The following is a 57,079-nucleotide window of genomic DNA, read 5'->3' on the forward strand; positions in this document are numbered from 1 at the left end:
GGGTCGCGGTGGGGGTGTTCCAGGCGCCACTGGGTCTCCAGGACCGTATGGCCGGGTTGATCGGCGTCGACGGGCAGCAGTTGCAGCGGGGGCAGTAGTTGCAGTGGCGGGAGTAGCTGTGGCGGAGGTAGCAGCTGTGGCGGTGGTAGTAGTTGCGGTGGCGGCAGCAGCAGCTAGGTCGAACGGCCACCTCGGCCGGCACGCGCGGGCGGCCCGGGGGATCGCCGCACCCGATCGGTTCGCGCCGGTCTGGGTCTGTGCGGTAGGAGCAATCCGTGGCGACCGGCGGCCATCGTCACCGCCGAGCGCGGCGCCCTGAACCTCCGCTGATCTCACCCAGGGCGGTTTCCACCTCGGCGATCCGCTCCGGCGAGACTCCCCACGGATTCTCCACTTCCACAACGACATCCAGATCCCACAGCACGCAGTCCTCGCCGGGGTCGGCGACGAGGGACCAGGCGACGACGGTGCGTCCGAGCTGAGTCGCCATCGGCACACCGCTGCCGCCGCCGTAGCCGTCTCCCTCGGGAAAATGGTGCAGGAACCGGCCGTACGCGGCCTCGCAGAAGTCCCGGTAACGCTTGGTGCACAGGATCAGACCGTGCCACGCCTCGTCCACGGCATGGGACGGCATGCCGATCACTTGGTCGTCGGCCAGCGCGGCTCCGCAGCATCGCAACCATTGCCGCAGACCGGTGTCCACCAATTCCCGCGGCTGCCAGGGACAGGTCTTGAAGACGGCCTCCGGCAATCGCAGCGCGTCGACGGCGCGCCGGGTGCGGACCGGATCGATACGCCGGAAGCGGGACAGCACCGGCCCACGGTACGGCCGAGATCGCGCGGCGGACAACTCCTGCGCCCGCGGGCCGCGATGCTCATCGAGCGGACGTGTCGACAGTGGCGGAGTCGCCGTCCTTCTCGCCCCGGGTGGCCAGCAGGCTGGTCACGGTCACTACGCCGAGCACCACCACGATCACCAGCAGCGAGGCGGCGGTGGGGATCTCCGGCAGCCAGTCCCAGTAGCCGTGGGCCCAGTGCAGCACCAGTTTGACGCCGATGAAGCCGAGGATCACGGCCAGGCCGTAGGCGAGGTGCACCAGGCGGGCCAGGACCGCCTGCAGGACGAAGTAGAGGGCGCGCAGGCCCAGCAGGGCGAAGGCGTTGGTGGCGAACACCAGATACGGGTCGCCGGTGACGCCGTAGACCGCGGGCACCGAGTCGATCGCGAACACCAGGTCGGTGGCCATGACGGCGGTGACCACCAGGGCGAGCGGGGTCAGGGCGCGGCGGCCGGCCTCCCGCACGGCCATCTTCGTGCCGCGGTAGTCGTCGGTGACGGGCATCAGCCTGCGCATCAGGCGCACCGAGCGCATCCGGGAGATGTCGACTTCCTGTTCGTGCCCGGTGACCGCGTCGCGGATCAGCTTGAGCGCGGTGAGCAGCAAAACCGCGCCGAACAGCAGGAACGCCCAGTCCAGCGAGGCGAGCGCCGCCGCACCGACGGCGATGAAGATGCCGCGCAGCACCAGTGCGCCCACGATGCCGAACAGCAGCACCCGTTGCGCCAGCACCGCCGGGACCGCGAAGGCCGCCAGCAGCAGCATGAAGACGAACAGGTTGTCCACCGAGAGCGACTTCTCCAGCAGATAACCGGTGATGAACTCGGTGGCGGGCTTCGATCCGAATCCGGCCCACAGAATGCCGAAGAACGCGACCGGCAACGCCAGGTAGAACACGGTCCAGCCGACCGCCTCCCGCATCGACACCTCGTGCGGTTTGCGAGTGACGACGAAGTCCAGCGCGAGCAGAACCAGCACACCGGCGATGGTGGCGGCCCACAGCCAGGGGGAGCCGATGGTGTGCAGCTGCTGGGCTGCGAGAACGGACGAGTTCACAGGTCTCCTCGGGTATGCGAAAGCACCCGAGGTCTCCTTCACCCGATATCCGGGCGGCCATCCGGGGATCCCGACGGCGGAATCCGTACTGACCGGTGTGGCGCTTGGGAAGTACTCCCCTCGGAGGCGAGGATAGCGAAACCTTTGCCCGAAAACCAAGCGATCCGGACGAATGTGACGAGTCCGACCGCCGCCCGCGTCACTTCCGCGGGCTGAGCACCACCACCGATATGGGCCGATCGGTCATCTTCTGGTACTGCGTGTACCGGCCTTTGTTGACCTTGTCGACCAGCGACCACCGCCGCGCGTACTCGGTGTCGTCCGGATACGTCGGCCGCGCGGTCACCGGAATCCGCCGATGCCCGACCTGGATCTCGCACTCCGGGGCCGCCTTCACATTCGCCAGCCACCCCGGCGGCCGCGGCGACCCGCCGTTGGACGCCGTCACCAGATAGTCGTCGCCGTCTCGCGCATAGGTCAGCGCACTGGTGCGCGGCTGCCCGGTCTTGCGCCCCACCGTTCGCAACAACAGGGTGGGGTTTCCGAACAGCAGCCGGTGCCCCACGTACCCGTCCGACTTCTCGTAGATCCACTGATGAGCCCGCAGCGCGGTGGAAAACAGATCAGCCATCGCACACCTCCGATCAGACGACTAGGCAACCCCTGCCCAACACTAACCGGCGCGGAGCGCGAAAGCCCGCAACAAGATTCAGCCGCACCCCGTGCATGCGCGATCCACGCGACGGGCCGGGATGCGGCTGCCGAGCGTTCAGATCCTGAAGCGTCCCGCGAAGGTGCGCAGCGGCAGGTCCGCGCTGGTGATGATGCCGGGGCGCGCGGCCACCACGGATCGAATGGCATTCAGGGCCGGCAGGCCGGTGACGGTCATGCCGATCGAGGCGAAGTTCTCCGGGTTCGACAGATCGAACCCCTTGCGCGGGAAGATCATGTGCTTGCTGTAGATGTTGGGGTCGCCGGTCACCTGAGTGATGTAGCAGCCCTTGATCTCCCACGACGGGTCGGTGTGCGGCGTCATCTGCCACTCGAGATGGGTCTCCACGCGCGGGACACCGTCGACCATGCCCTGATATTTGATGTAGCTCGCGCCGAGCGAGCCCTTCGGCATGAAGTACCAGCCGAGGTCGACGTCCTTGGTGCAGGCGCCGAGTTCGTAGCCGAACATCACCTCGTCGAGTTCGAGTCCGAAGGCGTCGGCCATGAGGTAGACCGAGTCGGCGAACACCGCGGTGTAGCGGTAGAGCGAATCCGGGATCGTGGGGTCGTCGACCGGGCGGCCGTAGCCCACGGCCTTCCAGGTGTCGACGGAGTGGTGACAGGAGACGTCGACCGATTCGGTGACGGTGATGTTCTCGATGTCGGCGACGTCCGCGGTGTGCACGATGCCGAGAATCTGGCACAGACCCGGGTTCATGCCGGTGCCGTAGAAGGTGGCATTTCCGCGCTCACAGGCGGCCTGGATCACCTCGCTGACCTTGCGGCCCGAGGGATGGGCGTGGTTGGTGTCGCGGTGGAAACCGGTGATCCAGTCCGCGGTGGTGACCACGTTGATACCCGCTTCGAGGACCTTCTCGTAGAGATCTTCGTCGGGGAAGACGCCGTGGAAGGTGAGGACGTCGGGCCGCGCGGCGATGATCTCCTCGACAGTCCCGGTCGCGGTGACCCCGATGGGGTCGAGGCCGACGATCTCACCGGCGTCGCGGCCGATCTTCTCGGGCGTGTAGCAGTGCAACCCGACGAGCTCGAGATCGGGATGGTTGCGGATGCGCCCGATCATCTCGGTGCCGAGATTGCCGGTGGCGACCTGGAATACCCGGATCGTGTCGGAGGTGCTCATCGCGTGCCTTTCGGTGTGGTGGCTGCGGGGGTGACGGTGCTCAGGCGGTCGCGTCGGCCGCGGGATGTACGGCGCCGCTGTGCGGGCGGTGCGGGTCGGTGCCCGCGGGGCCGCCGTCGGGATAGAACTGCAGCGCCCACCGGCGTAGCGCGGTGAATCCCTGAAATTCCTTGCGGCTCAAAGCGGGTGGATCGGAGTAGCGTTGGTGGGCCCAGATGTTGATGTCGGCCTCGAACTGTTCGATCACGAAATCGGCCATCGTCTTTCCGTATCGGCTGATCTCGGGGCTGTCGTCGCCCGTCTTGCGTCCGATCCACACGGTGAACCGGACGTCGGAGGTGTATTCGTCCACCGGCGTCACCGCGGGCATGGTGCGGTTGTCGACCATGCCCCAGCTCTTGGTGATCGAACAGCCCAGCCCGGCGTTGATCGATTCCACGCCGCTGTTGACGTCCGATTCGCTGATGCCCTCGTCGAAGGCGATGGTGAAGTCCACGTAGGACACCGGGCCGGAGAAGTCGTGGCGGGTGAACTCCGGTACGAACGGCGTCTTGTGCACGACCTTGAAATGCGCGAAGTCGACGCCGTTCTCCATGATGTACTGCGGATGCAGTTCCAGGCCCGGCCGGAACAGTGTGGCCGCGGGCACCGGCGGATAATAGTCGGCGGCGGTCTTGTCGTCACCGAATGCCTCGAAGATGTCCGGCACCTCGAAATACGGTGCGCGGCCGTCGATGTCGTACCAGATCCACACGGCCTCGTTGCGTTCGACGACCGGATAGCTGCGGATGCGGCGGCCCTTGTTGGGATGTGCCTCGTAGGGGATGCAGACGTTGCGCCCCTGCCGATTCCACTCCCATCCGTGGAACGGGCACACCAGGTTCTCGCCGTCGACGCGCCCGCCGTAGCCCAGATGCGCGCCGAGATGTTCGCAGTACGCGTCGAATACCGCGAGCTGCCCCGATGCCGAGCGCCACGCGACCATCTCGCGGCCGAAGTACTTCATCTTGTGGACGGCGCCGATGGGGATCTCGGTGCACCACGCGACCTGGAACCAGCCCGTCGGCTCCATCGACAGGGGTGGTTTTGCCATCTCGATCCTCCACATTCGGCGAGGGGCTGCACGTCGCGGCGCAGACCGCCGCGCCCGGCGACACAAGAGTAGAAGCCTCTATGAAAGAAAACAAGAGGGTTCGTTGAAACTGGATGCCGCAGTTCAGGGACGGTATTATCGACCGTCGTGACGGAGGTAGCGGTGCACGGGAGGCGTGCGAACAAGCGCGGTATCCAATCGCGGGAGGCCATGCTCGAGGCCGCGATCACCTCGCTGGCCACCGGCGACCCCGCGGCCGTATCCGGCAACCGGATCGCCCGCGACATCGGCGCGACCTGGGGAGTCGTGAAATATCAGTTCGGCGATATCGACGGACTCTGGGCGGCGGTGCTTCGCTACACCGCCGACAAACGCGGCGACCTGCCCGCCGGTATCGCGACCGAAGGAACCCTGTCCGAACGGGTCGCCGCCCTGATCAACACCATGGCGATCGGATTGCGCCGCCCCGAATCCCTCGCCATCGAGACCCTGCGCGCCGCCCTGCCTCGCGACCACGCCGAACTCGAACGCGACTATCCGCTGACCGCCGCCGAACTCGCCTCGTGGAAACCCAACTGGGACAAGGCATGTGCACGAGCCTTCGCCGACCTGGGCGTCGACCCGGTCAAAATCCGCCGCGTCGCCGCCCTCATCCCCGCCGCCATGCGCGGCATCACCTCCGAACGCACCCTCGGCACCTATGGCAACCTCGACGACGCCATCCAGGGACTCATCGACGGAATGGTCGCTTACCTGGAGAAGTAGGGCCGCGCGGCGTCGCTACCACCGGCTCAGCGCCCGGTACAGCCAGTCCTGCGCCGCGCCGGTGGTGGTCGTACCGGTGATTTCGGCGGTGAGCGTCCAGTACCGGCGGATGCGCGGATCGTTGTCGTCGGCGCCGTGGAGCAGCCGGCGCCGGAACTCGGCCGTGGGGCGGACGCGCCGGGCGGCGGCGTGGGCGGTGAGAAACCGGTCGAGTTCCGCGCCCGGCCGTGGTTCCACGCGCGTCGCGACCAGCGGGTCCACGATCTCGCAGGCTTCGGCGACACCGGACAGCAGTGCCCGTTTGTCGCGGATATTCGTGGGGTCGTGCCGCCAGAGCTGTTGTGTCATCGCGGCGGTCAGGCGCGGATCGGTCACCGCGGTGGCGAGCTCGGCGTAGGCGACGACTTGCCGGGGCGTCGGATCGGCGGGCGGGGCCGGAATGTTCATGGCGACGAAACCGTCGAATGTCTCCGGTGCGATCGGGGTGAGCACTCGGCGCCAGAACGCGACCAGATCGTCGCGGGTGCGCCGGCCGTCGCCGACGGCGGCCAGTAGTTCCAGCCGCGCGGCGCGCCGGCCGGGCGAGGCGTCCTCGACCGCCGCCAGCACGGCCCGGCGCCAGGTCAGTGCCTCCAATTCGGCGTCGAGCGTGGCTCTTTCGGCGGCGACGGCGTCGGCGATCGAGGTGGTGCCGGTGAGTACGGCCTTGATCGCCTGCAACCCGAGGCCGAGCGTGCGCAGCCGGCGCACGAGCTGCAGGTGATCCACCGCCGTCGCCGGATCGAACAGTCGATGCCCGACCGCGCTGCGGTGCGCGTCCAGTACCCCTTCGTCGCAATAGAAGCGGATGGTGCGGACCGGGACGCCGGTGCGTTCGGACAGCTCTCCGATGGTGATCAGACCATCGCGGCGTGTGTTGTGGGTCACAGTTGCTGGAACCTCCACCCGGCTGGAACTCCTACGGTACGGCAACACCGATCACCCTGAGGAGTTCCGACAATGGCTGGAAAGACATCGATCGATACCGAGCAGGTCTGGCAGGCCGTCGCCGCCGAGCGCGCGAGCCTGGTCGAACTGTTGCGGGCCCTGCCCGAGAGTGGTTGGGAGCAGCCTTCGTTGTGTGCGGGCTGGCGGGTTCGCGATGTGGTCGCACACCTGATCCTGTCGGCGGATTCCGGCCTCGGGACGATCCTGTTCCATCTGATCCGAGCCCGAGGCGACTTCGATCGAATGGTCCGCGACAGCGCCATCCGCCACGCCGACAGCCGGACCACGACCCGGTTGCTCGCCGACCTGCACGACAGTATCGGCGTTCGGCGCACACCCGTCGGCACGACGCCCGTCGACCGCCTGATGGATCTGCTCGTACACGGCCAGGACATCGCGATCCCGCTCGGCATCCCCCGCGAAATGCCGGTACCCGCAGCGCGATCGGCCCTCGATCGCGTATGGAACGGTGGCTTTCCGTTCCATGCCCGCTCGAAGTTCGGGAGTTACCGCCTCGTGGCCTCCGACTGCCGATGGACCGCCGGCGCCGGACCGGTCGTCGAGGGGGCCGCCGCCGACCTGCTGCTGCTCATCACCGGCCGCGCGCCGGCCCTCGACCGGCTCACCGGCGAGGGCGCGGCGCAGTTGACAGCGATGCGGGCGGGGCGGCGATAGTTCCCTGGGCTCGGACGGCGGCGGGTTTCCCTCCCGCCTCTTGCGAGAATGCTTGGCCCACCGAAGATTACGCACCGCAGTTGGTGGGCCACAGCTGAGGTATACGGAGGGAGAACCTCGCCAGTCCGACCGATCCGCTCATCGTCGCCCACCCCGCGACGTGGTCGGTGCATGGCCGGACGCTTTCCGGCCGCGTCGATGAATTTCGCGGGGATCCGCCGTCCATGTCTTCGAACGCGCCGACGCCTTCGAACGCACCGACCGACAGGAGTTCAGCCATGACGAGACCGTTTCGCTTCGGGGTCGTCGCCCCGCTCACAACCGATGTGCCGACGTGGCGAGATCGCGTGCGCCGCATCGCCGGCAGCGGATACTCGACGTTGCTGGTGCCCGACTTCCCGCTCACGCAACCGGCTCCCGGCCCCATGCTGGCCACCGCCGCGGCCCTGACCGACCTGCGCGTGGGCACCTGGGTGTACGCCTCTCCGCTGCGCCCGCCCTGGCAGACGGCGTGGGAAGCGCATTCGCTGTCGCTGCTGACCGAGGGCCGCTTCGAGATGGGCATCGGCACCGGCAGGCCGGGTATCGAGGACGAGCTGCGCGACAAAGGGCTGCCCGTCCTCCCGCCGAGCGAGCGGCTGGCCGAGGTACGTGAGACGGTGAAGGCGCTGCGCGATCTCGACGGCCCCGACCGCCACACCCCGGTGGCGATGGCCGTCCTCGGGCCCAAGGCCCGAGCGCTGGCGGCCGAGGTCGCCGACACGGTCACCTTCGCGCTGGGGGACCAGCCTCGAAGTGAGGTCGAACGCCTGGCCCGCGACTTCCGCACCACCGGCGATCTCGAGCTCGCACTCGCCGTGCCCGTGGTCGGCGATACCGTCGCGCCGTATATGGCATCCCCCGACACCGACCCGGCCGCCTTGCGCGCGGCGGACGCGCTGAACGTACTCCCGGATGATCCGGCCGCCGCCCTCGAGGAAATCCAACGACGCCGCGAAGAGATCGGCTTCTCCTATTTCGTCTTCGGCGCCGACATGGCCGACCGGTTCGCCCCGGTCGTCGCCGAACTCGCGGGGCGGTAGTCGGGTGGCGGCCCTCGAATCAGCACGATGAAGTACACGGCTCATCGAGCGCTGTGCTGTCTCGGGCCTACTCTACGGTTAGGCGATTCCGCTGGTGAGAGAGATTGTGGGGCGGGTGGGGCTCGAACCCACGACCAGCGGATTATGAGTCCGCGGCTCTAACCGACTGAGCTACCGCCCCTCGCCGCGCTGCACGCGCGTGGGGGATGCTACCGGGTCGGGGGTGCGACGGCCTAGTTGGGCTCGGGCGGGTGGCGTCTCGTGGTGAAAGGGGGTGGCGCGAGGGCGGTTTCGCCCTTTCATGTCAGTAGCCGGCGAGCAGCGCGTGCAGCCTGGTGAGTTGGGCGGGAGTGAGGGTGCTGCGGACGCGGGTGCGGGGCTCGGGGCGGCGTCCCCACAGGACGAGGAGGCGGGCCGCGACGTCCAGCTCGAGGCCGGGGGCGTCGGATGCGTCCGCGACCGAACTCATTGCAGCGCAACCGGATTCGACCGACAGCCGGATATCGGGCGCCCCCGGTGAGCGCAGCCGCACGTCGAAATTCTCATCCGGAGACGGATCGCGGCGCACGCCGGACGCCAGCAGCATCGGGCCGAGCGCGCGCACGGCGTGGGCGGTGAGTTCGGGCTGGGCGAGGAGTTCGTCGCCGATGCCGTCGTCCCCGGTGATGTCCCAGCGGTGGACGGCGAACTCGCTGCGCAGATGCGGCAGGAACATCGCCACGGGCATGGTCCGGCCGGTCCACGGGACGACCGCGTCGGGGTCGGCGGCCAGAACATCCCCGAGCAGCCCCCGCAACCGCTGCTCCTCGAGTTCCAGCCGTCGCATCAATTCCGGGTCGCTCATAGCCCGAAACGGCGCCTCCCGCTCCTCGAACCCGCGCGTGGCGGGCACCGGCTCACCGTTCAGATACGGCTCCAGATGCCGGCTGATCTCGACGGCCCCGGCCACGAGATGCGCGGTAACCTCATGCGCCGTCCACCCCGCACACGCGCTGACCACCTCCGGAGCGATGGCCCGGCGCGCCTCGAGGAATGCCTCGGCCTCACGACTCTGCTGCACAGCTGAACTCATGCCGGGAGAGTAGAAGCGAAACCCTTCGGCCCCCACCGAACTGTGCCGGACGGTCCCCGCTGTTCTGTAGCACGTCTGTCACTCCACCGCCACAGTCCGATAGCGAACGGGCTGGAGGATCGGCTGATGACAGCCATCTACGCGAGCGAGCAGGTAACCGAACAGACCACTCCGTGCATTGCGCCCGCGCAGTCGCGATATCGGGAGATATTCGGTGACACCTGGTACGAACAACGGATCGGGGCGCTGGTCATGCGGTCGGGGCGCCTCTGTGCGGTGATGACACCCGCCGAGCGGGGCGCTTCGGTGCTCGGCATACTCGGTGATCTGGCGGTGCCGGTGATGCGGGTCGGGGTGGGGGACCGGTGCGTGTGGTCGTTTCTGGCCGAGAATCCCCGTTGTGGTGAGGGCGCGGGATGGTGGTCGCTGGACCTGTTCCGCTGCTTCGTCACCCAGACCGGTCCCGGCGCGTTGATCGCGCTCCCCACCCCTGGCAACCCGCGCCGGACCTGGGTGCGTGAACCGCGGGGCGCGGTGCCGGATCTCCGCCTGGTCGCCGAGGCCATCGTCGCCGCCTAGCGCCGCAGATCCCCAGGGCGATCAGTTCACCGGAGGCCCCGCCGATTCCGGCAAGTGGCAGGCAGACGATTCCATCGGGAACTTTCGATGAACCTCTGCCCGACGTCGATGAAACGCCCAGCTAGGCGGCGTTGCCGAAAAGCGGCAGGGGATTGTGGGCGAGGCCTGCACACCGCACCATCACGAGAGTGAACAGCGAACTGATCATCCTGCTGCTGGTGATCGTCACGGCGCTTGCCTTCGACTTCACCAACGGTTTTCACGACACGGGGAATGCGATGGCGACGTCCATCGCGACGGGTGCCCTCAAACCCACGACCGCGGTGACCCTTTCGGCGCTGCTGAATCTGGTCGGTGCGTTCTTGTCGGTGGAGGTCGCGTTGACGGTCACCAACGCGGTGGTCAAGATCCAGAACAAGGACGGGACACCGAAAGCCGAGTTCACCGCGGATCACGGGCGGGCCCTGCTGATCATCGTGATGGCGGGACTGATCGGCGGCATCATCTGGAATCTGCTGACCTGGCTGCTGGGCCTGCCGAGCTCGAGTTCGCATGCGCTGTTCGGCGGATTGATCGGCGCCGCAATCGCTTCCGGTGCGGGCGTGGTGTGGATCGGGCACGGGAAGATCGACGGGGTGGTGGGCAAGGTGATCATGCCCGCGCTGTTCTCACCGGTGATCGCGGGCATCGTGGCCGCGGTCGGCACCTTCCTGATCTTCAAAATCGTGGTCGGTATCGGCGAACGGTTCACCGAGGCCGGGTTCCGGTGGGGGCAGATCGGCACCGCCTCCCTGGTCTCGCTCGCGCACGGGACCAACGACGCCCAGAAGACGATGGGCGTGATCACCCTGGCGCTGATCGGCTACAGCGCCTCGGATCCGCAGTCGACCGGCCCCCTCGCCTGGCACGAAACCGACAATGTGCCGCTGTGGGTGAAGTTCGCGTGCGCCGCCGCCATCGCCCTGGGTACCTATATCGGCGGCTGGCGCATCATTCGCACGCTCGGCAAGGGACTGGTCGAGATCAGTTCGCCGCAGGGGATGGCGGCCGAAGCCTCCTCGGCGACAATCATTCTCGCCTCCAGCCACCTAGGCTTCGCGCTCTCGACCACCCACGTCGCCACCGGCTCGATCCTGGGTTCCGGTGTCGGCAAGCCCGGTGCGCAGGTGCGCTGGAACATCGCGCTGCGCATGGTGGCGGCGTGGGTCATCACCCTGCCGGCCGCCGCCGTGGTGGGCGCGGTGATGTGGGTGATCGCGGCGAAGATCCCGACCCTGCTGGGCCCGCTGATCGCCTTCGCGATCCTGTGCGCGCTCTCGGTCTACATGTACCGGCGCGCCCAAGCGCAGAAGGTCGACCACACCAACGTCAACGCCGAATGGGACGAGCCGGTCGCTCCCGCGGACACGATCGCGAAGGTCTGAGAATCATGGAAACGATAAAGCTCGTTCTCGAATCGGTCTGGAAGATTCTGCTCGTCGGCATCGTGCTGGGCGCCGGTCTGCCCGCGCTGTTCGCCGTCGGCGTGCGCGGTCTCGCGGTCGCCAACGGACACGAGTCGGCCGCCGGAACCGTCCACCGGCCCAATCCGTTCGGCGCCGCGGTGGCCGTCGTGGTCTTCGCCGTCGTGGTCGCCGCGATCGCCGTCGGTATCACGATCATCGTCGCGTCCGGTTTCGGCAAGGCGGTCAGCTTCGAGCACATCTATCCGACCCTGGTCGAGAAGTAGGAGTACACAGGTGAATTCGAGGACCAACGACGAGGGCTTGCTCGCGCAGATCCTGGATTGGCTGCGCGCCGGCTACCCGGACGGCGTCCCACCGAAGGACTACTTCCCGCTGCTCGCGCTGCTGAAGAAGCAACTGAACAAGGACGAACTCGACCGGATTCTCGGCCTGCTGCTGGCGGGCCGGCCCGACGTCGTCGATCGCGAGCAGGTCGAGGCGGCGATCGTGGAAGTGACCCGCTGCGAACCGAGCGAGGACGATCTGCGCCAGGTCGCGGCGAAGCTCGCCGCCGGTGGCTGGCCGCTCACCGGATTCCACGACTGAAGGGCGGACATGCAGCGCAATCTCAGTGCCGTCGCCGACCTCGAGTCCGCCGTCGACCTGACCGACACCACCGGATTCATCGTCGACGACCTGGACGACGACGATCCCGTACTGCTCACCGCCGCAGACGGTTTGGTCGTCGACACCTGGCGTGAAGGCTATCCGTACGACGAACGCCTGAACCGCGAGGTCTACGAGGCCGACAAACGCCTGCTGCAGATCGAACTGCTCAAATTGCAGAACTGGGTCAAGGCCACGGGCCGGCGGCTGGTCATCGTGTTCGAAGGACGTGACGCCGCCGGAAAGGGCGGCACCATCAAGCGTTTCATGGAACACCTCAACCCGCGTGGCGCCCGCGTCGTCGCGCTGGAGAAGCCCACCGCCCGGGAATCGACTCAGTGGTACTTCCAGCGCTACGTCGAACACCTGCCGGCGGCCGGGGAGATCGTGCTGTTCGACCGATCCTGGTACAACCGCGCCGGCGTCGAGCGTGTGATGGGATTCTGCACGCCCGAACAACATCGGCGTTTTCTGAACCAGGTGCCGCTGTTCGAGCGGATGCTCGTCGACGACGGGATCGACCTGGTGAAGTTCTGGTTCTCGGTATCGCCGCTGGAGCAGCGGACTCGCTTCGCGATCCGGCAGGTCGACCCGGTCCGGCAGTGGAAACTCTCGCCGATGGATCTGGCCTCGCTGGACAAGTGGGACGACTACACCGCCGCCAAAGAGGAGAACTTCGAACACACCGATACCGACTACGCGCCGTGGATCGTGGTCAAGAGCAACGACAAGAAACGCGCCCGCCTCAACGCGATGCGCCACGTCCTGGGCCTGTTCGACTACGAGAACAAGGAACTCGACATCGTCGCTCCCGCCGATCCACTCCTCGTCGGCCGCGCCCGCGACGTGGTCGGCTCCTGACCCCGGGTCACGGCGTGCGGTCCAGGACGAGATCCGACAGCCGCACCGCGTACATCGAAACCAGCACGGCCTCTTCGTGACCCGGCACTCCGGGCCGCACATACGCGCGCACGGTTTCGGTTTCGCGCACCAGATCCAGCAGTGCGGCGCGCAGCAGCTCGGGGCGAGGAGAGGTGGTCAGCGTGTGAAAGCTGTAGCGCCAGCGGTAATCGTCGATCAAGCGGTGCAGTCGCTCGGCCTCGACCATATGGTGGTACCGCACCCCCTGCGAATGGGAATCCATGGCGATCAGCAGCTGCTCGACTTCGGCCAGCCGCTCCTCGGTGCCTACCGGTGGCGCGCTGTAGGCGATCTCGCCGGAATCGCGGACGGCGTGCGCGCAGGCCTGCGGCAGATTCCACGGCAGGGACAGCTGCGCCTGCGAGCCTTCCTCCGGTCCCGGCCAGTGCGGGCCCGGACCGGTGTCGACGGCGAACAGCACCGCGTAGGGATAGCCCGCGAGGTGCAGCGCCTCGTTGTCCTGCCACGCCGGTCGCTGTGCCGCGTAATCGAGCATGCGCCGGCGCAGCCGGACCATCGTGCGCAGCGCCCGGTATCGATCGGGTTTGGCCCAGCCGAAACCGTTGCCGATCAACTCGCGGCGCACCGTCGCGTTCAGCCGATCCCAGCCCGGCCCGTCGGTGCAGGCGGCGATGCGCACGGAGTAGCCGTTGCCGAACAGATGCCGCAACAACTGCCGCTCCTCGGCGGCCACCGGTTCGGGCGGGCCGGGCAGCAGGACCGCTCGCAGCGAATCCGCGCCCTCGAATCCGTCGTTACCGACATGCACATCGACATGTCCGCGGATCGTGAGTGCCGCCAGCTGCGCCGCGACAATGCGGCCGTAGCGGGCGGCACCCTGTTCGTGCATCGTCGGTGCCAGCAGCATTCCGGCCTGCAGCACCGTCATTCGGGCCGATAATCGTTCGAACGCCGCCGTCATCTGGTCGGGATCCGGAGGCATGCACACCACTCACTCTGTGACACAGGGCAATCAGGTCCGCACCAGTGTAGAGCCCGGCGTGGCGTACATTCGGCAATATCGGCACCGGATCGAGTCGCGGGCGCCGGACGACACCTCGAAACCCCTGTGTCAGACCGTGATCCCGGACCGGATCAGCTTGCCGGTGATGTTGCGCGGCAACGGATCCGAGGTGATCCGCCACCGTTCGGGCACCTTGAAATACGCCAGCCGTTCGCGGGCGAATTCGCGCAGATCCGCCTCCGACGCCGTGGACCCCTCGGTGAGAACGACGACGGCCGCCACCTGCTGCCCGAGATCGGGGTGCGGTTCACCGACGACGGCGCATTCCACGACATCGGGGTGTTCGTCGAGGCACTGCTCGATCTCGACCGGGTAGATGTTCTCGCCGCCGCGCAGAATCAGATCCGATCGGCGGCCGGTCAGGCGCAGGCGACCTTGTTCCATCACGCCGAAATCGCCCGTGCGCAACCAGCGCTCGGCATCGATCGCCGCCGCGGTGGCTTCGGGATTGCGCCAGTAACCCAGCATGACGAACGGGCTGCGGACGTAAACCTCACCTTCGACGCCCTCCGGAACGGGTGTCCCGTCGGCATCGCGGATCTCGAGTGCCACACTGATGATCGGCCGGCCCAGCGTCCCGGGGGATTCGGCGAGGTCGGCAGGGGTGGCGACGGCGACCGCGGTACTGCATTCGGTGAGGCCGTAGCTGTCCACCAAGGCGTCGGCGGCGAACGGAACCTCTTCGCGCAGACGTTGTTTGAACGCCGGTGACGACGGCGCCGACGCGAGGGCGAAGGCGGTGAGCGAGGAGGTGTCGTAGCGTCCGATATCGCCGTGTTCGAGCAGCCGGGAGGCCATGGTGGGCACCGCACCCCAGTTCGTCACCCGCTCCTTCTCGATCAGGCGCAGAATCCGGTCGGCGTCGAATCCGCCCTGCGGCATGATCACCGCGCTGCCGGTGGCCAGCCGCGGCACCACCAGATTGTGCAGGCTGGCGATGTGGAACAGGGGAGAGGTCAGCAGGCAGCGCAGATCCAGCGGCGCGCCGGGTTCCAGGGTCTTTCCGGTGAACGCGGCGGCCAGTGCGTCGGTGTACTCGAAATAGCCGGTGACGGCCAGCAGATTGCGCTGGGAATGCAAGGCCGCCTTGGGTTTCCCACTGGTGCCGCTGGTGAACAGGATGACGGCGGGATCGTCCTCCGCCACGTCGGGGACCGTCGGTTCGGCGCCGGCGTGGGCGGCGATCAGACGCGGCAGATCCTCGTCCATGGTCACCACTGCGGCGGCGGTGTCGATATCGGCGAGCAGCTTCGCCCGCTTCGCGTCCACGACCACCACGGCCGGTTCGGTCAACGCCAGTCCGTACTCGATCTCGCGCGGCACCCACCACCCGTTGAGCCCGACGGCGATCGCGCCGAGGCTCTGCGCCGCCCAGAAGGTGATCACCCATTCGACGGTGTTCGCGGCCAGGATCGCGACCCGATCACCGCGCCCCACGCCGTACTCCTCCCGCAGCGCGGCGGCCAGCGCGGCGGCCGCGGCGGCGTGTTCTCGATAGCTCAGCCGCCGATCCTCGGTGACGAGATAGTCCCGGTCACCGAAGCGCACCGAGTCGGCGAGCAGTTCGGCGACCGCGCGGCGACGGTGCCGCAGCACCGGCATGCGAGCGCCGAGAACCTCCTCCTCGACGAGCTCGAATCTGCCGCCCGGACCGGTCAGCTCGCGCATGACGGCGGCGATATCGGGCATGGACGTGGTGGTCATGGGCGGTCCTTCTGTGTGGAGCATCACAACCACCGCACTGTGTCACGCACGCCGCCGGCATATGCCGGCGTTTCCGCTCAGCGAGACTCGCGGCCGCCTAGGCGCGGCTCGGCGAGGCGGCGAGCGAGCGCCCGTTCGTCCGGACCGCCTGTGCGCGCCGGCCGGCCGGGACATGACGTCGCCCGCGGGACTCGGCGGCCAGCGCGCGCGAGGTGCGCGCGGCCGCCTCCGCGACCAGCGGGGCGAGACGCTCCATCGTCGCGAAGTTCGTTTCCCCGCACAGGCAGATCGCGGCCAGCGGACCCTGCGGACCCCGGATCGCGGCGGCCACGCTGGGAAGTACCCGGCCCACCATCGCATTGGTGTATTCGCCGCGGTCGAACGACAGCCCGCGATTGCGGCGGATCCGGTTCAATTCGCGATGCAGGCTCGGCACATCCCAGCCTCGGCCCTGGACCGGATTCGACAGCTGCTTGCCGAGCAGTGCCTCCACTTCCTCCGGCGGCAGCCAGGCCAGCATGGCGCGGCCGCCGGTGGTGAGGTGGGCGAAACTGCGGCGTCCCACATGCGATTCCAGCGTGCGCGCGAACGGGCCGCCGAGTTTGTCCAGGAACACCTCGTCGGCGCCTTCGAGAGCCGCCAGGTGCACCACGAGTCCGGTCCGTAGCTGCAGTTCGTGCAGGTGCTCGGCCGCCGCCTCGCGGATCTCGCCGTGCCGGCCGTCGTAGCCACCGAGCCCGAGTGAACGGCGGCCCAGGCAGTAGCCCGAGGGGGTGTGCTCGAGCCAGTGCAGTTTCACGAGCTGGTCGAGGATGCGATGCGCGGTCGAGCGCGGGAGCCCGCTGTGTGTGCAGATCTCCACGAGGCTCAGCCGCGTCGACCGGTGCTCGAACATGTCGAGAATGAGCGTCATCCGCTCCACCATCGACGGCGGCAGGGGGCGGGGTGCCGATGTGGCCAGTGGCATCGATGCCTCCGATCGTGAGTCACTTCCATCCTGCCCGTCGAATCTGGGCGAGAACCGGAATTGAAGCCCGAGTGTAGTGACGGCAGACACACTGCGCGATGGCGGTCCATCCCGTTCGTCCGGTATCCCGCTGACCGGAACGGCGCCCGACCCGAATCCGCGGACCTGACAGCGTGGAATTTTTCCGGAGCGAGAGGAGTGGGTGTGCGGCTCGAAGGAAAGGTTGCGATCGTCACCGGTGGTGCGGGCGGCATCGGCCGGGGAATCGTGCGCGCCTTCGCGAAGGAAGGCGCCGAGATCCTGTTCGTCGACATCAACGACGAGGCCGGACGTGAGCTGGAACGGGAGCTGGCCGGCGCAGCGGCGTATCTGCACGCCGACATCACCCGCGAGGAGAGCGCCGAGTTGATCGTCGCCGCGGCGGTCGAGCGGTTCGGCTCGGTGCACGTGCTGGTCGACAACGCCCACGTCTCCAAGCAGGCGCCGCTGCTCGAGACCACCCAGGAAATGTTCGACCTGTCCTTCGGCACCGGCTTCTATCCGACCTTCCGATTGATGCGCGCTTGCTATCCGTATCTGAAGCGCAACCGCGGCTCGGTGATCAACTTCGCCTCCGGCGCGGGGCTGGAGGGGCAGGTGCGGCAGGGTTCGTACGCGGCGGCGAAGGAGGCGATCCGGGCGATCAGCCGGGTCGCCGCCAACGAATGGGCCGCCGACGACATCAATGTCAACGTGATCTCGCCGCTGGCGCTGACCGAGGGGGTCGCCGCCTATATCGAGGCAAATCCCGGCGTCGAGGAGGCCTTGCTCGCGCGCACCCCGCTGCATCGCTTCGGCGACCCGGAAAGCGATATCGGCCGGGTCGCGGTATTCCTGGCCAGCGCGGATGCGAAATACATGACCGGCCAGACCCTGATGGTCGACGGCGGGTCGATCAAACTGCGCTGAGGCCGTTTCCGTCCCCGCCCGCGGCCGCGCAGGCGGCTATCGTGGGGTTATGGGCGTGTTCGGTGAGATGTTCCCCGGCAAGAAGCTGACCGACGAGAGCGGCGGTGACAGCGACGGGCAGCAGCATCGGCCGCGGCTGGATCTCGACCTGGAGGCGGGGGTGATCCGGCTGTCGGGGACGCCGCGATCGGACGAGGAGCCGTCCGAGTAGCCGGTTCGGAAGATCACTTCGTGACCTTCGCGGGCCGATAGATCTAGCAATCTAGATTACTAGCATGTTAGTGTTCTCTCGTGGGTGCCGAGGAAGTCAAGCAGTTCAACGTGTATCTCCCGGTGGAGCTGATCAAGCAGGTCAAATACCGGGCGGTCGAATCGGAGATGTCGCTGTCGGCGTTGGTGGCCGAGGCGCTGCGGGCGTATCTCGGCGCCGAACCGCCGACGCGTGAGAAGGAGAAGTGAGATGGCCGCCAGAGGTGTCGAGGCGATTTTTCTGGAGACCCACAACTGGGGGAAATCGGCGAAGTTCTTCCAGCAGCTGGGCTTCGAACTGGAATTCGCCACCGACCACAATTCCGGACAGCTCCGCAACGGGGACGGTCCGTATCTGTTCATCGCCGAGGTGCCGGCGGATCGCGAACCGGGAATGCAGGTCGTGCTGAAAGTGGAAGCGGAGCAGGACTTTCCGGCGCCGGTCGAGGTGGTCTCGCCGTTCGCCGACACCCATTACGGAACCCGCGAGATGACGGTGCGTGATCCCGACGGGCGAGTGTGGACGCTGCAGGCTCCCGGTGGTGACCGATGAGCGATACCCGGACCGGTGCGGTGCCCGAGCAGACCGCCGTGCCCGATCAGACCGCCGTGCGGGTCGCGCTGTGGCGCGCGCTGCACGTTCGGCTCGACCCGCCGCCGCATGTGCTCGACGACGAGATCGGCCTGCGTCTGGCCGATCCGCCGGAGGGCTGGCGCGAGCGCGGCGATATGCATCCCGTGGGCACCAGCCGCTTCCGGGCGAGCATCGTGGTGCGGTCGCGATTCGTGGAGGATCTGCTCACCGAACAGGCCGGGCGGGTCGGCCAATACGTGCTGCTGGGCGCCGGACTGGAGACGTTCCCGCAGCGCAAACCCGACATCGCCGCTCGTTTCCGGATTTTCGAGGTCGATCAGCCGCAGACGCAGGCGTGGAAGCGGCAGCGTCTGGCCGAGACCGGTTACGGCCTCCCGGAGTGGTTGCGTTCGGTCCCCGTCGATTTCGAGAAGGATTCGTGGTGGGAGCGCCTGACCGCGGCCGGTTTCGATCCGTCCCGGCCCGCTATCGTCGCCTCGCTGGGGGTGAGCATGTATCTCACCGACGAGGCCAACCGCGAAACGCTGTCGCTGCTGGCGCGGACAGCGCCCGGATCCACGGTCGTGATGACCTTCCAGCCGCCGCTGGAACTGCTCGACGAACAGGATCGGCCGAGCCGGGAATTCGCGGTCTCGGGTGCGGCGGCCTCGGGCACGCCGTTCCTCAGCTTCTACGCCCCGGCGCAGCTCGTCGCCATGGCCCGGGAGGCCGGTTTCGCGCAGGCGCACCACATTTCGGCGGACGAACTCAACGCGCGCTACTTCGCCGGGCGGCCGGACGGGCTGCGCACCTCCAACGGCGAGGAGTTGCTGGTGGCGACGACCTGAGCCCCGCCTACGATGAGCCGATGGCGAAATCCCAGCGCTTGCACATCGTGCCGTCCCGATTCAGCGTCGACCACATCCCGTCCGCGACCTTTCCGGAGGACGACGAATGGGTGGCGCTGGTGCGGGCGCCGGAGGGGCTGACGGTCGTGCGCGAGGCCCCGCCGTGGGAGCGGGAGTCGTGCTGGCTCGGCCTGTACGCCGCCACGCCCCGCGAGCTGGACACCTCCGGTGCGCTGACCGCGATTCTGGAACCCCTGGCGCGGCACGGCATTCCCGTCTTCGTCGCCTCGACCTACCATGCGGATCTGGTCCTGGTGCCCGAATCGCGCAGCGCCGCCGCCACCGATGCGCTGACCGAGGCCGGATTCGAGATCGCCGGAGAGGCGGGCTGACGACGGCTCAGATGTGGTCGCCCTTGTCGCGGTTGCAGCCGCGGCACAGGATCTGCAGATTCGCCGCACTGGTCGCGCCGCCGCGGCTGAGCGGAATGATGTGGTCGAATTCGAGGTAGTGGGTGGCGCCGCATTCCACGCACCGGCCGCCGTCGCGATGCCACACTTCCGCCTTGATATCGGGTGCGATGGACCGGCTGTCGCGTCTGCCCGGCGCGACCGTGAGCCGTTTCGCCACCCGCAGGGCGCCTTCCACGATCGCGGCCACCAATTCCGGTTCGTCGACATCGAATTCGGCCCCGCCGCGTGCCGAGGTCGCCGCCACCGTCACGCCCGTCTCGGAGGCCGCTACGGAAACCGCTCGGGCCCAGGGTATTTCGATACCCGCGTCGGGTCCGATGAAGCGTAACTTCCGGTTCGAGCAGATCAACCGTCCCGGTGACGCCTGCGCGCCGCGGCCCGACCGGCGGATGCGGGTCGCGGCGGTGTCGAGATGGACGCGTTCCTGCGGGTCCAGATGCAGATCGGGCACCGCGATCACCGGGAGCTCGCCCGCACGCAGCCGGGACAGGATGCGCAGCCGCCGCAGGCTGCGGCGCAACTCGTCCACGGCCGCGTCGCGCACCTCGAGCGCGGCGACCGTCGCATCGAATCGTTCCAGCTCGGCGCCGCCGATCGTGCCGTCGGCGAGTGCGAAAGCCGCCATGCGCTCGAGATGGGCGACGGCGGGTCCGCGCAGGGCCGCGCGGGCGGTGTCGGGGTCGATGCGCTGATGGCGGATCCGCGTCCACAGCTCGTCCCAGTCGGGTCCGCTCGGTCCGGTGGTGGTCAGGACGCGCAGCGCCCGGGTGCGCCAGCCGGAGAGGTAGTCCTCGACCTCCGTGGCGCACGCGCGGCAGGGCGCGGCGCCGAGCAGGCGCCAGCCCCGCCGCCGCCCGCACCGGGGACAGGCGCGTGGGTCGGAGGGTGGGCGTGCGACGGTCTGCTCGGTCCACCGGGAGCCGTCCCACCAGCGCAGTGAGGCCGCGTCCGTGGGGTCGGGATGCCAATCGGGGCGCTCGTCCGGTGGCGGGGGCATGGGTGTGGCGAAACTGTTGCGGTGCAACGATAGTCGCTGCGACCGGTGCTGTGCCGACTCCGAGACGGCTGCGCCGAATGTCGTGAACAAGTCCGCCGCGCCGGCGTGCTGCGGTCCGCCGCGCACGAACCACCATCGGTCCTCGGCCCGGCGGAACTCTCCGAACACCGCGGCCCACGCACCCGGCTCCGCGGCCACGTCGGCACGCGCCACCAGGCCCTCGGCGTCCTCGACCGAAACCGCGAGGCCGGGCAGTGCGGCCAGCGGCTCGTCGGCGCCGGACCCCGTGATCAGGATGCGGACGATCTCGGCCTCCGTCCGGGGCAGCGAGACCGACAGCCGCGCGGTGCCCGGATGCGGATCCTGATCCACGGTCACCGCCTGGGAGGGGTGGCGCGGCGCGTTGAAATACACCACGTCGCGGGCGGAGCGGACCCGCCCGCCGGCGGTCAGCAGGACGGCATGCGCGTCCAGCGACGCCGTCGAACGCCACGAAACCAGTACCGACAGAAGCGAAGTCGGTACCGGCGTGGCGTCACCGTCGACGGTGGGGCGCATGGTTGTCATCGCCACGAACTATGCCAGGCCGCCCCGACACGAATCGCGCGGTCGGCGCGGAGCTTTTCGTGACTGTCCGGGTGCGGCACAGTGGAACCATGACGAACCCGAAGGGTGACTCCGGGCGTAAGCCCAGCGGCGCGCGGGTGCCGGGTGCGACGGAAATCCTCGCCGCCGCCCAGGCCGCCGCGCAGGCCGCGCAGACCGCCGCGGGCCAGGCCATCGATGCCGCGCAGGTCACCGCCGGTACCGCCTTCGGCACCGCGGTGCGGCTCCCGCCCGCCTCCGTACAGTTGGCCGCGCAACTTCCGGATCTGATCGAGAATCTGGCGATCGCCATCGACCGGCTCAATTCCACCATCGACCGCCTCGACCGGACCCTGGCGCTGGCCGATCCGGCCTTCGCGGCCTACGACCGGCTGCTGCCGCGGCTCGAGGCCGTGATCGCGCTGGGTGAGGAGGTGTTCAACCGGCTGTCGAAACTGCCGGGCATCTCGATGCTGGGCCGCCTCACCAGCCGCGAGGCGGAACCACCGCAACCGGAGCCGAAGTCACGTCGACGCGGGAAATAGACCCGCCCTGCCCGCCGATCGCGGCAACTCGGCCGTCGCGATCACCGCACGGGCCGCGGCCGCGGCCTTGAGCACCATCTCGTGGAATTCCGCGTCGGCATCGGAGTCCAGCACCACCGCGCCGCCCGCGCCGACGCGCCAGCCGCGCTCGTCGCGGACCGCGGTACGGATGACGATATTGAGATCCGCCGTTCCGCCCAGACCCAGAAACCCGATCGTGCCCGAGTAGATGCCGCGCGCCTCGGTCTCCAGCCCGTCGATGATCTCCATGGTCCGCAGCTTCGGAGCCCCGGTCATCGAGCCGCCCGGGAAGCATGCGCGCAGGCAATCGAGCACATCCACCTCCGGGCGCAGCCGCCCGCGCACGGTGCTCACCAACTGATGCATCGTGGTGTAGGTCTCCGCGACCATCAGCTCGGGCACGTGCACGCTGCCCAGCTCGCACACCCGGCCCAGATCGTTGCGCAGCAGGTCGACGATCATCAGATTCTCGGCCCGCGTCTTGGGGTCCAATTCCAGAGCGCGGCAGAGGTTTTCGTCCGCCTCCGGAGTCGCGCCGCGCGGGGCGGTGCCCTTGATCGGCTTGGTCTCCACCGTGCGGGTGCGGTCGATCTTCAGAAAGCGCTCCGGTGAGGAACAGGCGATATGGAGCTCGCCGAAGCGCAGGTACGCCGCGTACGGGGCGGGATTGCTGCGCCGCAGCATTCGGTAGACCTCGAGTCCCGGCGCATCGGAGTCGATGGTCGCGCTGTCGGTGAGGTTCACCTCGTATGTCTCCCCGGCGCGCAGCTCGGCGTCGATCGCCGCGATATCGGCCAGATAGCGGTCCCGGCCGCGGGTCAGGCGGGAGACGACGGCCTCCTCGTCGGCGGGAAGGGTGAGCGGTTCCGGATTCCGCCGATCCGGCAGGCTCGCGACGATCGCGCGCGTATCGGCCAGCCAGCGGTGATTCTCGGCGGCCGAATCGGCGTCGGTGACAGCGATCAGATGGGTGCGACCCGCGACGTGATCGACTACGACCAGCCGATCGGCGAAGAGCCACTGCGCGTCCGGATAGGGCGATCGATGCCCGGTCCTCGCACCGCAGTCGGCCTTCATCTCGTAGCCCAGATAGCCGACGTAGCCGCCGACGAAATCGAAGGGCACATCGGGGAATCGGATGTTCAGCGCACTCAGCCGCGCCGACAGATAGTCGAGCACCGGCCGCGGATCGGTGCGCGTCCCGGCTCGATTCTCGATCACACATCCCGCGCCCACTCGATATCGGACCACCTCCGCCAGCGGCCCGGACGCATCACCGGCGAAACTGAACCGATCCAGCCCCGGCTCCACATGCGCACTGTCGAGCCAGAACACCGTCGGCGAGTCCGGATATACCCGCAGCACAACGGATTCCGTCTCCACGGCGCGGTCGATCACCTCGTGCAGCACGGTGAGGGTCGTCGGCCGCGGGGCGCCGGCCTCTGCGGTTCCGGGCCCACTGGAGACCGGATCGGCCGCGGCGGACGTCGCACCCATCGACGACGCGACGCCCGTCCAGCCGAGTTGCCGGCGAGCCGGACGTTCGCCCGGCCGTGAGATGTCCCGTGACGGTTCGTGGACGCCCGATGCCCGGCCGGTCACGGCCCGATGCGCCCACCACTCCCGGGTCAGCCGCGCGAAATTACCCAGCAGCGCGGCGCCGAATTCGCTCGACACCGATTCCGGATGGAACTGCACACCCCATTGCGGGCGGTGCCGGTGGCGAACGCCCATCACCACCCCGTCGGGCGCGGTCGCGGTGATCGCCAGCGCGTCCGGCAGGGGCTGGGCGGCGCACAGCGAGTGATAGCGCACGGCCAGGAAGTCGGCGGGAACCCCGGCGAACAGGTCGCGACCGTCGTGGCTGATGCGGTCCGGATAGCCGTGCCGGGGCGCGGGCGCCGGGATCACCCGCCCACCGGCCGCCAGCACGATGCCCTGGTGTCCGAGGCAGACGCCCAGCAGCGGGAGCTTCGCACGGTCGATCAGTGCCTGCGAGATCCCGAAATCCCTTGGTACATCGGGGCGTCCGGGCCCGGGGGAGACGACGATGTTGTCGAACCGGTCGAGGTCCAGCTCGGCCAGGGTGTCGACCTCGTCGTTGCGCAGCACGGTCGGCTCGGCGCCGTTCACCGTGCCGATCAACTGGAAGAGGTTGTAGGTGAACGAGTCGTAGTTGTCGATCAGCAGGGTGCGCACGGGGGTTCGGGTGCGCACCGCGTGGTCGACAGTGGTCTCGCCCGCATGCCGAGACCGGGACGTGCTCATGTGCATCACCGTATCGGGCATCTCGGACGACGCAGTGAGGGCATACGCCTTCAGTTGACCGGTCGTGGTGGTGCACAATGTGGGGCATGTCTGTGGTGCAACCGGCCGAGGTCGAGCGCGAGGTCGTCGATTTCGCGGCCGTCGGCGAGTGGATGGATGAGCAGGGCCTGCCCGGCGGCGACTTCGAGGATGTGACCTCGCTCGGCGGCGGCACCCAGAACATCATGCTGCGGTTCCGCCGGGGTGGCCGCGAATTCGTGCTGCGCCGCGGGCCGAAACATCTGCGTCCCAAGAGCAACGACGTGATCCGCCGCGAATCCCGCCTGCTCGGCGCGCTCGCGGGCACCGGCGTGCGCGCCCCGCGGGTGATCGCCGCGGGCGCCGACGAATCGGTGATCGGCGCGGTCTTCTATCTGATGGAGCCGATCACCGGCTTCAACCCGCAGAACGAGTTGCCCGCCCTGCACGCCGGCGATCCCGAGGTGCGGCGGCAGATGGGACTGTCGGCGGTCGAGGCCATCGCCCGGCTCGGTTCGCTCGACTACGAGGCGCTGGGGCTGGCCGATTACGGCAAGCCGGACGGTTTCCTGGAACGCCAGGTGCCGCGCTGGCTCGGCGAACTCGAGTCCTACAGCAGCAACGACGGCTACCCCGGCCCGCAGATCCCGGGGGTGGACCGAGTCGGGGACTGGCTCGACCGCAACCGGCCCGCACAGTGGCGGCCGGGCATCCTGCACGGCGACTGCCACCTGGCCAACATGATGTTCTCCTACGACGGGCCCGAGGTCGCCGCCATGGTCGACTGGGAGATGTCGACGATCGGTGATCCGCTGCTGGATCTGGGCTGGCAGATCGCCACCCGGCCCGAGCCCGGAACCACCGGCGCCGCCCTGGTCGGCAAGCTCGGCGCCGCGGGTGGCCTGCCCACCGCCGAGGAGATGATCGCCCACTACGCGAACTTCTCCGACCGCGACCTCGGTCACGCCGGCTGGTACACGGTGCTGGCCTGCTTCAAACTCGGCATCGTCCTCGAGGGCACGCACGCGCGTGCCTGCGCCGGCAAGGCGCCCAAGCAGACCGGCGATTTCCTGCACGCCATCACCCTGGAACTGTTCGAGAAGGCCAACCGGCTCTGCGAATGAGCCGGGCGCGGCGTCAGCCGGCGTCGAGCAGGTCGGCGAGGATGGCGAGATCCTTGTCGCCGCGGCCGGACAGGCACAGCAGAATCAGCGCGTCCTCGGCGATTCCGCCCTGTTCGGCCAGCTCCAGCAGATATCCCACGGCGTGCGCGGATTCGAGTGCGGTGATGATGCCCTCGGTCCGGCACAGCGTATCCAGTCCGCGCAGCGCCGCCGCGTCGGTCGCGACGGCGTGGTCGATGCGGCCGATGTCCTTGAGATGGCTCAGTTCCGGGCCCACCCCCGGATAATCCAATCCGGCCGCGATGCTGTGGGTTCGCGCGATCTGTCCCTCCTGGTCCTGCAGGACGTAGCTGAACGCGCCGTCCATCTCACCCGGTGTGCCCGCGCTGAGTGTGGCCGCGTGCTCGCCGGTGTGTAAGCCGCGGCCCCCGGCCTCCACACCGATCAGCCGCACCTGCGCATCGCCGGTGAAGGGATGGAACATCCCGATCGCGTTACTGCCGCCGCCCACGCACGCGACGACGTGGTCGGGCAGCCGTCCCGCCGCCGCCAGCAGCTGTGCCCGGGACTCGATGCCGATCCGGCTCTGATGGTCACGCACCATCCGTGGATAGGGTGCGGGCCCGGTGGCGGTGCCGAACAGGAAATGCGTGGTTTCGGTGTGCGCCACCCAATCTCGCACCGCCTCGGTCACCGCGGCCTTCAATCGGCGATCACCGGAACGGACGGCGCGCACGTCCGCGCCGAGCAGCCGCATCCGCACGACGTTGCTCTGCTGGCGGGCCATATCGTCGGCGCCCATGTAGATCACGCACGTCAGCCCGAGCATGGCGCAGACGGTCGCCACCGCGACGCCGTGCTGCCCGGCCCCGGTTTCGGCGATGACGCGGGTCTTGCCCATCCGCACGGCCAGCAGCCCCTGCCCGAGGGCATTGTTGATCTTGTGGGCGCCCGTGTGCGTCATATCCTCGCGCTTCAGGAATACCTGCACTCCGGGGACATTCAGCGCGCGGGCCAGTCGCGGCGCCGCGTGCAGCAGGGTCGGGCGGCCGACTCGCTCCCGCAGCAACCGGTCGAGTTCGCCGTGGTATTCGGGATCCGCCCAGGCCGCTCGATGGGCGTTCTCGACGTCGGTGAGCGCCGCCATCAATCCTTCGGGAACGTAGCGGCCGCCGAACGCGCCGAATCTGCCGGGGTCCCGGATGCCGTCCCGGGTGGTGGCGTGGGTTGGCCTGTGTCCGATCACCATTCGCATCCGCGCTTTCTCCTCGCCGTCCGGCTCGGACAGTGTGTGCGATCCGCTCGCACACCTGGTCACCTGCCGGCAAAGAGTGAGTTAACAGCACGGAAGAGGTCATCGTCAGTGGTGGTAAGTCGGCGCGGTGGCGTGATCAGCCGCAGCGGAGTAGTGCCTCCCGCACGGCGCGGGCGCGCGCATCGTCGAGGACGGCGGTGCCGAGGCGGTTCATCACATAGCCGAAACCCAAACCCGTTGCGGGATCGGCAAACCCGAACGAGCCCCCGTAACCGGTGGTGCCGTACGCGCGCCTGTCGCTGCCGAAACGGAAGCTGCCACACGATTTGCGGAACCCCAGATGGTAGCGGCTGCGGGTGAGCAGCACCAGATCGTCTGCGGGCACGTCGTCGACGGTGTCGGCTGTGGCCAGCCGGTCCAGAATGCCCGGTGCGATGGGCAATTCACCGGTGCGCCCCGCCGCCGCGCCGTAGACCCGCGCCAAGGAACGCGCCGTGCCCACCCCACCCGCGGCGCGGCTTTCGACACCGAGGAATTCGCGGCGGGTGGCACGTTCGGGTGCGCCGGTGCGGGGGCTGCTCAAGGCGCGATAGGTGAGCCCGCGCCGCAGAAACATCTGAATCGCGATGCGCAGCGGCACGTCTCGCTCGTACCGCAGCACGTCCAGGCCGGAGGTGGACGCGAGCGTGGCGATGCGATCGAGGGATTGCTCCTCCGGCAATCCGATGAAGAAGTCCAGCGCGAGCGGGCCGGCGAAGTCCTCGGCGAAGATGCGGCCCAGGGTGCGGTGCTGCGGATCGACGCGGCGGAGCAGTTCGCCCAGATACAGCCCGGCGGTGATCGGGTGATAACCCTGCCGGGTGCCCGGACTCCACAGTGGTTTCTGGTCGGCCAGGATCTCCGCGAGCCGATCCCGGTCGGCCATATCGGACAACCGCACCACCCGGTCCAGCACCGGCAGACCCGCGCGGTGGTCGAGCAGCTGCCGCACGGTGATCGATTCCTTGCCGTGTGCGGCGAATTCCGGCCAATACTGCGCGACCGGGGCCTGATAGTCGAGGACTCCGCGGGATACGGCACCCGCCACGGCGAATGCCGTCATCCCCTTCGTCGAGGAGAACACCGGAACCGTGGTGTCGCGCTCCCACGGCAGCTGTCTGCGGCGATCGCGGAACCCCGCCCACAGATCCACCACCGGCCGGTCCCCGTCGTAGACGGCCACGGCCGCCCCGATCTCGCCGAACCGGGCGAAGTTGCGTCGAAACGCGTCCGCGACCGGCTCGAAACCGGTCGCCACCTCACCGTGTACCTCAGCAACCTCGCCCATAGTGCAACCGATGGTAACGGTCACCGCCGCGGCGTCGTACGGTGTCCACCCCGATCGGAAACCGATCAGGCGGCGTGGATTCGGGAGCTGTCCGCGAAGTAGTCGAGGACAGCGCGATGCCACGCCTCCGGCGCCTCGTGCATCAGCACGTGCCCCGCCGCTACCTCGACGTATTCGGCGCCCGGAATGGCCGCCGCCAGCTCGCGCGAATTGGCGGGATCGACCAGCAGATCCGCGGTCGCGGCGATGACCCGGGTCGGCACCGCGACCCGGGGCAGATCGGCGCGGGTGTCCACCCGGGCGACCAGATCCGCCTGCGCCGCCGCCCCGCCCGGGACACCGGCCGCGATCTGGGCCAGGTACTGCGAATACACCTCGTCGGGCAGGGAATTGGTGAAGGCGGCGCTGTATCCGGACAACAGGACCACCCGCGCGAACGCATCGTGGTCGCGTGCGGCGAGCGTGCCGCGCCACAGATCCAGGACGAGCCGGGCCCGATGGTCGGCCCGGGCCAGCCCGGCCGCGAGCACCAAGCCGGTGACCCGATCGGGATGACGCACGGCGGCGCGCACCGCCACCGCGGTGCCGAGCGAGAATCCGATGATCGGGAATCGCTGGGCGCCCGCCGATACCGCCTCCTCGACCAGTGCGTCGGCCAGCCCGTCGAGGGTCAGCACGGTGTCGTCGGCCGGATAGTCGGAGCCGATCACGGTATGCCGTTCGGCGAGCAGCGGGATCAGGGAGCCGAAGTTGGCCTCGATTCCGCCGCCCGCGCCGTGCGCGAGCACGACCGCGGGACCGCTGCCGGTGACCGATGTGGACAGTGAAATGTTCGTCATGGCGGCGACGTTAGGGATTGACATGAGTGTGAAGGTCAAGTCCGGGAGGGCGCAGTGCTGATCGGCGAGCTGGCGAACACCACCGGCGTCAGCACCCGCCTGCTGCGCTACTACGAGGAACAAGGGCTGCTGAACGCCCGCCGCGACGGCAACGGTTACCGCGTCTACGCCGACGACGCACCGCAGCGGGTGCACCGCATTCGCGAGCTGCTCGCCGCCGGACTGTCGACCAGCGCCATCCGCGAACTGCTGCCGTGTGCGACCGCCACGGGCTTACAGCACTGCGATCACACCCGAAAGATCATGCGGGAGGGCCTGTCTCACCTCGACACGCAGATCGCCGAGCTGACCCGGCGTCGCACGCTGCTGGCTCGTCAGGACGAGCAACTGGTGGCCGCGCCCTATCGCAGCGACGGCCCGGCGTAGCCGCCTCCCCGCGGCCGGTGGGTTCGGAGCCTTCTCGTAGGCTCGGTGCCGTGCGAGCACTCGAACAGATTCGCGACTGGCCCGTCCGGCATGCCGCCGCGGGCGTCGTCGATGCACACGGCGTGGTCGGCACCGAGGGAGACCTCGACCGGGTGTTCGCCCTCGCGTCGGTCACGAAACCCCTTGCCGCCTACGCGGTTCTGGTGGCGGTCGAAGAAGGTGCGATCGAACTGGACCAGCCCGCCGGCCCGCCCGGCTCCACCGTGCGCCACCTGCTGGCGCATACGGCCGGACTGGCCTTCGACACCACGGTGATCATGGCCGAGCCCGGGCAGCGCCGCATCTATTCCAGCGCCGGATTCGAGGTCCTCGCCGAGTTCCTCACGCGCGAGACCGGAATCGAATTTCCCGAATATCTGCGGCAGGCGGTATTCGAGCCACTCGGAATGAAATCCTCGGTGCTGGCCGGATCCGCCGGGCACGCCGGACGCTCCACGGTGAACGATCTCCTGCGTTTCGCCGGAGAATTGCTGAACCCGATCTTGATATCCGGTGACATGCTCGCCGCGGCGACCTCCGTGCAATTCCCGGGCGTCGGCGGAGTGCTTCCCGGATACGGATCGCAGCGCCCCAATGATTGGGGTCTGGGATTCGAGATCCGCGACCACAAGACTCCGCATTGGACGGGGGGAGCCAACTCGCCGCGAACCTACGGGCATTTCGGGCAGTCCGGCACCTTCCTGTGGGTGGATCCGGAGATCGGGGTGGCGTGTGTGGCATTGAGCGACGAGAACTTCGGCGATTGGGCCCGAGCGGTGTGGCCGACGCTCAGCGACGCCGTCATCGCCGATATCCAGCAGATTCGCGACACGGCCGAAAAGTAACAGCCGTAACATCGGGCACTCCAGTAAACTCGGGCAACGCCTGGGCTCGACGGGATGTTGGGGAAGACGTCCGACGTCGAGGCTGGAGGTGTACAGGTGCGCGCATCTGATCAGTTCGCGGATGTGACGTGTGGTGTGGTGTACATCCACGCGTCACCGGCCGCGCTGTGCCCGCACATCGAATGGACGCTTTCCTCCACTCTGAAATCACCTGCGTCCCTGCGCTGGACCGCCCAGCCGGCCGCCGCGGGACAACTGCGCGCAACCACGGACTGGGTCGGCCCGGTCGGTACCGCGGGACGAATTGCCAAGGCGTTGCGGGATTGGCCCGTACTGCGCTTCGAGGTCACCGAGGACCCCTCCGAAGGGGTCGACGGCGAACGCTACAGTTTCGTGCCCAGCCTCGGATTGTGGACCGGCGCGATGAGCGCCAACGGCGACGTCATGGTCGGCGAGATGCGGCTGCGCGAAATCGTCCGCGCCGCCCGGGCCCGCGGCCGCCACGGCGATATCTCCGCCGACATCGATCGCGCCCTGGGCACCGCCTGGGACGACGAACTCGAACCCTTCCGCACCGGCGGCGAAGGCGCCGAGGTCACCTGGCTCCGCCGCGACGTCGGCTGAACCTCATTCGATCGCGGCCGAACCCTCGTCGCGGAAGTGGGCACGGATATCGCGCAGGCTCGGCGCCTCGCTCACGACATCGGGCAGATCACCCAGATCGTCGAGTTCGGCGGCGATCGGGGCCGTCAGCGATTTGTGCTGCCGCCGCGCCTGCTCCGCCGCCGCTCGCACGGTATCGACGATCGTGCTCGCGAGCTTCTCGGGTCCGCCGCGCAAAGCCGCCGCGGAGAGTCGCAGCTCGGTCAGCAGCCCGTTCGCATCGACGGTCGCCCCCACCGCGTGATCAGACGAATCGACCTGCACCCGAACATCTTCCAGCTGCCGAGACACCTCGGCCAGCCGCTCCCGCTGCTGCTCGAACGCATCCAGCAGATGATCGACCTGATTACGCAACCCGCTGTTGCCGGCCCGCAACCCTTCCCGCTCCCAACGGTCCACGAGGCGCCTCCATTCGCTCGTACACTGCGCCAACGACGCTGAGGTTCTCAACGCAGTCTCGGCTTCGTCTTCATACTTCCCAGTCCGGGAGCTAATCATCACCGGCAATCGTCAACCGGTCGACTGCGGGCAACCCGCGGGCTCAGCGGTCGCGTGTGTGCCGCCAACCCGGGTCGTACCGAGGGTTTTCCACAAAATCCGCAACGTCCGGCGATTGCGGATCGAATCTGTAGTAACCCCGGATGAATTCCGGACGAATCCCACCGGGGAAGATCACTTCGCGACGCTCGGTACCAACGATCTCGAAGCCCCCCGGCGCATCGATCACATACACCCGGGTGCGGTGTAGGCTCTTGGCCGTCTCCAGCGACTCCGTGGTATACACGAGGCCGTCCATCAGCTCACTGGGCACGAATCCTTCCCGGAACGGCAATCCGGACGTGGGTGGTATTTCTCCCGGTTCGACATCTGCGGGCCTGTCGTCGGCGCGATACAGGATCCCCGTGTCGTCGCTGCGCCGGACTATCGGGCGAGATTCGGCGCTTTCGGCCCAATAGGCGACGAGCTGAGCCATATCGACGCTGTTGCGGTCGACCGCAGCCGGCATCGGATCGGCATGTGGCGTCAATCCGACGATCTCCTCGGGTGAACGAACCCGTACGGGGCCGGTCGGCGGAATCCGGACGTGGTTGTCGGCTGCCTCGAGATTGTTCTGCTCTCGCGCCGCTCGATGCGCCGCTCGCTGTTCGGTCATCGCCCGACCGAGGTCGTCCAGTCGCACCGTCGCGTCACCGCGGCCCGTGAGGCCGAGTTCGCGCATGCTGTTGCGTAGATCGTTGGCCCAGAACGGATACACCTCGATTTCGATCGGCGGCTCACCTGCCCGCAGCTGAACAATCGCGGGTTCGAAGTCGGATTTCCCATTGTTCAGACGTGAATAGTTCACTCGGCCCGCATGTTTCAACTCGGCGTGAATGTTCTCAGCGGCAACATCCAGGTGCGCCGGATCGACATGGGGCGCCAGCGCTTTCGCCATCTGCAGGAACTGCTTGGGGCCGACTGCGAGGGCTGTGCCGTTACCGTCGTTGACCACGAGGTGGCGTACCGGGGCGATCGCATCGTGCAGCCACGGCGGCAGCGGTGGGGTCTCATGGATCGAGAACGAGAGCTCTCTGGTCCAGCCGGACTCGTCGTCCGGTCGTAATCTGCTGTCGAGACGGCCGTGTACAGCATCCCCGAGGACGGATTCAGGGTGCGGGACGGTCCCGGTGTCGAGTACCGAGATGTGCAGGACCCGATCGGCGCCGGTGCCGGTCTGCTCTGCGGTGACCCGGACCGGGCCATCGGTCGAATCGACTGCGTGAGCGACCGCATCGGCCAATGTGAGACCAGCGTCGTCGACTCGCCCGGGCGGCCAGCCGGGCATCTGCTCGCCGAGCCAGTCCCACGCAGCGGTTGCGGCAGCGTCTTCACCGAGTGCTCGCGGGACGGTGAATTCGCCCGGCGCGGACGCCTCGTGTGCATCGATTCGGTCGCTCGCCATCTCACCGGTGGGGTCGAGTTCGAGCCCAAGCTCCGAAAGGTCACCCAGGTCCGACAGATCGCCGAATTGGGAGAGGTCCGGTTCGCGTTCCGGGACCGGTTCGGAGCGGTCGAGTTCGAACCAGATCGACTTACTGCCGTCGGGGTGTTCGTCGATTCCGGTGTTGTGGCTGAGTTCGGCTCGTAGCAGGCCGCCGCGGGAGCTCTCCTTGTCCACGGCCGTCGGGTTGGCAGGATCGTATTCCGGCGGTAGTCCGGGGATGTGGTCGGTGACCGAGACCCGCAACCGGGGACCGCCCGGGCCGGGGCCGATTTCCGAACGATAGGAAACCGGCGGCCGTCCACTGGGGTTGAGGCCCACGGCGTTCTGATAGACCTCGGTATGGATCAGCTTGGCGGCGTCGATGTGGTCTTCGGGCCAGCCGGCCCGGTTCAATTGGGCCTCGAGGTGACCGCGTTCCTCACCGACTCGGCGCATGTACGGGAACCGCGGCTCCTCGGTGCCGAGTGCGGCCCGGTCGGGGAACGGGATGACAGGTTTGCCCTCGGCGTTGTGGGCGAGTGCCGGTGGCTTCTCGTCGAAGTACCAGACGGTCAGGGCGTGGCGCTCGGCGCCGGCCGTCTCGGTGACGGACAGGCGTAGCGAGCGATCACCGGTGGCGGGATCCGCGACGACCATCTCCGCACTGAGATCGATCGTTCCCTCGCCGGATTCGATTGCCCGGGTGACGGTCTCGGTGATCTCCGCAGCCCGGTGCGGACCTGTGTCCGGCCACCCGCGCAGCAGTTCGGAGACTGTAGCCGCCGCCTGAGTCGCGTGGTCGTGATGGCCTGCGGTAATGCCCGCCAGATCGACCCGGCGCGGGTCGTCCCCGCCGGACCACGACGCGGCGGGCGGCCCGTCCGGTGGATTGGTACCGCCGGCACCGCCGCTCGCAGGTGGCCGCTCGCCGGGATCAGCTGCGGCGCGGTGTGTCTCGCGGCCAGGTGCCGGGTCGGGCGATTCGGCGGGACGAACCCCACCGGACGGCGGGTGATCGGCCGTATCGACCGTCGACGCTTTCGGTGGCGCGCCGCCGGTCCCTGCGGGTTCGCGAGCTTCCGCTCTCGCTCCGGTTGCCGCAGGCGGCCGGGGGTCGGCGGCGAGACCGCGGTCCGGACCGGCGCTTCGGCCCGGCTGCGCCTTGGGCGTCGCGGTCTGCGGATCGTGATCTCCTGGACCGTTGCCCGCGGCTTCGCTGTGCATGGCGGTGCCGGGAGCGGTCTCCGGCCCAGCGGGTGTGCTGCCGTGCCCCTGCGGTCCGGGTGCGACAGCGCCATCGGTCGGCTGATGTGTCTGTGCAGCAGTCGATACGGTGGGTGGCTGCGGTTCCGCTGCGCCGGTCACGAAAGCGTTCGGCTCCGCGCCGGCCACGACGCCTGCCGGAACCGGTTCGTGCGCAGGTGGACTCGGTGCGCGGACGGTACTCGAGGAAACGGGCGAGGAGAGTTCGGCGGCACGGGAAACTGCGCCGCGCGGTCCGGATGCATCGAGCTGATCGTCACGTGACAGGCGGTCGGAACGAGCGCCCTCGGTGATGAGATCCGCCTTGGTCGGGGCTGGTTCGGGTCCGCCGGGGTGGGTCGGCACCGCGGGATCGGCGGCCACCGCGCCGACGGGCTGCCGGCGCAGGTGCTCTTTGTCCGAAGGCAGGGCGGTGTTGTGATCGAACGGATCCGGGCGCCGCGCCGAGCCGGATTCGGCGCCGGAGTCTCGTTCGGGCAGACGCGCGCCCGCCGTCGGCAGCTCTTCGGCGACCGCCGCCGCGACCCGCTGCCTGCCCGGTATGGACGGAGAATTCTGTGGGTGCTGCGCGGGGCCGGATGGCCGGTGATCGCCGGCACCGGGGACAACGGGCTCCTCGGCCCGGGCGGGTGTTCGCGACGAAGCGGCGAGAACCAGCGGTGCCGGATCTCGTCGAGTGACGGCTGCGACGTTCTCACGAGTCCCCCGGTCGACCCACCGAACTCGGGCCGGCGCACCAGACTCCGGTCGCGGTGTGCCGGGGACACCAGCAGGCATCGAACCCGGCGCATGTCGCAGCGCTGCGCCGGCGGCTCCCAGGAAACCTCCCGCGAAACCTGGAATGATCCCCTCCGTGAAAGCCTGGCGCGTGAAGGCCTGACCGGTCGCCGCCAGCGAGACCACGGCGCCTGCCATCCCGCCGGCGACTCCGCCCGCTCCGCCGACGAATACCGTTCCACCGAGGTGCGCGAACAACCGTGCGGCCCGGGTTGCGGCAGCCTGACGCAAGCCTGCGGTGATGTTGCTGCCGAGATGCGGAGCCAGGCGGTCGAATGTCCGCGCCGCCGTGCGGCCGAACATGGCGGGTACGGGCGCGACCGCGTGACCGACGACAGCGCCGGCCGCGCCGCCGGCACCGCCTGCGATGATGGCCACTGCGGCCGACGCCGGATCGATGTCGTCTCGATGTCCCTGCATGATCTGCACGCCTTGCGCTGCCAGGTTGACGAGCCCGCCCTGGGCCATGCCGATGATCACCGCGTTGCGCGCGAGAACGAGAAGGCCTCGCTCGGCTGCGGCCTTGACGCCCGCGCCGGCCAGCCACATGAGCACCTTCTTGCGGAGTATTCCCAGCGCCGTCTCGGCCGCCATCCGGTCGGCAATTGCCAGCAGGCCCCCGCCGGCGGCGAAGGCGATCCCGTCTCGAATCAACTGTGCCGCCAGCACACCTGCGGTGAAGATGCAGACCAGCTTCTGGAATTCGATGCTGTTCGCACCCTCGTACAACTGCTTGGCCATGCTGTCGCAGTAGGTGGCCTGGTCACGCCAGGTGTCGGCCAATTCTGTGTGCTGTTGGGCGAACTGGTCGACGGTATGCCCGAGCCCGGCGGCCCGGATAGTGTGGGCCGCGGCGGTGTGCCGTTCGGCCATGGGACGGCACTGATCGGCGGTGTCGGCCCAGGCGTCGGCGCAGCGGCGCATCGCTGATTCGTCGCCGGTGGGAAAATGGCCCGCTACACAGGTCATCACCGGTTCGGGCAACCACGGTGGCAAGGTCAAGGTCACGGCGGGCGAACCTCGACCTCAGCGGGTTTCCGGTGACATCGCCCGGGATACCAGCAGACCGTGCAGCACACGTGCCGGCCCTTCGGACCCGGCGGTCAATTCCCCGGCGGCGAAGGCAACCGCCAACGCGCGCGAGGGCGCGAAAACGTTGCCCCGGAAGCAATCCGGGCCGAGCTGGGCGCGCCACAGCTTATAGCCGCGGACCACTCGCGCCAGGGATTCGTGCTGGACACCGTCGAGCCGCAGATACGCTCTGATCAGCGCGCGCTGGGCTTCCTCGCGAACAGGAGAGCCGCACGTCATTTCCAGAGCGGCGCCGAGTTCGCGCACCATGGCGGCGAACAGCGGCCGCTCTCGGTAGATCGCCGCCTGCCCGGCCGTAGGTGGTGGGGTGAGCAGGAGGGGATCGACAGCGGCAGCTCGGCTCACCGTGATCCACGGCTCGGCGTGCGCAGCGTGCGTTACGGGAGCGCGGTTCTCGACTTCGCAGTATGGTTCGGCGCTACTCGTGATTTCGAGTCCGCGCAGGTGCACCGGGTATCTGGCCCGGATGACATCGAGTGCGGCCGCGATCTCGCGCACGGTATCCGCGGAGACGCCGCCCGAATCGAATCCGAGAATATCGAGACCGTGCCTGGCCGCCATGTCCTGTGCGAGCTCCGACGCCGCGGCAGCGGCGGTGCGCGGACGTGCGGGTGCAGATCGGCGACGGCGTGGAGCGTTCGGTCGTGGCGCGCCGCTCCGCTTCGGTGCCGGCTTTTCGGGGCCGGCGGGGCGGTCGGTAGTTCGCGGCGATGCTACCCGTGGTGGTGTGGTGTTGCCCGGCGTCGCGGGTGCGTCGGTGGCGCCGGGTGCGCCCGTCCAGGGTGTGCCGGCAGTGTTTCGCGCCCACGGGGTCTCCACCCGCGACGGCGTGGAGGTCTTCTGCTGCGCAGCGGTGGTGGCCGAAGATGGAGGCGCCGGCGCTGTCGCAGGTGCCGGAGTAGAAGACTGTGGCTGCGCGTCTGCGTCCGCGTGTCCGGTCGCCGGGGGAGTCCGAATGCCGGGCGCAGCCGGGGAGGATTCGCTGCCGTCCGTGGCGGGAGTCGGCCAGCCGGTGGACCGTGCCGCGGCATCAGGCATCCGCGTCAGACCGTCGGACGAGGGCCCCTGATCGACCGCCGCCCCATCAGGGCGTCGACCCTCATGGGGCGCGGGCGGGCCCGGCAACTCGCTGGAAACGGGATGCGACGGCGCGGAACCGAACGGCGTAGTCGGTGCGGTGACGGGTACATCGAATCCCGGTGCAGCGTTCGGCGCACCCGAGCGTTGCACCGCCCGTGCGCTGCTCACATCGTTGTCTTCGAAGGCATCCGCCGCCTCGGCGGCATTTTTACGCAATGCGCGCAGGTTCCCGGTGAGATTCTCGAGTCCTTCGAGGCCGCGTTCGGCGTCGGGCACATACGTGTGCGCGAAGGTCTTTCCGGGCTCATCCGCACCCCAGCAGTGCCCTTCGTGTTCGAGCGCCGACCGTAGCGCGGACGTGATCAGGGCGGCCTCGTCGGCCAGTCGTTCCAGTTCCGCGGCCGAAGCGCGCAACTCGGCGGGGTTCACCGACAGTGACTGGTCCACGCCGATCTCCCTCGTCGTCGCACGGCGAGTCGCGTGGTGTCGGCTGTGGAGGCGTTCGCCGGCGTTCACGCCTCTCGACAGCGGGCGGTACCCGATTATGACCTGTCAACTGGTTGGGCACGATCCAGGACTATTCCCTGTCCTGGGAGGTGTGTAGCCGAACCGGAAATGCCGGGCCGGAAAGACATTACGGGTGGCCTCCGCGAGGGAGACCACCCGTAATGTGTTGGCGCGTAACGCTTTACAGCGGAATGTTCTTGTTGTGGCTGGGCTGGGCCGGGGCCGAGGCCAGCGCGGCGGCGATGGTGGACCGGGTCTTGGCCGGGTCGATGACCTCGTCCACGACGCCGAGGGACAGGGCCCGTCCGACTCCGCCGGCGATGGTCTCGTGTTCGGCGGTGAGGCGCTCGATCAGGGCCTCACGCTCCTCTTCGGGGGCCTTCGCGATGGCCTTCTTGTGCAGGATGCCGACCGCGGCCTTGGCGCCCATCACGGCCACCTCGGACTCCGGCCAGGCGTACACGGCGGTGGCGCCCAGCGAGCGGGCGTTCATCGCGATGTAGGCGCCGCCGTAGATCTTCCGGGTCACCAGCGTGACGCGCGGGACGCGAGCCTCGGCGAAGGCGTGCAGCAGCTTCGCGCCGCGGCGCACCACGCCCTCCCATTCCATGCCGACACCGGGCAGGTAGCCGGGCACGTCGGTGACGACGACCAGCGGGATGCCGAAGGAGTTGCACAGGCGCACGAAACGCGCTGCCTTCTCGGCGGATTCGCTGGTGAGGCAGCCGCCCATGCGCAGCGGGTTGTTGGCGAGGACGCCGACCGTGCGACCGCCGAGGCGGCCCAGGCCGGTGACGATGCTGCGGGCGTAACCGCCCTGCATCTCCTCGAAGGAGGATTCGTCGTTGCCGTCCGGCGAGGGGATCTTGTCGAGCAGCTCGCGCACGACCGGCTTGACGTCGTAGGCGCGCTTGGCCGACTCCGGCAGCATCGCCTTGAGGTCCACATCGCCGTGCGCGGCGGCGGACAGGTCGAATTCGCCCTGTTCGGCGAACATCGAGACCAGGCGGCGGCCGCGGTGCATCGCGTCGTTCTCGTCGTCGGCGACGATATGGCACACACCGGACTTCTTGCCGTGGGTCTCGGGCCCACCGAGAGTGGCCATGTCGACGTTCTCGCCCGTGACCGACTTGACGACATCCGGTCCGGTGACGAAGACGCGGCCCTCGGGCGCCATGATCACGACGTCGGTCAGAGCGGGGCCGTACGCGGCGCCGCCGGCGGCGAAGCCGACCACCACCGAAATCTGGGGGACCAGGCCCGAGGCGCGCACCATGGCCTCGAAGACGGTGCCGACCGCATGCAGTGCCTCGACACCCTCGGCCAGGCGGGCGCCGCCCGAATGCCAGATGCCGACGACGGGGATCCGGGAATCGATGGCGGTATCGATCGCGTCCACGATGTGCTTGCACCCGTCGACACCCATGGCGCCGCCCATCACGGTGGCGTCGGAGCAGTACGCGACGGTGCGCACGCCGTCGACCTCGCCGATGGCGGCCAGCACGCCGGACTTGTCGCGGGGGTGGAGCGGAAGAACGGTTCCGGGATCGAAGAAGCGCTGCAACCGACCCAGCGGATCACGGGGATCGGTCGTGGCATCCGCCTGCGCGGGGGCCATGATGGTCATCGCGGTCTCTCCTCGATGGAATGTGGAGTCGCTGACGCGGCTGCGAAAGATGAAAAATCCCGGTGGGGCTTTTCGACGAGGGGATCTGCCTTGGCCGAAAAGCCCCACCGGGTTCGCTGAAGTTGTCGACAGTACGTTGTCGACGAGTCGGATCAGTACCGTCCGAAGGCCAGCGCCACGTTGTGGCCGCCGAAACCGAACGAGTTGTTGATCGCGTACTCGATGTCCTGGCGACGGGCCTCACCGTGCACGACATCCAGGTCGATCTCCGGGTCCTGGTTCTCCAGGTTCAGCGTGGGCGGAACGATGCCGTCGCGAATGCTGAGCACTGTGAGCACCGACTCGAGGGCACCCACGGCGCCGATCGAGTGGCCCAGGGCGGACTTGGGCGCGTAGACCGAGGCGTGCTTGCCCACGGCCCTGTAAATCGCGTTCGCTTCCGCGGTGTCCCCGATCGGGGTGGCGGTCGCGTGCGCGTTGATGTGCGTGATGTCGGACTTCGACAGTCCGGCGGTCTGCATGGCGCGCTCCATGGCGCGCGCCGCACCGGCACCCGTGGGATCCGGGGCGACCAGGTGGAAGCCGTCGGAAGTGATGCCGGCACCCAGCAGGCGAGCGTGGATGGTGGCCCCGCGTGCCTTGGCGTGCTCTTCGGTCTCGACGACCATCAGTGCACCGGCCTCGCCGAAGACGAAGCCGTCACGATCCTTGTCGAACGGCCGCGACGCGCCCTTGGGGTCGTCGTTGCGGGTGCTCATCGCGCGCATCATGGAGAACGCGGCGATCGGCACGTCGGAGATGTAGCCCTCGACACCGCCGGTGACGACCATGTCGGCGTCGCCCATGACGATCATCCGCCACGCGTTGGCGATGCCCTCGGATCCCGACGAACATGCCGAGACCGGGGTGACCACTCCCGCCTTGGCCCCCAGTTCGAGGCCCACGACAGCGGACGGCCCGTTCGGCATGACCATCTGAACGGCCAGCGGCGAGATCTTGCGGTAGCCGCCGTTCTTCAGCTTGTCCACCGAGTCGATGAGCGCGTCGCCGCCGCCGAGACCGGTGCCGATCGACACGGCCAGGCGCTCGGGGTCGACCTCGGGGCTGCCGGCGTTCTTCCACACCTCGCGCCCCAGCACCATCGCCAGCCGCTCGACATAGGCCATGCGGCGGATCTCGACCCGGCTGAGCAGGGTGTCCGGCGAAACCTTCAGGTGGCCGCCGATGCGAACCGGGAGGTCGTATTCCTCGATGAAGGAATCCTCGAGAACGTCGATGCCGCTCTCGCCGTTGAGGAGTCCCTTCCACGTCGCATCGACGTCACCCGCGATCGACGTGGTCGCCGCCATGCTGGTGACGACGACGTTCGGGAAGTTCCCGTTCAAAGTGGAAGGAGTGGTCACGGTGTCGGCCTTACTGGGCGTCGAACTTGGCCTTGAGCTCAGCGGCCGCGTCGGAGTTCTCGGCCTCGAGCTTCTGGATGTAGGAGACGGCGTCACCCACGGTCTTGAGGCTGGCAAGATCCTCGTCGGGGATCTTCACGCCGTACTTGTCCTCGGTCTGCACGGCGATCTCGACCATCGACAGCGAGTCGATGTCCAGGTCATCGACGAAAGACTTCTCGATCGTCACCTCGGAGGGCTCGATGCCGGTCACCTCTTCGATGATCTTGCCGAGCTCTTCGACGATCTGTTCCTGGGTCAGAGCGGCCACTTGGTGGCTCCCTTCTTGTTCTTTCGTTGGTCCGACGTGAATCGGAGGTCCCGATTATTTCTTCGGTACGAGGTGGACGAATGTTTCGTCCTGCTCGCTCACGGTCGCGTCACTGCGAGCCGCGAGGAAAGCTAGCCGGTTGCCGAGAGCTCGACAAACGCGGGGATGTTCTCGGGGGTCTTCAGCGCCAGATTCGGGGTGCCCTTGAGCTCCCGCTTGGCGATGCCGACCAGGGTTCCGGCCGGCGGCAACTCGGCCACCGCGGAAACCCCTGCCGCGCGAACGGTTTCGGTGCACAGATCCCACCGGACGGGCCGGGTCACCTGTGCCGCCAGCTTCTCGATGGCGTCTTTGCCCGAGTCGACCGGCTTACCGTCGTAGTTCGACAGCAGGGTACGGGTCGGCTCACCGGGGACCATCTGGGAGATGGCTTCGGCCACGGCGTCCTGGGCGGGTGCCATGAACGCGGTGTGGAAGGCCCCGGCGACGGGCAGCGCGCGAATCCGCGCCTTTTCCGGCGGGTTCGCGGCCAGTTCCGCCAGCGCATCCAGCCGGCCTGCCGCCACGATCTGGCCGACCGCGTTGCGGTTGGCCGGTACCAGGTCGAGTTCGGCGAGCCGGTCGAGCACGGCGGCTTCGTCGCCACCGAGCACAGCGGACATGCCGGTCGGAACCAGCGCACACGCCTTGGCCATCTCCGCACCGCGAATCGCGGCCAGTTTCACCGCGTCGTCGGGAGAGACGACACCGGCGACGGCTGCGGCGGCGAGCTCGCCGACCGAATGTCCGGCGACGATGGTATCCGCCGGGACCGCTTCGTGCGGAATCTCGGCGAAAGCCAGCAGCGCGGCGGCGACGACCAGCGGCTGGGTCACCGCGGTATCGGTGATCTCCTCCGCGGTGGCGGTGGTGCCGAGGCGGAGCAGATCCAGGCCGGAGGCCTTGGACCACAGTTCGAGGCGGTCACGCGCGCCGGGAAGATCGAGCCATGGCGCGAGCATGCCGGGTGTCTGAGAGCCCTGTCCAGGGGCGAACAACGCGATCACGCCTCTAACAAAACACTGTGAGGGGGGTCCGTGGAGATGTCGGCGCCGATGATGTTTGAGCGACGCTTTTGTGTGGACCCCACAAAACGGCACGTGGGTCGAGGCGATCGACAGCGCCCCGATGTCCGTTACAGGCGATCTTCGTAGAAAGTTGCCTGCGAGTCTTCTGAGGCAGGTGTAGACGATTCGTTACGCATTCGTGTCAAACGACCCACTGTTGCCGCGATTCGGAGCACATAGGCGTCACGAGGATTCATCGGATCCCGGCCGGTGACCTCGGCGATGCGCTTGAGCCGATAGCGGACCGTATTTGGATGAACGAACAGCTGCCGGGCGCAAGTCTCGACCGCTCCACCGCAATCGAGGTAGGCGTCGAGAGTGTCCGACAAGGCCGACCCGGCGGCGGCCAACGGTAGCACAAGATACTCGTTGAGAGCGTCGACCGCAGCCCGATCGCCGAGCAGGGCTCGCTCGGGCAGAAGTTCGGAGGCGTGCACCGGCCGCGGCGCCGCCCGCCAGCCCACCACGGCCTCCATTCCGGCCATCGCCTCCACCGCGCTGACGTGCGCCGCCGACAGCGTGCGCATGGTCGGGCCGATCACCACGGGCCCCTCGGAGAACGCCTCGGCGAGCAGATCCATAAGGAACGGCGAGGGGTAGCCGGTATCGCCGAGATTGCCGCTGACCACCATCACCAGCCGCGAACCCTGCACCACCGCGAGCGCCGCGCGGCCGTGCCGGGCGGCGACGACGTGCACCGAACTCACCACGGCCACTTGATCTTTCGGTGGTGTGCCGACCAGCACCGTCGCGGCGGCGGTGGCATCCCAGTTCAATGTGGCGGCGCGCGAGAGCATTTCGGCGCCGGTGTCACCACGCACCACGGCGTCGACCACCAGCGCCTCCAGGCGGGTGTCCCAGGCGCCGCGGGATTCGGCAGCGGAGGCGTAGACCGACGCCGCGGCGAAACCGAGTTCGCGGCCGTAGCGCAGCACCGCCTCGGTGAGTGCCACCAGCTGGCGGTCGTTGCGGGCCAGCGCCGGCAGCCACTGCTCGAAGAACTCCATCGCGACCCGGACCATGTCGACGGTCTGCCGCAAGGTCAGCCGGCGGGCCAGGTCCTGCGGAATCACCTGGAACGCGTCGAGGCTGAAACGGATATCGCTTTCCGGATCCTGCAACCACTCCAGGAAATTGACCACCGCGGTCTGCACCAGCATCTGCACGCCCGCGCGCTGGGCGGCATCCAGATCGCCGAAGAACGGTAGCCGGTCCTCCATCGAGGCGATCGCCTCGGTGGACAGCCGCCCGGAGAACTGCTTCACCCGTTTCAGCAGGGTGTCCGGCAGCGGATCGCGGGTTTGCCGATTGGGGGACAGCGCCCCGGTCGGCAGATAGACCTCGTGCTCGGACGACCCCTCGGAAACCCGGCGAGGCCGCGGCGGTTTACGTTCCACTGTTCAATATTCCGTCATCGCGCTGTCGGTCTCCGCAACCCCCCGGTAGGGGCGCGATTCGCGCCCCTACCGGAACGGTCACGCGAGCTGTTCTTCGCTGCTCATCGATTTCGGCGCGGCGTCGACGTCGTCGATGCGGTAGCGGGTTGCGGCCTGCGCGACCACCGACGGATCGACCCCGCCGGTGCGTCCCAGGGCCTCCAGCGCCGCCAGCGCGATGGATTGGGCGTCGACGTTGAACACCCGCCGCGCCGCCTGCCGGGTGTCGGAGAACCCGAATCCGTCGGTGCCCAGCGTGGTGTAGTCACCGGGGACCCATTTGCGGATCTGGTCCGGCACCGCGCGCATCCAGTCCGAGGCCGCCACGAACGGCCCCTGCGCCTGCGACAGCACTCGCGTGATGTACGGCGCGTCGGTTCCGGCATCCGGATGCCGCAGCGTGTGGATCTCCTTGGCCAGCGCCTCCCGGCGCAGCTCGCTCCACGAGGTCACCGACCACACGTCCGCCTGCACACCCCAGTCCTCGGCCAGCAGTTCCTGCGCGCGCAGGCCGTCGGGCAGCGTCACACCCGCGACCAGGATCTGGGCGCGCACGTCACCACCGCGGCGAGCCGCGTCATCGTTACTGCCGCCCCGCCGATAAAGGTAGATGCCCTTCAGCAGGCCCTCGACGTCGAGGTCGTCCGGCTCGGCCGGCTGCTGATACGGCTCGTTGTAGAGGGTGATGTAGTAGAAGACGTTCTCGCCGCCGAAGACGTCGTCCTTCATCACCGGATGGGTCCCGGGCATCTCGGAGGCGAGGGTTCCGCCCGGACCGAGCTGCGCTCGCCCGCCCCCGTACATCCGTCGCAGGCCGTCGCGCACGATGTGGGCGATCTCGAAGGCGAACGCCGGATCGTAGGCGACGACCGCCGGATTGGTGGAGGCCAGCAGCAGCGAATGGCCGTCGTTGTGCTGCAACCCCTCACCGGTCAGCGTGGTGCGCCCGGCGGTCGCGCCGAGTACGAAGCCGCGGGCCAGCTGGTCGGCGGCCGCCCACAGGCCGTCGCCGGTGCGCTGGAACCCGAACATCGAATAGAAGATGTAGAGCGGGATCATCGGCTCGCCGTGGGTGGCGTACGACGTGCCGGCCGCGGTGAACGATGCGGTCGATCCGGCCTCGTTGATGCCCTCGTGCAGAATCTGGCCCACTTGACTTTCCTTGTAGGCCAGCATCAATTCCGCGTCGACGGAGGTGTACAACTGCCCGTTGCGGTTGTAGATCTTCAACGACGGGAACCACGAGTCCATACCGAAGGTGCGGGCCTCGTCCGGGATGATCGGCACGATGCGCTTGCCGATCTCCTTGTCGCGCAACAGTTCCTTCATCAGCCGCACGAACGCCATGGTGGTCGCGACGTTCTGCTTGCCCGAACCCTTGCGCACCGAGGCGTAGGGCGCGTCGCCGGGCAGCTGCAAAGGCTTTGCCGCCGAACGCCGTTCGGGCAGGAAGCCACCCAGGGCGCGGCGGCGGTCCAGCATGTAGCCGATCTCGTGCGAATCCATGCCCGGGTGGTAGTACGGGGGCAGATATGGATCGGCCTCGAGCTGGGCGTCGGTGATCGGAATGCGCTGCACGTCGCGGAACGCCTTCAGATCGTCGAGCGTCATCTTCTTCATCTGGTGCGTCGCGTTGCGCGCCTCGAAGTGCTTGCCCAGGCCGTAACCCTTGATGGTCTTGGCCAGGATCACCGTCGGCTTGCCCTGATGCGCCAGCGCCGCGGCGTAGGCCGCGTAGATCTTGCGGTAGTCGTGGCCACCGCGCTTGAGGTTCCAGACCTGCTGATCGGTCAGATCCTTGACCAGATCCTTGGTGCGCGGATCGCGGCCGAAGAAGTGCTCGCGCACGTAGGCGCCGTCGTTGGCCTTGTAGGTCTGGTAGTCGCCGTCCGGGGTGGAGTTCATCAGGTTGACCAGCGCGCCGTCGCGGTCGGCGCCCAGCAGCGCGTCCCACTCCCGGCCCCAGATCACCTTGATGACGTTCCAGCCGGCGCCGCGGAAGAACGACTCCAGCTCCTGGATGATCTTGCCGTTACCGCGGACCGGGCCGTCGAGCCGCTGCAGGTTGCAGTTGATGACGAAGGTCAGATTGTCCAGACCCTCCAGCGCCGCCACATGGGCCAGGCCGCGCGATTCCGCCTCGTCCATCTCGCCGTCGCCGAGGAAGGCCCACACGTGCTGATCGGAGGTGTCCTTGATCCCGCGATCGTGCAGGTAATGGTTGAAGCGCGCCTGGTAGATGGCGTTCATCGGGCCCAAGCCCATGGAGACCGTGGGGAATTCCCAGAAATCGGGCATCAGTCGCGGGTGCGGATACGACGACAGCCCGTGGCCCGGACCGCCGTGGCTGTATTCCTGGCGGAACCCGTCGAGCTGATCCTCGGTCAGCCGGCCCTCGAGGAAGGCGCGGGCGTAGATGCCGGGGGAGGCGTGGCCCTGGATGAAGATCTGGTCGCCGCCGCCGGGATGGTTCTTGCCACGGAAGAAGTGGTTGAAGCCGACCTCGTACAGCGCCGCGGACGACGCGTAGGTCGAAATATGGCCGCCCACACCGATTCCCGGCCGTTGCGCGCGATGCACCATGACCGCGGCGTTCCAGCGGATCCAGGCGCGGTAGCGGCGCTCGACCTCTTCGTCGCCGGGGAACCACGGCTCGTTCTCGGTGGGGATGGTGTTGACGTAATCGGTGGAGGTCAACGACGGGATGGTGACGTGACGTTCACCGGCGCGCTCCAGCAGGCGCAGCATCAGATAGCGTGCGCGGCCGGGGCCCTCGCGCTCGAGCATCTCGTCGAAGGAGTCGAGCCACTCGCTCGTCTCCTCCGGGTCGATGTCCGGTAGATATGACGCCACCCCCTCGCGGATCACACGCACACGCGCACCGGCCGGGCGGGCGGGCGCCGACTGGTGGTCGGCGGAACCGTTGGCGCTCGTCGGCTCGGGGTCGGATGCAGAACTTGACGAAATCGGGTGCATCAGGTCGGTCAAAATCAATGCTCCTCGTACAGGGGGTGGACAAGCTGATGGCTCTAACCCCGGGCAGCACCGCTGGTGTGCGGGCCGTCCGTCGCTCACGGTTTGGGGCGCACCTCACATCCTTGTCGATGATGCGTCCCAGGTCATCATGTCAGCCGTAAATCCAGTACCGTTCGCTAGGCTGTGACGCTCGTTGCAGCGAACTCGCCACAAGACATTCTTTCGACTGCTCGAGAAGCGGGGAGGACGATGAAACTGCTGAACCCACGTGGGTTCGGACTGACGTGCGCGACCTTGGCGGTCGGCACCGGACTCGTGGTGGCAGGATGCTCTACCGCTGTCCACGGTACCGCGACCGTGAACCAGGCGGACGCGGCCGCGTTCCGGACCGAGATGGCAGCGTCCTCGGCCGCGGCCACCTCGTCGAAAAAGGCTGCCGCGCAGACGAAAGCCGTCGCCGACAACTGCACACCGTTCCGTGACACCACCGGTGCCGCGGTGACGAAGTACAACGACTTCGTCGACGCGCACGATGCGAACGCCCCCGACCAGGACGCCAAGCGCGATTCCGCCGCGCAGACCCTCGAGGACGCCGCGCGGACCGTGGAGGGGCGGGTCACCGCCGCCGGCGACGCGTTACCCCCGGATCTCGCGCAGAAGCTCACCGAATACGTGAACGCCGCCCGCGGTCTGGCCGGCGAATCCCGCAAGATGACCTACACCGCACCGGTCGGCACGCTCAACGACGCGAGTAAGCGAGTCAACGACGCGCTGAACGCGGTGCGGACCGCATGCCCGGCGCGATAGCCGGGAAACGGATGTCCCGGGGCCGCTCAGGGCGTTGCGAACCGCCTCTGCGGGCTTCGCCCCGGGGCATGCATCCGCGACATTTCGGAGGCTATTTGGGCGGATCGGCTTGCGTTGCGGCCGATAACCATGTTCGCTTGCAACTATCTGTTGTCGGGAGTTGAGGAGGACACCACCGTGGTCGCCGCGGCGGACGCGCAGAACTACGCTCAGAAGCTTGGCATTGCCCACGGCATGGCGGTTCAGGAGTTGGGCTGGGACGAGGACACCGCAGACGAGTTGAGGGCGTCTGTCGAGGACGCGATCGGCTCCGAGCTACTCGACGAGGACACCGACGAGGTGATCGACGTCGTACTGCTGTGGTGGCGCGACGGAGACGGGGACCTGGTCGACGAGCTGATGGATGCCATCGGTCCGCTCGCCGAGGACGGTGTCGTGTGGGTACTCACCCCCAAGACCGGTCAGCCCGGCCATGTCGACCCCAGCGAGATCGCCGAATCCGCCCCCACCGCGGGGTTGACGTCGACCACACCGGTCAGCCTCGGCACCTGGACCGGCACCAAGCTGATGCAGCCCAAGACGCCCTCGAAGCAGCGCTGATCCACCGCGTGACTATTGTTTCGCACGGGCGGCCGCCGAGTACCGGAACAGCCCGCCGTCGAAGACAGGAGGACTGCGCATGCCGCTCGAAGTGGGAACGGCCGCACCGGATTTCACGCTGAAGGATCAGAACAACCAGGATGTGAGCCTCGCCGATTACCGGGGCCACAAGAATGTCCTGATCGTCTTCTATCCGCTGGCTTTCACCGGCATCTGCCAGGGTGAGCTGTGCAAGGTGCGCGACGAACTGCCGAAGTTCCAGAACGACAACGCCGAGATCCTCGCCATCTCCGTCGGACCCCCGCCCACCCACAAGATCTGGGCGGCCGAGCAGGGCTACACCTTCCCGCTGCTGTCGGATTTCTGGCCGCACGGCGCCGTCACCCAGGCCTACGGTGTCTTCAACGACAAAACCGGCTTCCCCAACCGCGGCACCTTCGTCGTGGACAAGGACGGAATCATCCGCTTCGCCGAGATGAACGGCCCCGGAGAGCCCCGTGACCAGGCGGCTTGGGAGAAAGCGCTCACTGCACTAGATTCATGAACCGCCGCGCACGGTCCCGGACAACCGGCCCCGCGCAGCACACCATCTTCACCGCCGCCCGGCCGGTGAAGTCCGGGCGTATAGCTCAGTGGTAGAGCACTGGTTTTACACACCAGCGGTCGGGGGTTCGAACCCCTCTGCGCCCACTCTGTCTGTGCAGGTCAGAAGGCCTGCAATGTGCCCCACGTCGAATCCGTGGGGTTCGCGGCTCGACACGTCGGTCTCCGAAAAATAGGTATCCGCACAGGTAGTTCTACCGTCGCGATGGTGCTCGCCGGCGACGAACCTGGAGTTCGTATCTATCGGTCACGTTGCGGAGGATTCGATGTCTGCACCCGAGCTTCGGCACAGGTCCCATGCCGGCACCACGGAAGAGATCTTGATGATCCGGCGATGCGCGAAGTGTGACAAGTTGTTCGCGCCGCTCACGGCGGGGTGTTCCTCGTGTGCGTCGGATGACCTGGAACGGGTGCCGTCGTCGGGTGTGGGTTCGATCGTGTCGTGGCGGGTGGTGGACCGTGCCGGTGCTGGTGGTGCGTCGTCGACGGTCGCGATCGTCGAACTCGACGAGGGGCCGTGGGTCTACACGTCGCTGGAGGGGGAGGTGCCGCTGCTGTCGGATCGGCCGGTGCGGGTGCATTTCCAGCCGCGTCCGCGAGACGACAGATTTCCGGTCTTCGTGGTGTGCGCCGATCGCCGGCACCGGCAGTGCCGGCGCGAATCGGTGACTACCGCCGCCTCCGACAGAGGAGCCCACGCGCCCCGGTGAACCGCGTTTTGCGCAGTGCTATGGCCGGGGGGATCAGGTCGCAGCGCTCGGAACCAGGCCCACCAGCCCTCCGTCGACGAGCAGATCCTGTCCGGTGATGTACGACGCCTCGGACGAGGCCAGGAAGGCCACAGTGGCGGCGACGTCCTCGGCGGACCCGATCCGGCCGGCGACGATATCGCCGGCCACAGCGCTCTGCACGGCCTCGGGAAGCTCGGCCCGCAGCGCGGGGGTGTCGATATATCCCGGGCTCACCGAGTTGACCCGAATTCCCTTGGCGCCCAACTCGGCAGCGAACGTGCGTGCCAGATTGTGCGCCGCGGCCTTGGTCGCCGAATACAGCGAGCCGAACGGCATGCCGCGGTGTAGTGCCCACGAGGCGTTGATCACGACGGCCGCGTCGGGGGCCAGCAGCGGAATCGCCTTCTGCACGGTGAAGAACACCCCTTTGAGGTTGACGCCGATCACCCGGTCGAAATCGGCCTCGGTCACCGCATCGGTCGGCGGAAAGAATCCGATGCCCGCATTCACGAAAAGCACGTCCAATCGGCCGTACCCGTTCCGGACGGTCTCGAAGACGGCATCGATGGCGGCGAGGTCGGCCGTGTCGCCGGCGATCGCGAGCGCCTCCGGCCCGAGTTCATCGGCGGTCGCGGCCAGCCGGCCCGGGTCGCGGCCGGTGACGATCACCCGCGCGCCCTCGTCGCGCAACCGCCGCGCGGTGGCCAGTCCCATACCGCTCGTCCCGCCCGTGACCAGTGCGATCTTGCCGTCGAATCTGTTGTGTGCCATGGGAAGAAGCCTGCCGAGGGCCGGACTCGACAACCAGTGCGAGATCAACGTGGGATAACCACCACCAGGCTATGCGGGTGCGGCCGTTTGATCCCGCGTCAGCAGGCTCAGCCGCTGCTCGGTCCCGGTGCCCGGCCGGGGGTTGTACAGCACCAGATGCCAATCGGGATGGTCCGCGACGATCAACGTGGTGGTGTCGAAGAACAGCTCGCCCGCCGCCGGATGGCGCACCGCGTGCACCGCCTGCGTCGGGGCGCCCACCTCCTGCCGGGCCCACAGTTCGGCGAATTCCGCGCTGATCGTGGAGAGTTCGGTGATCACCCTGTCGAATTCGGGATCGTTCAGCGCCGCATCCGCGCGATAGGCGGCGACGACCGCCGGTGCGGCGGCGGCCCAGTGCAGGTGCATTTCCCGGTAGCTCGCGTTGGTGAAAAACGAGACGAGACAGTTGTAGTCGTCGCAGTCGTAGCCGAAGGCCATCCGTGCCCCGTCGTTGACGGCCAGGATGTTCCAGTACCGGTCACGCAGCACCGCGGGCCGCGGTGACCACACCGTGAGCAGATGCCGCAGTTCCGCGGTGACCTGTGCATCCCGATCCCGCACGGCCCGAGGCGGATTCATCCCTGCCAGCCGATACACGTGGGCCCGCTCCCACTCGGTCAATCGCAGTGCGCTCGCGATCGCGTCCAGCACTTCGGTCGACACCTTGATATCGCGCCCCTGCTCGAGCCACGTGTACCAGGACACTCCGACCCCCGCGAGCTGTGCGACCTCTTCGCGCCGCAGGCCCGGCGTGCGACGTCGTCCGGTCGCCACCAGCCCGACCTCGGCGGGGTCGAGCCGTTCGCGGCGACTGCGGAGGAATTCGCGCAGCTGTTCTCTACGCCGCGCCGAGTCACTGGTCATGCAAAACAGTAACAATGCGCGCCGACTCGGCCTCGCCATCGCGCCGATCACCGGGTTGCCGAGGACGTGTTCGCACGTGTAGGCCCGAACAGGGAAATCCGGCGAGCGGTCGACTCACGCATCCCCGCGACCGGCGGCGGAAACCGCGGGCGTAGCTCCTGGGCTGCGCAGGTCGATGTTTCGCATCGTGACCAACGCTGTCGCACAGAGGGTTTCGGCACCCTGGTCGACACCGTAGACCTCGGCCGCCGCGACGGTGAGCGCCTTGCCGGGCTTCACGACCCGCCCGCGGGCCACCAGATACTCACCTCGCGCCGGAGACAGAAGTTTGACGGTGTAGTCGACCGTCATGTTCACCCAGCCGGCCGGTAACAGCGTCCCCGCCGCGGAACCACCGGCGAAGTCCGCCAGCGACCCGATCACGCCGCCCTGAAAGTTGCCGTTGTGCTCGGTCAACTCCGTGCGATAGGGCTGCACGATCTCGACCTCGCCCCGTTCGACGCGGCGGAACGAGAACCCCAGATGTCGCGCCGCGGGCATGCCGAGGACGACGGCCTCTACGATCTGCGCGAACTCCGGATTCTCCGCCTGCTGCCCGCTCATCACCCGGCTCCTCTCGGGGTGCTCGACGCTCCACCGCCGAATCCGGGAAGCCGAGGTGCACCACAACTGGACTGATTGCCATTTAATCTGAACTTGACGTCAACTTCAAGTTCTGGCTCAACGGCGATTCGGCGTGGGGGAGCCTCCGCCGCCTGCCCACGCCGCACCGGCCTCACATCACGATGCGCAGTGGGTGTTCGATCAGCTCCTTCAGTTGGGCGAGGAATTGGGCGGCGACGGCTCCGTCGATGGCGCGGTGGTCGGCGGACATGGTGACGCGCACGATCTTTCGGCTCACGACTTCGTCGCCGTCGAGGCGGAGTTCGTCGGTGGCGGCGCCGATGGCGAGGATGGCGGCTTCGGGCGGGTTGATGACGGCGGTGAAGTGTTCGATGCCGTACATGCCGAGGTTGGAGATGGTGAAGGTGCCGCCGGTCATTTCCTCGGCGCGGAGTTTGCGGTCGCGGGCGCGTTCGGCTTTGTCGCGGGTTTCGGCGGCGATGGCCGAGACGGGTTTGCGGTCGGCGTCGCGGATGACGGGGACGAGCAGGCCGGCGGGGGTGGCGACGGCGACGCCGAGGTGGATGCCGTGGTGGCGGCGCAGGGTGTCGCCGGCGAAGGAGACGTTGACGGCGGGGTTGGCGCGTAGTGCGGTGGCGACGGCTTTGACCAGCAGATCGTTGACGCTGACCTTGCCGGCCCCGGTGTCGGCGAGTGACTCGTTGATCCGGGCGCGGAAGGCCAGGAGTTCGGTGACGTCGACGGCGCTGGTCAGATAGATGTGTGGCGCCTGCTGTTTGCTCTCGGTGAGGCGGGTGGCGGAGACGCGTTGGATGGTGGTCAGGGGGATCTCGTCGTAGTCGCCGGAGGCCGAGATGCCGGGGGTGCCCGGTTCCGAGGTTTCCGATGCGGCGACAGCGTGCACGTCGTCGGAAGTGCCTGCCGCATGCGCATTTTCGACATCGAGTCGGGTGATGCGTCCGCCGGGGCCGGTCCCGGTGACGGTCGCGATGTCGACACCGAGTTCCTGCGCGATCTTGCGCGCCAGCGGTGAGGATTTGCGGCGGACGGTATCTGCGGCGGAGGACGCAACAGACCCCGCTGGCGCCGCGTCGGCAGGGGACGGGCCGGGCTGTGGCGCGGTCTGCCGTCGTTTCGATGCGATGTCGGCCGGTTCCGGCTGCTGCTCGATGCTCTGCCGTGCCGATGCGGGCTGGGTCTGCGGAACAGGCGCCGATGACGGTGCGGGTGCGGCGGCGGTCCCGCTGCCGTCGCCGAGAATGGCGATGGGCTCGCCGATCGGAACCCGCGTTCCGGGTGCGGCGATGATGTGTTCGAGGACGCCGTCGTCGTAGGCCTCGAGTTCCATCAGGGCTTTGTCGGTCTCGATTTCGGCGAGCACTTCGCCGCGGGTGACGGTGTCACCGACCTGTTTGAGCCAGTTGGCGACGACGCCGTCTTCCATGGTGTCGGAGAGGCGGGGCATGGTGATTTCGGACAACGGTCTTTCCTCTCAGCGTCGCTTGCTCACGGCCGCAAGGGTTTCGACGGCGGCGGTGTAGAGCGATTCGACGGACGGCAGGGCCAGCTTCTCCAGCGGCTTGGCGTAGGGGAGCGGCACTTCGGCCATGGCGACGCGGCGCACGGGAGCGTCGAGATAGTCGAAGGCGCCGTCGGAGATCGATGCCGCGATTTCGGCGCCGATGCCGTAGGTGAGCCAGTCGTCCTCACCGATGACCGCGCAGCCGGTCTTGCGGACCGAGCGGACGAGGGTGTCGCGGTCGAGCGGGCGCAGGCTACGCAGGTCGATCACCTCGGCGGAGATGCCCTCGGCGGCAAGTTCGTCCGCGACCTGGGTGCAGACGGTGGCCATGCGGGAGTAGCCGATGAGGGTGATGTCGGTGCCTTCGCGGGTGACGGCGGCCTTGCCGATCTGTGCGGGCGGAAGGTCCTGCGGTACTTCGCCTTTGGTGTTGTAGAGCGACAGGTTCTCGAGGAACAGCACCGGGTCGTCGTCATCGATCGCGGCCTTGAGCAGGGCGCGGGCGTCCGCGGGTGTGCTGGGTGCCACGACCTTGAGGCCGGGAACGAACGCGTAGTAGAGCTCGATGTTCTGGGAATGGGTGGCGCCGAGTTGTTGTCCGCCGCCGCCGGGGGTGCGGATGACCATCGGCACGCTGGTCTGCCCACCGAACATGCCGTAGATCTTGGCGGCGTGATTGTCGATCTGGTCGAGGGCGAGCAGGGAGAAGTTGATCGTCATGATCTCGACGATCGGGCGCAGGCCGAGCATGGCGGCGCCGATGGCCGCGCCGACGAATCCTTCCTCGGCGATGGGAGTGTCGCGGACGCGCTGCTCGCCGAATTCGTTCAGCAGTCCGGCGGTGATCTTGTAGGAGCCTTCGAAGACGCCGATCTCCTCGCCGATCAGGAAGATGTCGTCGTCGCGGCGCATTTCCTCGCGCAGGGTTTCGCGCAGCGCTTCGCGGTAGGTCATGACAGGCACGGGGCGGTCCTCAGGCGGTGAAGAGCGGGTCGGCGGGCAGGCGGCGGGAATCGCCGGGCACCGGGGTGGCGTAGGTGTAGTCGAACAGGCTCGACGGCTGCGGGTGCGGGCTGGTGTCGGCGAACTCGACGGCGGCGGCGACCTCGGCGAGGACCTCCGCGTCCAGGGCAACGGCCGAATCGTCGTTCAGCGCACCGGCTTTCAGTAGCGCGGTCTTCCAGATCTCGATGGGGTCGTGGGATCGTGCGGCCGTCACGGTTTCCTCGGTGCGGTATTTCGCGGGGTCGACCACCGAGTGGCCTTTCAGCCGGTGGCTGACCGCCTCCAGCAGTGCCGGCCGGCCGTCGCGGCGTGCGGTGTCGATGAGATCCCTGGCGGTGTCGCGGACGGCGAGGACGTCGGTGCCGTCGACGCGTTCACCGCGCATGCGATAGGCGGCGGCGCGTTTCCACAGATCGGGTTCGGCGGAGGACTTCTCCACTGTGGTGCCCATGCCGGTCTGGTTGTTGACCACCAGGAAGACGATCGGCAGATTCCACAGTGCGGCGAGGTTGAGCGATTCGTGGAAGGCGCCGATATTCGTTGTGCCCTCACCCATTTGGCAGACGACGACATCGTCGCCGCCGCGGTAGTCGATCGCCAGTGCGGCGCCGACGGCGAGGGGTACCTGGCCGCCGACGATGGCGTAGCCGCCGAGCAGCCGAGTCTCGGTGTCGTACATGTGCATCGATCCGCCCCACCCTTTGGAGGTGCCGGTGGAGCGGCCGTACAGCTCGGCCATGACCCGGCCGGGCGCGATGCCCTTGGCGAGGGCGTAGCCGTGTTCGCGGTAGTTGGTGAACAGGTAGTCGGTGGGGCGCATCGCCGCGCCGAGGCCGACCACGGTGGCCTCCTCACCGAGGTTGAGGTGGCAGTAGCCGCCGATCCGGGCCTGCTGATAGCTCTGTGCGGTGCGCTCCTCGAACCGGCGCACGAACAGCATGTCGCGATACAGCTTTCGCAGCGTATCGGGATGCTCGGCCGCCACACGGGACTCGAATGATGCTGTCTGCGTGGCGGTTCGATCGGCCGGCAGAGAATCGCTCGCTGCGGATCGAGCTTGCTCCGGCGCGGTCGACACGGCCGGTCGCTTCGGTGCGCGGCGGGCCGAGGTGCGGGTGGCCTGCTGCGGGGTTGTGGTGGTCACGGTGGTGCTCCTCAACGTGAACGCGGCGCGGTGTGTATCGGCAGGCCGAGCCCGGTCAGGGCTGTTTCCATACCGATCTCGCCGAGGGTGGGGTGGGCGTGGATGGTGTCGGCGAGTTCGTCGAGTGTCGCTTCGAGCGAGATCGCCAGTGCGCCTTCGGCGATCAGGTCACTGGCCGAGGGCCCGATGATGTGCACGCCGAGTACTTCCCGATGGCGTGCCCCGGCCACGATCTTGCAGAAGCCCTCGGTCTCGCCGAGCGCCTTGGCTCGTCCGAGTGCGGCGAACGGGAATTTCGCGGTGATCACCTCGTGGCCGCCGGCGCGCGCCGCCTCCTCGGTCAGGCCGACGCTCGCGATCTCCGGATGGGTGAACGTCGCCGCGGGGATCACGGTGTAGTCGATGCGGGCGTCGTGTCCGGCGATCACGTCGGCGGCGGTGAGGCCCTGATGGGACGCCACGTGCGCCAGCAGGGCTCTGCCGGTGACATCGCCGATGGCGTAGACATGCTCGGCGGTGGTCCGCAGCCGGCCGTCGACGGTGATGAATCCCCGTGCGTCGGTGTCGATTCCGGCGTACTTCAGGTCGAGATCGGCGGTGTTGGGACGACGGCCCACGCCGACGAGCACGACGTCGGCCTGGATTTTCCGAGTCGTCGCGCCGTCGACGTCGACCGTCAGCGCCTCGCCACTCTGCTCGATGCCGGTGACGGTGCATCCGGTCAGCACGCTGACGCCGCGTTTGGTGAACGCACGGCCCAGTGCGGCGCCGATCTCCTTGTCCTCCGACGGGACCAGGCGATCCTGCATCTCCACGATCGTCACGTCCGCGCCGAAGGTGGCGAACAGCCCCGCCCATTCGGCGCCGACCGCGCTGCCGCCGATGACGACGAGCCGCTCGGGCACCTCGGACAATCCGAACGCGCCGTCGGAGGTGATCACGCCCGGCAACTCGGCGCCCGGAACGGGCAGGTGCGCAGGCACGGACCCGGTAGCGACGATCACGTCGGTGGCCGTCACCGTGCGGCTCGCGGTGCCGGCCGGGGCGGCGCCGTAGCGGGGCCCGTCGGCGAAGACCGGCGAGGGACCGGGCTCGAATATCTCCACGGTGGTCGGTCCCGTGAAGCGGGCATGGCCCTCGATCACGGTGACGCCGTTGGCCTTCAGTAGCCCCGCCACGCCGCCGGTCAGCTCCGCGACGATGCCGTCCTTGCGCCGGCGGACGGCGGCGAAGTCGAAGCGAACGTTGTCGGCGTTGACCCCGAAATCGGCTGCTGTGCTGAGTGTTTCGAATACCTCCGCCGAGCGCAGCATGGCCTTGGTGGGTATGCACCCCCAGTTCAGGCACACCCCGCCGGGGCGTTCCTTTTCCACCACGGCGACGTGCAGGCCGCGCTGGGCGGCGCGGATCGCCGCGACATACCCGCCCGGCCCGCCGCCGATGATCAAGAGATCGAATTCCGGCACTTGTGGTGCTCCTCGTCCTGAATCGTTTGACCCGAATCCGGTTGCGGTGTGGGTCATCAGGTGTGGAGTCTTATCCGTGCGCCGACGCCCGACAATTCCCGGCAAGCCCAGGAATTGCGGCTCGGGATTGGGCGCTGCGCCCAATTCCGCTCGCGGCTGCTCGGCGCCGAGGGCTCAGCCGGCCGGGCGTTCGAGCAGTTCGCGGGCGGTGAGCGCGAGGGAGAGTTCGAGTTGGTGGCGGGGGCCCTCCAGCGGGCGCCCGAGCAGTGTCGTCGCGCGCTGAAGCCGGTTGATGACCGTGTTGCGGTGGCAGTGCAGCAGCGGTGCGGCATGGGCTGCCGAGCAGTTCTGGGCCAGCCACACCGTCAGCGTGTGCAGCAGGATGTCGCGCTCCTTCGCGGGCAACGCCAGGATCGGTCCCAGTGATCGCTGCACCAATCGCTGCGCCAGATCGGGCGCGCGCACCAGCAGGGCTTCCGGGTAGTTATCGTCCAGCCGGGTGAGGGTGGCGTCGCGAGCTCGCGGCGCGGTATCCAGTGCGAGCGTGGCGAGTGCGTGGGCGACGTCGATCTCGGCCAACCCCTCG

The 57,079-nt window shown here is 68.1% G+C and carries 55 protein-coding genes and 2 tRNA genes (1 of these 57 cut by a window edge); 24 read left to right on the forward strand and 33 right to left on the reverse strand.

The features are described 5' to 3' along the window. Positions 1 to 295: 295 nt before the first annotated feature. From A5780_RS17180 to A5780_RS17200, 5 genes are all read right to left on the reverse strand, one after another. Complete coding sequence (locus tag A5780_RS17180) at positions 296 to 814, reverse strand: hypothetical protein (protein ID WP_064908931.1); 519 nt, start codon at positions 812 to 814, stop codon at positions 296 to 298. 61 nt (positions 815 to 875) lie between these two features. Next, positions 876 to 1,895 (reverse strand): TerC/Alx family metal homeostasis membrane protein, encoded by a 1,020-nt coding sequence (locus tag A5780_RS17185; RefSeq protein WP_063014523.1) that lies wholly within the window; start codon positions 1,893 to 1,895, stop codon positions 876 to 878. Positions 1,896 to 2,094: 199 nt separating this feature from the next. Next, complete coding sequence (locus tag A5780_RS17190) at positions 2,095 to 2,526, reverse strand: nitroreductase family deazaflavin-dependent oxidoreductase (RefSeq protein WP_063014525.1); 432 nt, start codon at positions 2,524 to 2,526, stop codon at positions 2,095 to 2,097. Positions 2,527 to 2,664: 138 nt separating this feature from the next. Further along, on the reverse strand, positions 2,665 to 3,750 hold the full coding sequence (locus A5780_RS17195; RefSeq protein ID WP_064908932.1) for a dihydrodipicolinate reductase: 1,086 nt from the start codon (positions 3,748 to 3,750) through the stop codon (positions 2,665 to 2,667). Positions 3,751 to 3,790: 40 nt separating this feature from the next. Next, positions 3,791 to 4,843 carry a Rieske 2Fe-2S domain-containing protein gene (locus A5780_RS17200; protein WP_064908933.1) on the reverse strand — a complete coding sequence of 351 codons (1,053 nt, stop codon included), beginning with the start codon at positions 4,841 to 4,843 and terminating at the stop codon, positions 3,791 to 3,793. Between the two features lie 147 nt (positions 4,844 to 4,990). Here A5780_RS17200 and A5780_RS17205 point away from each other — a divergent pair, with 147 nt between their 5' ends. Beyond that, entirely contained in the window at positions 4,991 to 5,608 is a 618-nt protein-coding gene (locus A5780_RS17205) for a TetR/AcrR family transcriptional regulator (RefSeq protein ID WP_064908934.1), read from the forward strand. Between the two features lie 15 nt (positions 5,609 to 5,623). Here the strand turns inward: A5780_RS17205 and A5780_RS17210 are convergent, their stop codons facing one another. After that, positions 5,624 to 6,535, reverse strand: a complete 912-nt coding sequence (locus tag A5780_RS17210; protein WP_064908935.1) for a MerR family transcriptional regulator — start codon at positions 6,533 to 6,535, stop codon at positions 5,624 to 5,626. A gap of 72 nt (positions 6,536 to 6,607) precedes the next feature. Here A5780_RS17210 and A5780_RS17215 point away from each other — a divergent pair, with 72 nt between their 5' ends. Beyond that, a complete protein-coding gene (locus A5780_RS17215; RefSeq protein ID WP_082976526.1) occupies positions 6,608 to 7,270 on the forward strand; it encodes a maleylpyruvate isomerase family mycothiol-dependent enzyme in 663 nt (220 codons plus the stop codon). A gap of 278 nt (positions 7,271 to 7,548) precedes the next feature. Then, positions 7,549 to 8,352, forward strand: coding sequence for an LLM class flavin-dependent oxidoreductase (locus A5780_RS17220; RefSeq protein ID WP_064908936.1), 804 nt, complete (start codon positions 7,549 to 7,551; stop codon positions 8,350 to 8,352). A gap of 107 nt (positions 8,353 to 8,459) precedes the next feature. On the opposite strand, the gene A5780_RS17225 is transcribed toward A5780_RS17220, so the two are convergent. Continuing rightward, a tRNA-Ile gene (locus tag A5780_RS17225) sits at positions 8,460 to 8,533 on the reverse strand. Positions 8,534 to 8,656: 123 nt separating this feature from the next. Further along, positions 8,657 to 9,424 (reverse strand): maleylpyruvate isomerase N-terminal domain-containing protein, encoded by a 768-nt coding sequence (locus tag A5780_RS17230; protein ID WP_064908937.1) that lies wholly within the window; start codon positions 9,422 to 9,424, stop codon positions 8,657 to 8,659. Positions 9,425 to 9,550: 126 nt separating this feature from the next. Here A5780_RS17230 and A5780_RS17235 point away from each other — a divergent pair, with 126 nt between their 5' ends. The 5 genes from A5780_RS17235 to ppk2 all read left to right on the forward strand — a co-directional run bounded on the left by A5780_RS17235 (position 9,551) and on the right by ppk2 (position 12,975). After that, positions 9,551 to 10,003: a hypothetical protein gene (locus A5780_RS17235; RefSeq protein WP_030518462.1), complete on the forward strand. Its 453-nt coding sequence runs from the start codon at positions 9,551 to 9,553 to the stop codon at positions 10,001 to 10,003. A 188-nt stretch (positions 10,004 to 10,191) separates the two neighbouring features. After that, positions 10,192 to 11,427, forward strand: a complete 1,236-nt coding sequence (locus A5780_RS17240; RefSeq protein ID WP_063014537.1) for an inorganic phosphate transporter — start codon at positions 10,192 to 10,194, stop codon at positions 11,425 to 11,427. A gap of 5 nt (positions 11,428 to 11,432) precedes the next feature. Then, positions 11,433 to 11,732 carry a hypothetical protein gene (locus A5780_RS17245; protein WP_064908938.1) on the forward strand — a complete coding sequence of 100 codons (300 nt, stop codon included), beginning with the start codon at positions 11,433 to 11,435 and terminating at the stop codon, positions 11,730 to 11,732. 10 nt (positions 11,733 to 11,742) lie between these two features. Then, the gene (locus tag A5780_RS17250) at positions 11,743 to 12,054 is read left to right on the forward strand and encodes a DUF3349 domain-containing protein (protein WP_063909229.1); all 312 of its coding nucleotides are present in this window, start codon (positions 11,743 to 11,745) and stop codon (positions 12,052 to 12,054) included. 9 nt (positions 12,055 to 12,063) lie between these two features. Next, complete coding sequence (gene ppk2, locus A5780_RS17255) at positions 12,064 to 12,975, forward strand: polyphosphate kinase 2 (RefSeq protein WP_064908939.1); 912 nt, start codon at positions 12,064 to 12,066, stop codon at positions 12,973 to 12,975. A gap of 7 nt (positions 12,976 to 12,982) precedes the next feature. On the opposite strand, the gene A5780_RS17260 is transcribed toward ppk2, so the two are convergent. The 3 genes from A5780_RS17260 to A5780_RS17270 all read right to left on the reverse strand — a co-directional run bounded on the left by A5780_RS17260 (position 12,983) and on the right by A5780_RS17270 (position 16,730). Next, the gene (locus tag A5780_RS17260) at positions 12,983 to 13,924 is read right to left on the reverse strand and encodes a hypothetical protein (RefSeq protein ID WP_064908940.1); all 942 of its coding nucleotides are present in this window, start codon (positions 13,922 to 13,924) and stop codon (positions 12,983 to 12,985) included. Positions 13,925 to 14,107: 183 nt separating this feature from the next. Next, positions 14,108 to 15,763, reverse strand: a complete 1,656-nt coding sequence (locus A5780_RS17265; protein ID WP_064908941.1) for a class I adenylate-forming enzyme family protein — start codon at positions 15,761 to 15,763, stop codon at positions 14,108 to 14,110. A 97-nt stretch (positions 15,764 to 15,860) separates the two neighbouring features. Then, the gene (locus A5780_RS17270) at positions 15,861 to 16,730 is read right to left on the reverse strand and encodes an IclR family transcriptional regulator (protein WP_104362860.1); all 870 of its coding nucleotides are present in this window, start codon (positions 16,728 to 16,730) and stop codon (positions 15,861 to 15,863) included. A gap of 204 nt (positions 16,731 to 16,934) precedes the next feature. Between A5780_RS17270 and A5780_RS17275 the strand changes: the two genes are divergently transcribed. The 6 genes from A5780_RS17275 to A5780_RS17295 all read left to right on the forward strand — a co-directional run bounded on the left by A5780_RS17275 (position 16,935) and on the right by A5780_RS17295 (position 19,741). Next, the gene (locus A5780_RS17275) at positions 16,935 to 17,678 is read left to right on the forward strand and encodes an SDR family NAD(P)-dependent oxidoreductase (RefSeq protein WP_030518469.1); all 744 of its coding nucleotides are present in this window, start codon (positions 16,935 to 16,937) and stop codon (positions 17,676 to 17,678) included. Between the two features lie 49 nt (positions 17,679 to 17,727). Next, positions 17,728 to 17,889: a hypothetical protein gene (locus A5780_RS41045; RefSeq protein ID WP_169812493.1), complete on the forward strand. Its 162-nt coding sequence runs from the start codon at positions 17,728 to 17,730 to the stop codon at positions 17,887 to 17,889. Between the two features lie 80 nt (positions 17,890 to 17,969). Further along, positions 17,970 to 18,137 carry a CopG family transcriptional regulator gene (locus A5780_RS17280; protein ID WP_036499828.1) on the forward strand — a complete coding sequence of 56 codons (168 nt, stop codon included), beginning with the start codon at positions 17,970 to 17,972 and terminating at the stop codon, positions 18,135 to 18,137. A 1-nt stretch (position 18,138) separates the two neighbouring features. Beyond that, entirely contained in the window at positions 18,139 to 18,480 is a 342-nt protein-coding gene (locus tag A5780_RS17285; protein ID WP_039784179.1) for a glyoxalase/bleomycin resistance/extradiol dioxygenase family protein, read from the forward strand. Next, positions 18,477 to 19,349: a class I SAM-dependent methyltransferase gene (locus A5780_RS17290; protein ID WP_064908942.1), complete on the forward strand. Its 873-nt coding sequence runs from the start codon at positions 18,477 to 18,479 to the stop codon at positions 19,347 to 19,349. The genes A5780_RS17285 and A5780_RS17290 overlap by 4 nt, the downstream gene beginning before the upstream one ends. A gap of 20 nt (positions 19,350 to 19,369) precedes the next feature. Then, positions 19,370 to 19,741, forward strand: a complete 372-nt coding sequence (locus A5780_RS17295) for an ACT domain-containing protein (protein ID WP_064908943.1) — start codon at positions 19,370 to 19,372, stop codon at positions 19,739 to 19,741. 7 nt (positions 19,742 to 19,748) lie between these two features. Here A5780_RS17295 and A5780_RS17300 read toward each other — a convergent pair whose 3' ends face one another. Continuing rightward, complete coding sequence (locus A5780_RS17300; protein ID WP_231982989.1) at positions 19,749 to 21,386, reverse strand: HNH endonuclease; 1,638 nt, start codon at positions 21,384 to 21,386, stop codon at positions 19,749 to 19,751. An 89-nt stretch (positions 21,387 to 21,475) separates the two neighbouring features. On the opposite strand from A5780_RS17300, the gene A5780_RS17305 reads away from it, so the two are divergent. Continuing rightward, entirely contained in the window at positions 21,476 to 21,949 is a 474-nt protein-coding gene (locus tag A5780_RS17305) for a hypothetical protein (RefSeq protein ID WP_063011353.1), read from the forward strand. On the opposite strand, the gene pabB is transcribed toward A5780_RS17305, so the two are convergent. Continuing rightward, the gene (gene pabB, locus A5780_RS17310) at positions 21,929 to 24,238 is read right to left on the reverse strand and encodes an aminodeoxychorismate synthase component I (RefSeq protein WP_082976532.1); all 2,310 of its coding nucleotides are present in this window, start codon (positions 24,236 to 24,238) and stop codon (positions 21,929 to 21,931) included. The two genes, A5780_RS17305 and pabB, sit on opposite strands and share 21 nt — an antisense overlap. A 77-nt stretch (positions 24,239 to 24,315) precedes the next feature. Between pabB and A5780_RS17315 the strand changes: the two genes are divergently transcribed. Continuing rightward, positions 24,316 to 25,380, forward strand: a complete 1,065-nt coding sequence (locus A5780_RS17315) for a phosphotransferase family protein (RefSeq protein ID WP_081879880.1) — start codon at positions 24,316 to 24,318, stop codon at positions 25,378 to 25,380. Positions 25,381 to 25,393: 13 nt separating this feature from the next. Here A5780_RS17315 and trpB read toward each other — a convergent pair whose 3' ends face one another. The 3 genes from trpB to A5780_RS17330 all read right to left on the reverse strand — a co-directional run bounded on the left by trpB (position 25,394) and on the right by A5780_RS17330 (position 28,801). Continuing rightward, on the reverse strand, positions 25,394 to 26,635 hold the full coding sequence (gene trpB, locus A5780_RS17320) for a tryptophan synthase subunit beta (protein ID WP_064908945.1): 1,242 nt from the start codon (positions 26,633 to 26,635) through the stop codon (positions 25,394 to 25,396). A gap of 136 nt (positions 26,636 to 26,771) precedes the next feature. Beyond that, positions 26,772 to 27,962, reverse strand: a complete 1,191-nt coding sequence (locus tag A5780_RS17325) for a serine hydrolase domain-containing protein (protein ID WP_064908946.1) — start codon at positions 27,960 to 27,962, stop codon at positions 26,772 to 26,774. Between the two features lie 65 nt (positions 27,963 to 28,027). Further along, positions 28,028 to 28,801 (reverse strand): alpha/beta fold hydrolase, encoded by a 774-nt coding sequence (locus A5780_RS17330; RefSeq protein WP_063011326.1) that lies wholly within the window; start codon positions 28,799 to 28,801, stop codon positions 28,028 to 28,030. Positions 28,802 to 28,855: 54 nt separating this feature from the next. Here A5780_RS17330 and A5780_RS17335 point away from each other — a divergent pair, with 54 nt between their 5' ends. From A5780_RS17335 to A5780_RS17345, 3 genes are all read left to right on the forward strand, one after another. After that, positions 28,856 to 29,227, forward strand: a complete 372-nt coding sequence (locus A5780_RS17335; protein ID WP_064908947.1) for a MerR family transcriptional regulator — start codon at positions 28,856 to 28,858, stop codon at positions 29,225 to 29,227. A gap of 50 nt (positions 29,228 to 29,277) precedes the next feature. Continuing rightward, entirely contained in the window at positions 29,278 to 30,111 is an 834-nt protein-coding gene (locus tag A5780_RS17340; protein ID WP_063011322.1) for a serine hydrolase, read from the forward strand. Between the two features lie 96 nt (positions 30,112 to 30,207). Further along, positions 30,208 to 30,735: a DUF3145 domain-containing protein gene (locus A5780_RS17345; RefSeq protein ID WP_064908948.1), complete on the forward strand. Its 528-nt coding sequence runs from the start codon at positions 30,208 to 30,210 to the stop codon at positions 30,733 to 30,735. A 3-nt stretch (positions 30,736 to 30,738) separates the two neighbouring features. Here the strand turns inward: A5780_RS17345 and A5780_RS17350 are convergent, their stop codons facing one another. From A5780_RS17350 to aceE, 9 genes are all read right to left on the reverse strand, one after another. Next, positions 30,739 to 31,173, reverse strand: a complete 435-nt coding sequence (locus A5780_RS17350; protein ID WP_197521777.1) for a YbaB/EbfC family nucleoid-associated protein — start codon at positions 31,171 to 31,173, stop codon at positions 30,739 to 30,741. 142 nt (positions 31,174 to 31,315) lie between these two features. Next, positions 31,316 to 35,785 (reverse strand): hypothetical protein, encoded by a 4,470-nt coding sequence (locus tag A5780_RS17355; protein ID WP_064908950.1) that lies wholly within the window; start codon positions 35,783 to 35,785, stop codon positions 31,316 to 31,318. 18 nt (positions 35,786 to 35,803) lie between these two features. Continuing rightward, positions 35,804 to 37,396, reverse strand: coding sequence for a hypothetical protein (locus A5780_RS40070; RefSeq protein WP_156769536.1), 1,593 nt, complete (start codon positions 37,394 to 37,396; stop codon positions 35,804 to 35,806). A gap of 241 nt (positions 37,397 to 37,637) precedes the next feature. Further along, positions 37,638 to 39,083, reverse strand: coding sequence for an acyl-CoA carboxylase subunit beta (locus tag A5780_RS17370; RefSeq protein ID WP_063011312.1), 1,446 nt, complete (start codon positions 39,081 to 39,083; stop codon positions 37,638 to 37,640). Positions 39,084 to 39,235: 152 nt separating this feature from the next. Continuing rightward, positions 39,236 to 40,486 (reverse strand): KasA/KasB family beta-ketoacyl-ACP synthase, encoded by a 1,251-nt coding sequence (locus A5780_RS17375; protein WP_063011310.1) that lies wholly within the window; start codon positions 40,484 to 40,486, stop codon positions 39,236 to 39,238. A gap of 10 nt (positions 40,487 to 40,496) precedes the next feature. Beyond that, positions 40,497 to 40,796, reverse strand: coding sequence for a meromycolate extension acyl carrier protein AcpM (gene acpM, locus A5780_RS17380; protein WP_030518485.1), 300 nt, complete (start codon positions 40,794 to 40,796; stop codon positions 40,497 to 40,499). A gap of 131 nt (positions 40,797 to 40,927) precedes the next feature. After that, positions 40,928 to 41,842, reverse strand: coding sequence for an ACP S-malonyltransferase (locus A5780_RS17385; protein WP_030518486.1), 915 nt, complete (start codon positions 41,840 to 41,842; stop codon positions 40,928 to 40,930). A 128-nt stretch (positions 41,843 to 41,970) separates the two neighbouring features. Next, a complete protein-coding gene (locus A5780_RS17390) occupies positions 41,971 to 43,299 on the reverse strand; it encodes a CdaR family transcriptional regulator (protein ID WP_063011308.1) in 1,329 nt (442 codons plus the stop codon). 78 nt (positions 43,300 to 43,377) lie between these two features. Beyond that, on the reverse strand, positions 43,378 to 46,326 hold the full coding sequence (gene aceE / locus A5780_RS17395) for a pyruvate dehydrogenase (acetyl-transferring), homodimeric type (RefSeq protein WP_064908951.1): 2,949 nt from the start codon (positions 46,324 to 46,326) through the stop codon (positions 43,378 to 43,380). Positions 46,327 to 46,563: 237 nt separating this feature from the next. On the opposite strand from aceE, the gene A5780_RS17400 reads away from it, so the two are divergent. The 5 genes from A5780_RS17400 to A5780_RS43135 all read left to right on the forward strand — a co-directional run bounded on the left by A5780_RS17400 (position 46,564) and on the right by A5780_RS43135 (position 49,034). Then, entirely contained in the window at positions 46,564 to 47,121 is a 558-nt protein-coding gene (locus tag A5780_RS17400) for a hypothetical protein (RefSeq protein WP_064902389.1), read from the forward strand. A 177-nt stretch (positions 47,122 to 47,298) separates the two neighbouring features. Continuing rightward, complete coding sequence (locus A5780_RS17405; RefSeq protein WP_030518770.1) at positions 47,299 to 47,721, forward strand: DUF3052 domain-containing protein; 423 nt, start codon at positions 47,299 to 47,301, stop codon at positions 47,719 to 47,721. 79 nt (positions 47,722 to 47,800) lie between these two features. After that, entirely contained in the window at positions 47,801 to 48,265 is a 465-nt protein-coding gene (locus A5780_RS17410; protein ID WP_062999484.1) for a peroxiredoxin, read from the forward strand. Between the two features lie 74 nt (positions 48,266 to 48,339). Continuing rightward, positions 48,340 to 48,411, forward strand: a tRNA-Val gene (locus A5780_RS17415). Positions 48,412 to 48,590: 179 nt separating this feature from the next. Beyond that, on the forward strand, positions 48,591 to 49,034 hold the full coding sequence (locus tag A5780_RS43135; protein WP_064908952.1) for a Zn-ribbon domain-containing OB-fold protein: 444 nt from the start codon (positions 48,591 to 48,593) through the stop codon (positions 49,032 to 49,034). 33 nt (positions 49,035 to 49,067) lie between these two features. Here A5780_RS43135 and A5780_RS17425 read toward each other — a convergent pair whose 3' ends face one another. From A5780_RS17425 to A5780_RS17460, 8 genes are all read right to left on the reverse strand, one after another. After that, positions 49,068 to 49,826 (reverse strand): SDR family oxidoreductase, encoded by a 759-nt coding sequence (locus A5780_RS17425; RefSeq protein WP_064908953.1) that lies wholly within the window; start codon positions 49,824 to 49,826, stop codon positions 49,068 to 49,070. 69 nt (positions 49,827 to 49,895) lie between these two features. Then, a complete protein-coding gene (locus A5780_RS17430) occupies positions 49,896 to 50,732 on the reverse strand; it encodes a helix-turn-helix transcriptional regulator (protein ID WP_064908954.1) in 837 nt (278 codons plus the stop codon). A 114-nt stretch (positions 50,733 to 50,846) separates the two neighbouring features. Continuing rightward, positions 50,847 to 51,335 (reverse strand): PaaI family thioesterase, encoded by a 489-nt coding sequence (locus A5780_RS17435; protein WP_063011298.1) that lies wholly within the window; start codon positions 51,333 to 51,335, stop codon positions 50,847 to 50,849. Between the two features lie 172 nt (positions 51,336 to 51,507). Continuing rightward, the gene (locus A5780_RS17440; protein ID WP_197521778.1) at positions 51,508 to 52,836 is read right to left on the reverse strand and encodes a dihydrolipoamide acetyltransferase family protein; all 1,329 of its coding nucleotides are present in this window, start codon (positions 52,834 to 52,836) and stop codon (positions 51,508 to 51,510) included. A 12-nt stretch (positions 52,837 to 52,848) separates the two neighbouring features. Continuing rightward, a complete protein-coding gene (locus A5780_RS17445) occupies positions 52,849 to 53,832 on the reverse strand; it encodes an alpha-ketoacid dehydrogenase subunit beta (protein WP_197521782.1) in 984 nt (327 codons plus the stop codon). 19 nt (positions 53,833 to 53,851) lie between these two features. Then, positions 53,852 to 55,027, reverse strand: a complete 1,176-nt coding sequence (pdhA, locus tag A5780_RS17450) for a pyruvate dehydrogenase (acetyl-transferring) E1 component subunit alpha (protein ID WP_227462735.1) — start codon at positions 55,025 to 55,027, stop codon at positions 53,852 to 53,854. Positions 55,028 to 55,038: 11 nt separating this feature from the next. After that, complete coding sequence (lpdA, locus tag A5780_RS17455; RefSeq protein WP_064902393.1) at positions 55,039 to 56,493, reverse strand: dihydrolipoyl dehydrogenase; 1,455 nt, start codon at positions 56,491 to 56,493, stop codon at positions 55,039 to 55,041. 174 nt (positions 56,494 to 56,667) lie between these two features. Continuing rightward, a protein-coding gene (locus tag A5780_RS17460) for a CdaR family transcriptional regulator (RefSeq protein WP_064908987.1) crosses the window boundary here: on the reverse strand, positions 56,668 to 57,079 show its 3' portion. The gene runs 788 nt beyond the window's last position; 412 of the gene's 1,200 nt are visible here — the last part of the coding sequence; its start codon lies off the right edge, out of view — the gene reads right to left on this strand; the stop codon is at positions 56,668 to 56,670.

The organism is Nocardia sp. 852002-20019_SCH5090214, from assembly GCF_001665865.1.
GTDB lineage: Bacteria > Actinomycetota > Actinomycetes > Mycobacteriales > Mycobacteriaceae > Nocardia > Nocardia nova.

What these genes read in the sequence shown, in the direction of transcription:
- A5780_RS17190 (WP_063014525.1), bottom strand. Translation starts at nt 2,526, where the DNA reads ATGGCTGATCTGTTTTCCACCGCGCTGCGGGCTCATCAGTGGATCTAC.
- A5780_RS17195 (WP_064908932.1), bottom strand. Translation starts at nt 3,750, where the DNA reads ATGAGCACCTCCGACACGATCCGGGTATTCCAGGTCGCCACCGGCAAT.
- A5780_RS17200 (WP_064908933.1), bottom strand. Translation starts at nt 4,843, where the DNA reads ATGGCAAAACCACCCCTGTCGATGGAGCCGACGGGCTGGTTCCAGGTC.
- A5780_RS17215 (WP_082976526.1), top strand. Translation starts at nt 6,608, where the DNA reads ATGGCTGGAAAGACATCGATCGATACCGAGCAGGTCTGGCAGGCCGTC.
- A5780_RS17220 (WP_064908936.1), top strand. Translation starts at nt 7,549, where the DNA reads ATGACGAGACCGTTTCGCTTCGGGGTCGTCGCCCCGCTCACAACCGAT.
- A5780_RS17230 (WP_064908937.1), bottom strand. Translation starts at nt 9,424, where the DNA reads ATGAGTTCAGCTGTGCAGCAGAGTCGTGAGGCCGAGGCATTCCTCGAG.
- A5780_RS17235 (WP_030518462.1), top strand. Translation starts at nt 9,551, where the DNA reads ATGACAGCCATCTACGCGAGCGAGCAGGTAACCGAACAGACCACTCCG.
- A5780_RS17245 (WP_064908938.1), top strand. Translation starts at nt 11,433, where the DNA reads ATGGAAACGATAAAGCTCGTTCTCGAATCGGTCTGGAAGATTCTGCTC.
- ppk2 (WP_064908939.1), top strand. Translation starts at nt 12,064, where the DNA reads ATGCAGCGCAATCTCAGTGCCGTCGCCGACCTCGAGTCCGCCGTCGAC.
- A5780_RS17260 (WP_064908940.1), bottom strand. Translation starts at nt 13,924, where the DNA reads ATGACGGTGCTGCAGGCCGGAATGCTGCTGGCACCGACGATGCACGAA.
- A5780_RS17265 (WP_064908941.1), bottom strand. Translation starts at nt 15,763, where the DNA reads ATGACCACCACGTCCATGCCCGATATCGCCGCCGTCATGCGCGAGCTG.
- A5780_RS17270 (WP_104362860.1), bottom strand. Translation starts at nt 16,730, where the DNA reads ATGCCACTGGCCACATCGGCACCCCGCCCCCTGCCGCCGTCGATGGTG.
- A5780_RS41045 (WP_169812493.1), top strand. Translation starts at nt 17,728, where the DNA reads ATGGGCGTGTTCGGTGAGATGTTCCCCGGCAAGAAGCTGACCGACGAG.
- A5780_RS17285 (WP_039784179.1), top strand. Translation starts at nt 18,139, where the DNA reads ATGGCCGCCAGAGGTGTCGAGGCGATTTTTCTGGAGACCCACAACTGG.
- A5780_RS17290 (WP_064908942.1), top strand. Translation starts at nt 18,477, where the DNA reads ATGAGCGATACCCGGACCGGTGCGGTGCCCGAGCAGACCGCCGTGCCC.
- A5780_RS17295 (WP_064908943.1), top strand. Translation starts at nt 19,370, where the DNA reads ATGGCGAAATCCCAGCGCTTGCACATCGTGCCGTCCCGATTCAGCGTC.
- A5780_RS17300 (WP_231982989.1), bottom strand. Translation starts at nt 21,386, where the DNA reads ATGACAACCATGCGCCCCACCGTCGACGGTGACGCCACGCCGGTACCG.
- A5780_RS17305 (WP_063011353.1), top strand. Translation starts at nt 21,476, where the DNA reads ATGACGAACCCGAAGGGTGACTCCGGGCGTAAGCCCAGCGGCGCGCGG.
- pabB (WP_082976532.1), bottom strand. Translation starts at nt 24,238, where the DNA reads ATGAGCACGTCCCGGTCTCGGCATGCGGGCGAGACCACTGTCGACCAC.
- A5780_RS17315 (WP_081879880.1), top strand. Translation starts at nt 24,316, where the DNA reads ATGTGGGGCATGTCTGTGGTGCAACCGGCCGAGGTCGAGCGCGAGGTC.
- trpB (WP_064908945.1), bottom strand. Translation starts at nt 26,635, where the DNA reads ATGCGAATGGTGATCGGACACAGGCCAACCCACGCCACCACCCGGGAC.
- A5780_RS17325 (WP_064908946.1), bottom strand. Translation starts at nt 27,962, where the DNA reads ATGGGCGAGGTTGCTGAGGTACACGGTGAGGTGGCGACCGGTTTCGAG.
- A5780_RS17330 (WP_063011326.1), bottom strand. Translation starts at nt 28,801, where the DNA reads ATGACGAACATTTCACTGTCCACATCGGTCACCGGCAGCGGTCCCGCG.
- A5780_RS17370 (WP_063011312.1), bottom strand. Translation starts at nt 39,083, where the DNA reads ATGACCATCATGGCCCCCGCGCAGGCGGATGCCACGACCGATCCCCGT.
- A5780_RS17400 (WP_064902389.1), top strand. Translation starts at nt 46,564, where the DNA reads ATGAAACTGCTGAACCCACGTGGGTTCGGACTGACGTGCGCGACCTTG.
- A5780_RS17410 (WP_062999484.1), top strand. Translation starts at nt 47,801, where the DNA reads ATGCCGCTCGAAGTGGGAACGGCCGCACCGGATTTCACGCTGAAGGAT.
- A5780_RS43135 (WP_064908952.1), top strand. Translation starts at nt 48,591, where the DNA reads ATGTCTGCACCCGAGCTTCGGCACAGGTCCCATGCCGGCACCACGGAA.
- A5780_RS17425 (WP_064908953.1), bottom strand. Translation starts at nt 49,826, where the DNA reads ATGGCACACAACAGATTCGACGGCAAGATCGCACTGGTCACGGGCGGG.
- A5780_RS17430 (WP_064908954.1), bottom strand. Translation starts at nt 50,732, where the DNA reads ATGACCAGTGACTCGGCGCGGCGTAGAGAACAGCTGCGCGAATTCCTC.
- A5780_RS17435 (WP_063011298.1), bottom strand. Translation starts at nt 51,335, where the DNA reads ATGAGCGGGCAGCAGGCGGAGAATCCGGAGTTCGCGCAGATCGTAGAG.
- A5780_RS17445 (WP_197521782.1), bottom strand. Translation starts at nt 53,832, where the DNA reads ATGACCTACCGCGAAGCGCTGCGCGAAACCCTGCGCGAGGAAATGCGC.